Below are 57,671 nucleotides of genomic sequence, written 5' to 3' on the forward strand. Positions count from 1 at the left end.
CCCCCACACCAGCACTGCCACTGTCGCGGTCGCTGAAGCTGTCGGGAGAAGGCACCTCCCACACCACCACCGGCGGCACCACATCACCCGCCGGCCACGCCTCTCCATCCCACACCGGCACAGCCGCCGCGCCTTCCGGCACCACCACCGGACTCCAGCCCACCCGCCACAACGACCGGCCCACCACCCCACCAGCCGACTCCAACTGCCCCACCGACACCGGCCGACCCACCACCGACCCCACCGACAGAACGGAAGCACCCGTGTCGTCGGCCACCTCTACAGCGACGCTGTTCTCGCCGTCGGGTGTGATGCACACGCGTAGGCGGGTGGCGCCGGTGGCGTGCAGGGCTACCTGGTTCCAGACGAACGGCAGTACCGGTTCACCGTCCCGGTCCCCGCTCTCGTCGACCAGCGCCGCGTGCATCGCCGCATCCAGCAGTGCCGGATGCAGACCAAAACGGGACGCCTCGTCCCACGACTCCGACGGCAGCTCCACCTCCGCGAAGACATCGTCACCCCGCCGCCAGGCCGCCTTCAGCCCCTGGAACACCGGACCATAGGCATACCCCTGGCGCAGCAGCAGGTCGTACGCGTCCCCGACACCGACCGGTAGGGCACCGGCCGGCGGCCACACCGCCAGATCCTCACCCGACCGGGCCGCCGCACCGTCACCGACACTGCCCTGGGCATGCAGCAGCCAGCCGCCACCCACCTCCGTCTCCGGACGCGAGTGGACCGTGACCGTACGCGCCCCCGACCCGTCAGCCGCACCCACCGCCACCTGGATCTGCACACCACCACGCTCAGGAAGCACCAACGGCGCCTGAAGCGTCAGCTCCTCCAGCAACCCACAACCCACCTGATCAGCAGCGTGCAGAGCAAGCTCCACAAAACCGGTGCCGGGGAAGAGGATGGTGTCGCCCACGACGTGGTCGGCGAGCCAGGGCTGGGTGTCCGTGGACAGGCGACCGGTGAGGACCACGCCGTCGCTGTCGGCGAGGGTGATGGTGGCGCCGAGCAGTGGGTGCTCGGCGGTGTCGAGCCCGGCCGAGGCGACGTCCGCGGCCCCGAGTTGGGCGTCGATCCAGTAGCGCTCGCGTTGGAAGGCGTAGGTGGGCAGGTCGACGCGTTCGGCGCCGCGTCCGGCGTAGAAGGCGGTCCAGTCGACGGTGCCGCCCGAGGCGAACACCTGCCCCAGCGCGCCCACGGCCGTCACATCCTCCGGACGGTCCTTGCGCAGCACGGACGCGAACGTGACCTCATCGGCGTCCGTGTCGAGGGTCTGCCGGGCCAGACCCGTCAGAACCGGATCCGGGCCGCACTCCACAAACCGCACCACACCCTGCCCCTGCAGAGCAGCGATCCCGTCGGCGAAGCGGACGGCCTCACGCACGTGGCGTACCCAGTACTCGGGGTCGGTGAGCTGCCCCGCCACCGCGAGGGCGCCTGTCACGTTGGACACGACGGGCAGGGACGGCTCCGCATACGACAGCGACGCCGCTACTCCACGGAACTCCTCCAGCATCGGCTCCATCAACGGCGAATGGAACGCATGCGACACCCGCAGCCGGGACACCCGCCGCCCCAGCCCACTGAAGTGCTCAGCGACCGTGTCGACGTCGGTCTGGGTGCCGGACACCACGATGGACGTGGGGCCGTTGACGGCGGCGATCCCGACACCGTCGGACAGCACCGGCAGGACCTCTGCCTCGGTGGCCTCCACCGCGAGCATCGCTCCGCCCTCGGGCAGCGCATCCATCAGCCGGCCACGCGCCGCCACCAACACGGACGCGTCCTCCAGGGACAGCACCCCCGCCACATGCGCGGCGGTCACCTCACCAATGGAGTGCCCCGCCACAAAGTCGGGACGCACACCCCAGGACTCCACCAGCCGGAACAACGCCGTCTCCACCGCGAACAGCCCCGCCTGCGCGAACACCGTCCGGTTCAGCAGCCGGACGTCATCGCCCCACACCACCTCCCGCAACGACCGGCCCAGCAGACCGTCCAACCGGCCACACACCGCATCGAAGGCCGACGCGAACACGGGGAAGGCGTCGTAGAGTTCCCGGCCCATCCCCAGCCGCTGACTGCCCTGACCCGTGAACAGCACAGCCGTCCGGCCACCCGCACGCGCCCGCACCACCGAGCCTTCCACCCCGCCCAGCGCGGTCAGCAGCTCCTCGCGGTCCCGGCCCACCACCACCGCACGCCGCTCCAACGCAGCCCGCGACGACACCAAAGACAACCCCACATCCACCGGCGACAGTTCGAGCCGCTCACCCACCCACCCGGCAAGCCGCTCCGCCTGCGCCACCACCGCACCCGCGCCACGCCCCGACACCACCCACGGCACCACGGCCGACGCCTTGAGCTCGGCAACTGGAACCGCCACCACCGGCGGCTCCTCCACGATCACGTGGGCGTTCGTCCCACTGATTCCGAAGGACGACACAGCCGCACGCCGAGGCCGCCCCTCCTCCGGCGCCGGCCACTCCCGAGCCTCCGTCAGCAGCTCCACAGCACCCGCGTCCCAGTCCACCTTGGACGAAGGCTCGTCGGAGTACAGAGACTTGGGCATCGTCTCGTGACGCATCGCCATGACCATCTTGATAATGCCCGCGACACCCGCCGCAGCCTGCGTATGACCCATGTTCGACTTGATCGACCCCAGCCACAGCGGACGGTCCTCCGCCCTGTCCTGACCGTAGGTCGCCAGCAACGCCTGCGCCTCGATCGGGTCACCCAGCGTCGTACCCGTACCGTGCGCCTCGATCAGGTCCACGTCGCCCGACGTCAGTCCCGCCCCGGCCAGTGCCTGGCGGATCACCCGCTGCTGCGAGGGGCCGTTGGGGGCCGTCAGACCATTGCTCGCCCCGTCCTGGTTGATGGCGCTGCCGCGCACCACCGCCAGCACGGGGTGGCCGTTGCGGCGCGCGTCCGACAGGCGCTCCACCAGCAGCATGCCCGCGCCCTCGGCCCAGCCGACACCGTCGGCGGACTCGGAGAAGGACTTGCAACGACCGTTCCTGGAGAGGCCGCGCTGGCGGCTGAACTCCACGAAGACCTCAGGCGTCGCCATCGTGGCGACACCGCCGACGAGCGCCAGGGAGCACTCGCCGGACCGCAGGGCGTGCGCGGCCAGGTGCAGGGCGACCAGCGACGAGGAGCACGCCGTGTCGACGGAGACCGCCGGACCCTCCAGACCGAGCGTGTAGGAGATCCGGCCGGAGGTGATGGAGCCGGCGGCACTGCTGTAGGGGTAGTCGTGGTACATGGTTCCGGCGAACACGCCGGTCGTGCTGCCCTTGAGGGTCAGCGGGTCGATCCCGGCGCGTTCGAGGGCCTCCCAGGCGGTCTCCAGGAGCAGCCGCTGCTGGGGGTCCATGACCAGCGCCTCGTTCGGGCTGATACCGAAGAAGTCGGCATCGAAGTCCGCCGCGTTGTGGAGGAATCCGCCTTCGCGCGCGTACGTCTTGCCTTCGCGCCCGGGCTCCGGGTCGAACACACCGGCGTCCCAGCCGCGGTCGGAGGGGAATTCCGACACGGCGTCCACACCGTCCGACACCAGTTGCCACAGATCCTCGGGCGACGCCACACCGCCCGGGTAGCGGCATGCCATCCCCACGATCGCGATCGGCTCCCGCAGCGCATCCGACATCTTGCGGTTCTGCCCGCGCAGTCGCTCCGCTTCCTTGAGGGATGTCCGAAGTGCCTCGACAAGCCGCTGGTCGGAGTTCGCCATCTCGGTCTTCCCACTTCCCGTGTCACATGGTGAATATCTGGACAGGCGTCGAAGCGCCGACGGGGCCGGATGCTGCGACGCGGATGCCGGATCGGAACGGCCCGGCAGTCGTCCCGGGAACAGTCCGGCCGCCGTATCGGAAAACCGGGCGGGTATGCGCGCGGGGCGCCGGGTGGTGCGTGCCCGCGTGAGGAGAACGGCGGTGTTCAGCCCACGGTAGGGCAGTGACGTGCGGCCGGACCCCCTAAGAAGCCCCCTTAAGACATCCTCTGAGGAGTCCTCCCGGCAAGCCCCTCATGCGGCCCGGTAGGACGAGGTGGGAGGTGCGAGCCGGCTCTTCCCGGGCCCCTAAAGTCGTCGTGCCGCACATGAATAGGGGGACGGCTCCCGCCTGTTGGCGGCATGGAGACGGTACAAAGAATTCCGAGTCGGCGTATGGCGCGCTGCCGGGGCACACCGGAGTTCCCGTGTGTCCTCCGCGTCTCTTCGGCAGCCCATTCGACTGCCCCCGGGCCCGTGTGCCGGTCCGCCGTCCGTCATGTCACTACAGCAGACCATCTGGAGGGCCCCATGGGCCGGGTAGAAGGCAAGGTCGTCGTCATCACGGGTGCGGCGCGCGGGCAAGGGCGCAGCCACGCCGTGCGGCTGGCCGAGGAAGGCGCCGACATCATCGCGATCGACCTCGGTGAGGACATCGAGGTCGTCGGGTACCCGCTCGGCACCGCGGAGGAACTGGCGGAGACGGCCCGCCTGGTCGAGAAGACCGGCCGCAGGGTGGTCACCAAGCTGGCCGACACCCGCGATCGTGCGGCACTGCGCCAGGCGATCGACGAGGGGGTCGCCCAACTCGGCCGGCTCGACGTGGTCGTGGCGAACGCCGCGATCGGACCCGTGGGTGCCGACCGTCCGCTCACCGCGTTCGCCGACGCCGTCGACGTCAACCTCAGCGGCACGCTGAACACGGTGCACGCCGCTCTGCCGCACCTTCAGGAGGGCGCCTCCGTCATCCTGATCGGCTCCGCGGCCGCGTACTTCGCGGCCTACGGCAGCGACCCGGGCGGCATGGGTCCGGGCGGCATCGGTTACGCCTTCACCAAGCAGATGCTCGGTCACTACGTCAATTGGTTCGCTCCCTTCCTGGCTCCTCAGGGCCTGCGGATCAACGTGGTGCACCCGACCAACGTCAACACGCCGATGCTGCACAACGAGGCGATGTACAAGGTGTTCCGTCCCGACCTGGAGCACCCGGTGGCGCAGGACGCCGAGCCGGGCTTCTCGATGGTGCAGGCCCTGCCCATTCCCTACGTGGAGCCGATCGACGTCTCGCACGCGGTGGCCTATCTCGCGTCCGACGAGTCCCGCTTCGTCACCGGCACCCAGCTTCGGGTCGACGGTGGAGCAGTGGTCAAGAACGGCAAGTGAGGCGTGCATTCACCACACCGCCGTTGCCCCGGTGAGCCGGGGGAGCGGCGGTGACCCCGATCCGGGCACCGAAGGAGGGAATCCGGATGACGCAAGCCGTCCCGAGTCCGGCAGCCGTGGCGCCTTCCCTTGAGGAAGTGTCGACGCGGTTCCGGGAGGCCATGGCCTCGTACCCGAGTGGCGTGACCCTCGTGACCACCACCGACGACCAGGGTGTGTGGCGCGGGTTCACGGCCACGTCGTTCTGCTCGCTGTCCGCGGACCCGCCGATGGTCCTTGTGTGCTTGGCCCATACCGCCCAGTGCCACGCGGCGTTCGACAAGGCCGATTCGTGGGTGGTCCAGGTGGTGCCGCACCGGCGCGCGGATCTGGCCACGCGGTTCGCCACCAGAGGTGCGGACAAGTTCGGCCGGAGCGACTTCACGCCGAACTCGGACGGCCACCCCGTTCTGGAGGAGGCCGCCGCGGTGCTGGAGTGCGAGGCCCACGTCCGTCACGATGTCGCCGACCACACGATCCTGGTCGGCCGGGTACTCGACGTCCGGCTGCGTGACGACGCTCCGACGGTGTACTTCCGCCGGGGCTTCCGCACGTTGGCGGACTGATCGTTCGCCGGCCTCGGCGGTCAACAGCCAAGGGCCGGTGGTGGCCGGAGTCCCGGACCAGGGACTCCGGCCACCACCGGCCCTTCTTCGCGTGCTCCACTGCTCCACGAGCCCGGTGACGACCCACACTCCCCAGCCACACACAGCCCGCAGCCCACAGGGCGGGACCCGGACCTGAACCGGTCCGGGTCCCGCCCTGCGGGCTGCGGGTCGCGCGTCGGCGTCCCCGGAGGACTAGTGACTTGCCGCCGCCACCGGTGCTTCCGGCTGCTCCTTCGCCGGCTCGGCGGCATGCGGCCTCAGCTTCGGCATGATGAGGGCGCACAGGCCCGACAGCGCGAAGGCGGCCACGGTGATCCACAGGGCCTTGATGACACCTTCGTTGAGGGTGTCGAAGGTCGGACGGTCGCCGGCCGTGTTGAAGAAGACGACGCCGCCGACGGCCACGCCCAGCGAGTAGCCGAGCTGCTGGAAGGTGGCGAAGGCACCGGACGCGGCACCGGCCGAGACCGCGGGGACCGTGCGCAGGGACTCGTCGAGGAGCGGCACGATCAGCAGGACCATGCCGGCGCCGGAGATGCCCAGGGCCAGGGAGAGGTCCCAGCCGGACAGCGACGTGCCCTTCTCGTTGATGGTGTAGATCGCCCAGACGAACGCGGCGGCCTGGATCAAGCCGCCGGCGAGGATGACGTACTTGCCGAACTTCTTGGCCAGCGGGTCGCCGGCCGGGGAGATCACGATGGAACCGACGGACATGGCGAAGATCGTCAGACCGGTGGCCAGCGGGCTGAAGCCAAGCGCGGTCTGCAGGTAGTAGCCCAGGGCAAGGATGTAGCAGCCGTTGGCGGTCCAGAACAGGATCTGCACGACGAGGCCGCTGCTGAAGCCGTGGTTCGCGAACAGTTGCATGGGCAGCAGCGACGAGCCGTCGCGTCGCATCTTGGCCCGCTGCTGGAGGACGAACACCACCAGTGCGACCGGGGACGCGCCCAGCATGACCCAGATCCAGGGCGCCCAGTCGGCCATGCGCCCGTCGATCAGCGGGAACTCCACCAGGAACACCGTGGCGCTGGCGAGGAACACGCCGACGAGGTCGAGCTTCGGCGGGTTGTCGGAGCGGCTGTTCGGGACGAAGAAGCTCGCCAGTGCCAGCAGGGCGATACAGATGGGCACGTTGACCAGGAAGACCGAGCGCCAGCCGAGACCGAAGAGGTCGGCTTCCACCATCCAGCCGCCGGCGATCAGACCGACGACGGAACCCAGGGCACTCATGGCGCCGATCAGGCCGTAGATCTTGCCGCGTTCGGCGGGTTCGTACATGACCTGGACGGACGACAGGACCTGGGGCACCATCACACCCGCGAAGCCACCCTGGACGACGCGTGCCGCCACCAGCATCGTCCCGCCGTCCGCCGAGGCGGCCCAGAGGGAGGAGAGGCCGAAGCCGGCGACGCCGATGAGGAACATGGTGCGCCGACCGAAGATGTCGCCCAGGCGTCCGCCCGTGATCAGCAGGACGGCGAAGGCCAGCAGATAGCCGGCCATGATCCACTCGAGGTGGGCGTCGGTTGCGTCGAGGTCCCTCTGGATGGTCGGCAGGGCGACGTTGGTGATCGTGGTGTCGACCAGGTCGACGAACTGCGCGATGATCAGAACGGTAATCGCGATCGTCCGTTTCTTCATGACGGACTCTCCTCACTCAAGATGTCGGCGTGCGGGGTGCCGACCCCGCACGCCTGCTCAACTTCATCGAGGACCACCACCGTCGGGGGCCCCAGGCACTCAGGGGGTGGCGTTTGGATCTTGCCGGGGTCGCGGGGTCTGGCACGCCCATCTGCGGCGTTGTCGTCGGTTGCCAGGGCTCCGCCCTGTCGCCCTCCTCCGCCTTGCATCTGCACGCACCAGACCCCGCTCGGGTCGGCAACAACGCGCCGTCGCTTGGACCGGCCTGATCCAAACGCCACCCCCTAGCGGGTGGCGAGCTCCGCGAGCTCCTTGACGCCCTTGTCCAGGCTGGCGGCGAACGCCGGGCCCTGTGCGGCGCCGACCTGGTCGGCGGGGGGGCCGTCGAGCCGCATGGTGTGGCTGATCAGGGTGCCGCCGTTGTCGAGCGGGGTGAGCGAGCAGATCGACTGGGCGATCAGGCCGCCACCGGGCTGGGTCTCCATGGTGAAGCCCTTGCCCTCGTCCACGGAGACGAGGGTGAACGGCATGGCCGGCTGGCCCTCGTTGGTGACGGTGCCGGTGGTGCCGGTGGCGAACGGACCCTGGCGGTCAACGGCGACCAGCTCCGGGTTCCAGGACGGCCACGTGGTCGGGTCCTCGTAGCGGCTCCACACGGCCTGGGGCGCTGCGGTGGTCTCGGCGGTCTTCGTGGTCTCCCACATGAAGCTGACTCCCCATCTGTTCTATACGTACTTACGCTTAAGACAAATGTACAGATGCCCTCGGTGGACCGCAACCGGTGACGCGCATCCGGGTCAACTCCCCCGCCACAACGAAAAGAAGAGCGGGTCCCGGCACCTGTGAGGTGCGGGACCCGCTCGGGTCGGGAGCGCTCGCGATCCGGTCAGGCGGCCACCGCCTCGACCGCCGGCGTACGCAGCCTGCGCCGCGCGGTGGCGGTGCTCGCCAGCATCGTCACGACGGCCGCGATGGCCACGATCGTCAGGTAGATGGTCAGGGAGGTGTCGGGAACGACGTCCTCGGTCCTGGCCACGGTGAAGGGCACCACCGTCGCCAGTGACGCGATCGTGCCGAACAGCACACCGGTGACGGCCAGCAGGACGCCCTCCGCGCCCACCATCCTCAGCACCTGGCGCGGCGTGGCCCCGATGAGCCGCTGCTGGCCGAACTCCCGGCCGCGGTGGGTGGTGGCGGCGATCAGGACGTTCACCAGCATGATGCAGGCGAACAGCACGACCGTGCCGATGACCACGAAGTTGAGCGTCTCGATGTTGCGCTGCTCGTTGGTCTTGGTGATGCCCTCGGCCGTGGTGGCCGCGTTCTCGATGGCCTGCATGTAGAACGTGCCGGTGCCGATGCCGACGAACAGGATGATCGGCATGAGGACCGTGCCCAGCCGGTCGGCGCGGCGGCGCACGTTCTGCACGGTCAGATAGCCGCTGACCCCGGTGAAGCGCTGCAGGGGGCCACCGAGCAGGCCCGTCACCCCGCGGATGAGCAGGGGAGCCAGCAGCGCAAGACCGATGGCGACGAGGATCGACGCCGAGCCGGCGGTCTGCATGATCTCCGCGGTCTTGCCGTGTTCGAGGACCATGGTGAGCACGCCCAGGTTGATGCCGCCCGCCATGAACAGCACCGCCGCGACGACCCTGATTTTGCCGAGCCGCCGTTTACCGGTGGCCGCCGCGGCCACCGCCTCCGCGACGCGGGCCCGGGCGGTGCGCCGGGCCGCGAGCCAGGCCGCCAGGACGGCCGCGACCAGGGTGATGCCCACGCCCATGGACAGGCCGACCGGGCCGAACCGGTAGGACACGGCGGGAAGCACCTGGTCGGTGTCGATGAGCACGTCCAGCAGCGCCCGCCCGGCGAACATCGCCCCCGGCACGGCCAGCAGCGAGGCCAGGACGGACAGCACCACCGCCTCGCCCACGATCATCCGGCCGACCTGCGCGGGCGTGGCGCCCACGCTCCGCAGCAGCGCCATGTCGCTGCCGCGCTGCTGCACGGAAAGGGTGAGTGTCGAGGTCACCGCGAAGACCACCAGCAGCAGACCCCAGCCGCCGATCACGCTGGCCAGCGTCGTCAGCGTCTCCTCACTGCCCGCGTCCACCGCGTCGTGCTGCGCGGTGTCCAGCATCGAGGCGAACGACATCAGCATGGTGGCGCCGAGGAACATGACGAGGAAGCTCGCCACGAAGCCGCCGGGGCGGTGGCGCAGCGACCGAAGAGCCAGAGACATCATCGTCACGCACCCGCCATCACACGTCGCCGGGCAACCTCGTCGCCCAGGTGGGTCATCCGCTCGGCGACCGCCTCGGCGGTCGGGCGCTCCAGCATGCCGACCAGTTGGCCGTCGGCGAGGAAGAGCACGGAGTCCGCGTACGAGGCGGCCACCGGGTCGTGCGTCACCATCACCACGGCCTGGCCGTAGGACCGTACGGACTCCTGCAGCAGCATGAGGACGTCCCGGGCGCTACGGGTGTCCAGGGCACCCGTCGGCTCGTCGGCGAAGAGCACACGGGGCTGGGTGACCAGGGCGCGTGCGATGGCCACCCGCTGCTGCTGGCCGCCGGAGAGCTGACCGGGCAGGTGGTCCAGGCGCTCGCCCAGTCCCACCCGCTCCAGCACCGCACGGCAGCCCGCCCGGTCGATCCTGCGGCCGGCCAGCCGCAGCGGAAGCGTCACGTTCTGCATGACCGTCAGCATGGGAAGCAGGTTGAAGTGCTGGAAGACGAAACCGATCCGGCCCCTGCGGAACCGGGTCAGCTTCGCCTCACTCGCGGCGGCCATCTCGTTGCCGTCCACGAACACCCGGCCGCTGCTGGGGCGGTCGAGGCCCGCCGCGCACTGCAGCAGCGTGCTCTTGCCCGAACCGGACGGTCCCATGACCGCGGTGAACGTTCCGGCCCCCAGCGTGAGGGACACGTCGTCCAGGGCCGTCACTGCCCCGGCGCCGGTGCCGTAGATCCTGCTGACGGACTCGAGACGCAGCGCGTCGCCGCTGCTGCCGGTGACCTCGTGCTTGGACCTGGACATCTGCCATCCCCTCCAGCGGCGCCCGGTGCGCCTTCCACATCGAAGGTACGGACGCCGCCGGAGAGCCGCGATGGGCGCAACACCCGAGTTGGAGGTGTACCCAGCACACCCCTGTGGAGCGCGTTAGGGGTACCCCGTACTCGCCGCGCGGGCTACTGCGCGGCGAGTTGGAGGTCGGCGGGCAGGTCCTGCCGCCTGGTGATGTCGAGCTTGCGGTAGACCCGCGTCAGATGCTGCTCCACGGTGCTGACGGTGATGTACAGCTCGCGCGAAATCTGCCGGTTGGTGTAGCCGCGCGCCGCGAGCGTGGCCACCCGGCGTTCGGACTCGCTCAGGCGGTACTCGGTGTCGGACGCCGCGGATTCCTGGGGCGCGGGTACGGGCGCGGGCGCCGACGCCGACGCCGCGGGACCGGCCTCGCTCTGGGCGTGGGCGTGGGTATGGGTGTGGGCCGGGGCGGGGGCGTGGGCGTGCGGCAGTATCCGGTTTCGCAGCATGTGGGCACCACAGCTCTCCGCGAGACCCCATGCCTGACGGGAGAACGCTCCGGCCCTGGCGGCGTCGCCCGCCTCGCTCAGGGCCTGGCCGAGGTCGGCCAGCGCCCGCGCCAGTTCCACCCGGTCGCCGGACTTGCGCAACTCGTCGACCGCCTGGTGGAGCAGGGGCGGGCGCTGCCGGGACGGCTGGAGGGCTGCCCGCAGCCGCAGGGAAGTCCCGCGTACCCAGGACCCCCGGGCGTCGGGGGTGGCCATCTGCTCCAGGATCAGCTTCTCCGCCCGCTGTTGGTCGCCGAGCCGCAGGAACGTCTCCGCGGCGTCCCCGCGCCAGGCCAGGAAGGAAGGCCGGTCCATGCCCCACTCCTGGGTGAGCCGGCCGACCTCCAGGAAGTCGGCGAGGGCGGCGCGCAGATGGCCGGTGGCCAGCCAGTGCAGACCACGGGCGTACAGATAGTCGAGCCCGTGCACACTGCGGAACAGGGTCTCGGGGACCGGCTGTTCGAGCTGGGCGGCCGCCTCGGCGTGCCGGCCCATGATCGTGCGCGCCCGGATCAGGAAAGCCGTCGGACTGCCCGCGAAGGCGTTGCCACTGCGCTGGGGGAGGTGGTCCAGTGCCAGCAGCGCCTGCTGCTCCGCACCGCTCAGGTCGCCCAGGCGCAGCAGGGCCTCGGCGTGCAGCGTGGCGAACACCGCCTGCCAGGCGGGCGCGTTGTGGCGGGCCGCGTCCTGGGCCCACCGGTGGCACCAGGTGACGGCGCGCTCGGGCTGCTCGGAGTAGATCAAGGTACGAACGGCCCGGGCCAGCGGCAGCAGGGTGCCGTCCTGCAGCGTCACGTTCCGCAGGAACCGTTCGCCCCGGGCGGCGTCGTCGTCCCGACAGCCGTCGGACAGCCGCCAGTCGACCCCCTCGTCGGGCGTGGCGTCCTCGGCGTCGAGGACCGCGACGGTGTACTCGCTCGCCTCGCCCAACTCGCGTCGGTGCACCTCGCGCACCTCGCGTGCCTCGGCCACGCGGCCCTGCCTGACCAGGACCGCGGCCAGCGGCGTCAGGCGTTCGGCCGCCAGCTCACCCGCGCGCAGCAGGTCCAGGGGCGAGGACAGGTGCTGTTCGGCCCTGGAGGGATTGAACCGCCAAGTGATCGCCGCGAGCCGGGTCTTGATCTCGGCGCGCTGCTGCACGTCCGCGGTGATGTCGTGGGCGAGTTCGAGGAGTGCGGCGGCCTGTTGCGAGATGTTCTGGTCGACCAGGTGCTCCGCGGCCTCGCGCAGTAAATCGGTCGCCCACACGTGGTCGGGGAGTTCGGCGCCCTCCTGCCGGGCCGCCATCAGGTGTGCGGCGACCACGGTGCAGGGCTTTCCGGCGGTGTGCAGTACCTCCGCGGCGCGCCGGTGCAGCCGGGCGCGGTCGGCGGGGTCCGCCCGGTCGAGCAGTGTCGCCGCGACGACGGGATGGCGAAAACGCCGGTGTTCCACGATGCCCGCGGCGGTGATCGAGGCCAGGCTGCGGGTGACGTCCGGCAGGGGAAGGCCGACCAGCCGGGCCAGGTCGTGGTCGGTGATGTCGCTGTCGACGGCCGCCAGGGCCTGTGCGACCTCGAACGCCCCGGGGCCGCTGCGGCGCAGGCAGCTTTCGACCGCCGCCACGAACAGGCCGTCCGGCGCGGGGAAGTGGGGGTCAGACGTGTCCGGCGTGTCCGGCGCGTCCGACGTGTCCGATGCATCCGATGCGTCCGACGTCGGTTGCCGCCCGACCGCCGCCTGTGGGGCCGTCTGTGGGGCGGCCCACTCGTACTCCTCCGTGAGAGCCCGCAGCAGCAGCGGATTGCCGCCGCTGCAGGTGTGCAGGGCGGTAACGAGCCGTTCGGTACGGGCGGGCCGCCCGCGGTCGGCGAGCGCTGCCGCCGTCTGGTCCGGCGTGAAACGCTCCAGGCGGACGCGGGTGATGTTGCCCCGCCGCAGCAGCTCGGTACGGAAGTCGCGGTGCTGTCCGCAGTCGTGCAGGGGCGCACTGCCCACGAGGAGGAACGCCGCCGACCGGGCGTGCCGCAGGATGTGGGCCAGATAGCACAGCGAGGCGTCGTCGACGAGGTGCAGGTCGTCGACACAGGCGACCACCGGCGTCCTGGGGGTCAGACCGCGCAGGGCGGCCGAGAACGCGTGCATGGCCGCGGCCCGCGGCGGCTCGTCGTCGGCTTCCGGCGCCGGCAGCGTCCAGGGTCCCGCGCAGGCGACGAGCTGTCGCATCACGCCCAGCGGAAGCGTGCGTTCGGCGGTCGACCCGACGGCCGACAGGGCGAGCGCTCCGGCTTCCGACGCCCGCTCGGCGAAGGCGTCCAGCAGCTCGCTCTTGCCGCACCCGGCCGCGCCCTCCACAAGGACGGTGCGCGCCTCTCCGGGCACGCACCTCCTGAGCGCTTTATTCAATATGTCCAGTACTGATTCCCGTCCGACCAGCGTCACGCGGTTCCCCCGACTGTCAGTGAAGCGGCCCGATGCTGTCCGGCAGGTTGTCGGCGGTGCCGCCGGCGAAGCTCGGGCGAGTATGTGTGAACGATTCGAGAATAGGTCTACTCCAGGCTCAACATACTGGCCAGAAGCTGCAGTGCAATAAGTTCGCGGTTAACTCTCGCGGTGGATGCGGGGCCGACCAGGGAGAATGTGACAAAATTTAGTCACGGCCGATCCGCGCGGTCCGGCTGAATCAGGTCACGCGTAGGGGGATCCGGAGCCCAGAGTAGGGGGTGGTCCCCTCTGGCGGGGTTCATGGGTAGACGGGTTGAATGAGATCTCGAGGCGACCCGGAAGCGACCCCGCGGCTTTTTACCCTTCTTTTGCATACCGTGGGGAACCGGTCCGTCCGCTCTATGCGTCCGCGCCGCGTTTGGTTGAACGCTCTCGTACTTTCCCGTGAATTTGGAATTTCATGAGTGCCGTGCCTTGCCGGTGCGGCGCCGTGCGGGTGGGTCACCGTGCGGGTGCGTCAACGACCGACCGTAGTGGGAATGGGAGTGGAGAAGCCATGACTGGATCGTCCGCCGAGGCAGGCGCCTGGATCCGCCGGTTCCACCCGGCGCCCGCGGCGCCCACGCGGCTGGTCTGCTTCCCCCACGCGGGAGGATCGGCCACGTTCTACTTCCCCGTCTCGCGGGCCATGTCCCCCGGCGTCGACGTGCTGTCCGTGCAGTACCCGGGCCGGCAGGACCGGCGTGGTGAGCGGTGCATCGACACCATCGGAGAGCTGGCCGACGCCGTGGTGGAGGAGCTGACGCCGTGGGCGGACCGCCCGCTCACGCTGTTCGGTCACAGCATGGGAGCGTCCCTCGCCTTCGAGGTGGCCCTCCGGCTCGAGAGCCGGGGCATCGTGCCGCTCGGGCTCTTCGCCTCCGGCCGGCGCGCCCCGTCCCGGTTTCGCGACGAGGCCGTCCACCGGGCCGACGACGACCAGCTCATCGACGAGCTGAGGAAACTCAGTGGCACCGATTCCCAGGTGCTGGGCGATCCGGAGATCCTCCGCATGATCCTGCCGGCGATCCGCAACGACTACCGGGCGGCGGAGACCTACCGCTTCCGGGGCGGCCCGCGGCTGGCCTGCCCCGTCGTCGCCCTGGTCGGCACGGAGGACGCGCAGGTGACCGAGGACGAGGCGACCGCCTGGGCGGAGCACACGACCGGACCGTTCAGGGTGCGCCGGTTCGACGGCGGTCACTTCTACCTCAACGCCCACGCCGTCGAGGTGATGTCCGAGATATCCGGCCACATCAACGGCGTCTCGGTGGCCGGTTCTCGCTGAGCGGTCCCGGAGCAGACAGGGGCGCCGTGTGCACGGTGCCCCTGTTGCATATTCAATTCATGCCTGCTTGCTTCTGCGGCCGTATTTCCCCGCGGTGACCGCTGGTTACCTCTCTTTACGTCTCTGTAAACAGCATATAAAGTAAGCATGTGTGACACACCGCTGCCGAAGCGCATTTTCGGCCTTCATGTTCTCCGCTCCCCCAGTGTCCGGGCGTGGATTGCTTCAAGGAGGGAGACGCATGCGAGTTCTGCCCGGGAGCGATGTCGCGGCGACCGTACTGGAAAACGGAGAGCTGCTTCTGCGGAAGTCCGGAGGTGCGACATACACGTTTGCACCGCCCGCCGCCGCGTTGTGGATCGCGTTGCGCCAGCACGACGGAGATCCGGTGGAAGCGGCGAATGCGCTGGGCGATCTCTGGGACGCGGAATGTGTCCTCATCCGCGCTGAACTGGAAATGTGGATCGACGAGCTGCGGGCGGCGGAACTCGTCCGAGTCGAGGTCTGAGCCCGGCCCGTACCGGAACGCCCCGCCGCCACGGCGGACCGCGCGTGTCCCCTAGGGGGCGTCGTGCACCAGCCCCGCGTCTCCGAGTTCGTTCACCCACAGGTCCAGGTCGGAACGCATGGTTCCGGGATCCACGTCCCACAGGCCCGCCAACAGGTCGGCGGCCGCGTCCAGTCGGCCGTCGTGCTGGCGGATGGCGATCCACATCGCCGTATTCACCGGGGCGCAGCGGATGGGGGATTCCGAGTGCTGCGAGTGCAATTCCAAGCACCCGTCCTCCAGGACGACCGCTGTCACGTCCGGGTTGGGAAGAATGGCCACGACTGCCTCCCCGCGGATCACACGCTCTGAGCCGCTTCATGTATCCGACAGCCTCCATAGTGGCAGGTCGAGCCGGTGTTGAAGAGGGGGGTGGCCTCACCCTTTGGGTGTATCCAGATCCCTGTTGGCGTGACTGGCTCGTCCTGGGGGTTGGGAAAGGGGCGACATGGGGTGCGAGCGGGTGGGCGGGCGGCGTGTTCAGCATGCCTGCGACTTGTGCGGTCCCGCACTGACGGCGGGGTGGTCGCGATGCACCGTCAGACCGGCCGGAAGGTCGCCTCTGCCACTGACGTTGAGTTTGCGGTAAACACGGGTGAGGTGCTGCTCGACGGTGCTGATCGTGATGAAGAGCCGACGGCTGATCTCCCGGTTGGTGTGGCCCAGGGCCGCCAGTGTCGCCACTCTGCGCTCGGCGTCGCTCAGCACCGACTCGGAGGCGGAAACGGCTGATTCCGAGTCGTCGTCGTGCCGGTCGTGCCGGTCGGGGCGGTCGGGCCGGACGAGGGGCTGGGACAACAGCTCCTTGGGGTGGTGGGTCCGCACCTCCCGCGCCGCCTGGCGTGCCGCCACCCGGGCACGGTGGTAGTGCCCCTGTTCGTGGTGAACCTGACTCAACTCGTTGAGCGCATACGAGAGTTCCACACGGTCACCCGAATCCTGCAGAGCGTCCACGGCCTTCCTGAGCAGCGCCGAACGCAGTTTGGGGTCGCTGGCGGCGGCGAGCACGCGCAGCGCGTGGCCCCGGACGGCGGGGCTCTCCGCTCCGGGCCGCCCGAGCTCCTCCTCCGCCAGCTCCCGGGCCGTCTGCAACTGGTTCATCCGGATGTGCGCCTGGGCCAGGTCGGTGCGCCACGGGACCAGGACGGGCAGATCGGCGCCCTGCTGCTGGGCCTGGTCGCCGCACCGCTGGAAGTCGTTGATGGCGGCCAGCACCCGGTTGTTGGCGAAGTGGCGATGACCGCGGGCGTGCAGGTACCGCATCCCGAAGATCGAGTCGAACATGGCGGGCGGCACGGCCCGCTCGGGCAGCGGCGTGTGCCGTCCCATCGCGGTGTCCGCCAGGATGGCCGTCGACAGCGGCAGTCCGACGACCACGCCCCAGGCCTGCGCGGGCAGCCGGTCGAGCGCGTCGCGGGCCTGCGCCGCCGCCTGGGCCACATTGCCCTGCCGCAGATTGATCTCCGCCCGCAGCGCGGTGAGTACCGCCTGCCAGGTGCCGGCCCCGTGGCGCTCGGCATCCTGGGACAGGGAGTCGCACCAGGCGGCCGCGAGGTCGGATCTCCCCGCGTAGATGAGAGCTGTCAGGACGCACGCGATGGCCTCCAGCGTCCGGTCGTCGAGCTGGCAACTGCGCAGGATGTGCTCGGCGTTGTCGACGACCCGGCCGCTGTTCTGCGCGGCCAGCGCCGCCGCGAGGGTCGCACCCGCCTGTGCCCACAGGTTTCCGTTGGCCTTACCGGGCTTCTTCTCCAGAGCCGCGGGCGCTTCGAGGCCGGTGTCGCCCGCCAGGGGGGAGAGGCCGTGGATCCACGCCTGCGTCAGCCGCACTTCGGCCATCGTCTCGATGTCGCACTGCTCGTCCGCGTCGCGGAAGACCTCTTTGGCGACCGTCTCCGCCTCCGGGCTGCCCTGCCACAGCAGATGGCGGACCAGAAGGACCGCGTCCCGTCCCGACAGCGTTCCGGCGCGCAGGGCGTTGTGCAGCGGGGGCAGATGCCGGGCGGCGGCGCTCGGATTGGCGCGCCACTCGATACGCATCAGCGTTCTTCGTACGGCCGTGCGGGACTGTTCGTCCGAGCACGCGCCCAGCGCGAGCGTCAGGCACTGCACCGCGAACTCGGGCCGGTTCATCGCGAGTGCCTCCTGGGCGGCCTCGCGCAGGGCCTGCGCGGCCCACTGGCCCTCGCCGCTGTCCGCCGCGATGAGATGGTGCGCCACGTCGGACGCCGCGACCCCGTGTTCCCGCAGGATGGCCGCGGCCCGCTGGTGCAGCAGGGTCCGGTCGGCGGGCTCCAGACTGCCCAGTACCGCCGCACGGGCCGCCTGGTGGCGGAATGTGAGGTCCCGCAGCAGTCCGGCTTCCTGCAGGACGCCGATGACCTGCGCCGCGGTGCCGATTTCGACACCGATCAGCCGACGCACCATCGAGGGCGAGGAGTAGTCGCCCAGAACGGCCAGGGCCCGTGCCACCTCCGGCAGCAGCGGGTCCCAGCGGTGCAGGCAGCTCAGGACGGCTCTGGCGAAGGCCGCGCCCGGGCCGGGCGTCTCGGCGGCGTCCGACAGGCCGGTGGCCGTTCTGTCCTGCAACAGGGCGCGCAGGAGCAGGGGGTTGCCGCCGCTCCATTGATGCAGGCGCGGGGCCAGGTGCAGGGCCGTGGCCGGGTCCAGGTGCTCGGCCGCCAACTGCGCGACGCCTTCCTCGCTCAGCATGGGCAGCTTGATCACGTGGTGCGGGCGGCGGGTGAGTTCCGCGTGGGAGCGCGGCAGTGAGGTGCGCCGGCGGTCCCACTCACTGAAGACGATCATGATCCGGGCCGTCCGGATCCGCCGCTGCAGATACAGCAGCACCTGCAGGGACGCCCCGTCCACGAACTGCAGGTCGTCGATGGTGACGACCAGCGGGTGCTCGCGGGAGAGGTCCAGCAGCACCGAGCAGATGCCGTGCACCCGGCTGACGTGCGAGCGACGGATCGTCACGGGGTCGAGGTCTTCCTCGTCGGGACCCTGCGCCGAGACCGTCACCAGGTCCGCCGCGTCGTGGGCGACCTGCGGTGGGAGGGCCGGACTGCGGAACAGTTGGTCCAGTACCCCCATCTGCAGGGTGCGCTCGGCCCGCGAGCCCGTGGCACTGAGGACGAGGGCCCCCGATGCGGTGGCCCGGTCGGTGAAGGCGTCGAGCAGTGCGGTTTTGCCGCTGGCCAGACCGCCGCTGATCAGGGCTACCTGTCCCCGGCCGGTGCGGCTCTCGGACAGAAGTTGTTCCAAGTGATCGATGGGCCGATCGCGTTCGACGAGTGTCATGTCGTCGGACCTCCCCGCTATACGGGTGTGTGGCATGAACGTATGACTAAAACGTATGACCGAATATAGCCCACCCTTGGGTCCCTTTTGGAGGGGGACGCCAAAATTTTGCCCACGAAGTCGTGCGGCGGCGGAGTTTCGCCTCGGCGGAATCGGTGCCTCGACGCCGTCGCACGGTGGGCTGAGCGGGTCGGGGCTCCCGTGACGACGGGAGCCCCGACCGGGGCCGCGCCTCGTTGGCGGGGGAACACAACGGGTGCGGCGTTCGGGGGGTGACCCTCGCGAGGGTCACCGGGTGGTCATTTGATCTATACGTACTTACGTATGAGACAACCGTACACGCGGCAGGGCAGAGTGACAACCGTTCCTAATCAGTGAGCAGGAGTGGGTCTTGGACCCATTCCTGCTCACTGCGGACATCCCGAACGGTGTTGGGTGTCCTGGTCGCCCGCGTTCGCTCCGTGTCCGGTGGCACGGATCGTGTCCGTGGTCCGGGAATACGGGGGCGGGGTCCCTCACGCCCGGGGGTGTCCGGTCCGGTCTGGGCGGTCCGATGCCCGCATCCATCGCTCTGGTGGGTGCGGGGCGGTGCCGTCCGACGCCGGATGGGAAAGCCCTGGGCGCGTCGCCCGATCGCGATGCTCGCCGCATCGTGCCGGGTCGTTCTACGGGTGGTGCTGGTGAGGGGCTTCTGCCAGTGCTGGGCACCCCACTTGCTGGTGTACGCCGGATCCACGGCGATGACCGTGATCCCGGTCTGGTCGGCCACGGAGGTCAGGCGGGCGCGGAGCCGTCCGGTGGGCATGCCGGAGACCAGATGCCTGAACCGCTTCCTGCTCCCGTGTTTCTCGCGGGTCTTCTCGGCGGTGAAGTCGAGGTGTTCGACGGCGATGGCCTTCACGCCGCAGGAGGTGGCCCAGTGCAGGAGGCGGGTCAGGGCGTGGCGGATCTGCGCGTCGCGGTGGTCGGTGGGCCCGGTGAGGTCGTAGGAGAAGCGGCGCGGGTGGCCGACCGGGTTGCCGTGGGTGTCCAGGCGCCAGGCGGCGAGGTGGTCGGCGTTTATATCGACGCCGATCACTCCCTCGGTCAGTGCTGCGGTCAGGGGGAGGGTGGGGGTGGCGGGTTTCTGCCAGGACGCGGTCACATACCAGCGGCCGCGTGTCGTGTCGTGGTGGATGCGGTAGGCGACGGCCCGGTTGGCCGCGACGCGGTCGGCCCATTCCTGCCACCGGTGCGCGAACCGGATCCGGCCGGTGAGGACATACCGGCCGTGCGGCGCGTTGGCCAGGTGGGTGAGCGGGGCGGGTAGCCGGACGGACACTTCACCGCTGGGGCTGATGCGGATGGTCTCGTTCCCGAAGCGTTTCCCGGACTCCCCGTCCGCCTGCACAAACCACCGTGCCGCCTGCCAGCGCTCACGCCACCGCGCCTCGGTGAGCCCGGCGGCGGACAGGTGATGCCGCGCGCGGGCCAGCCGCTTGCCACCCCGCACCACACGCACCCGCCCGGCCGCCCAGTCCGCGCGTGCCCGCGCCAGCCGGTCCTCCAGCACGTGCAGGCGCCGGGTCTTGGCGTGCCACTCCCGCCGACTGCGATACCCGCCCGGAGCACCCTTCGAGCCCTTCTCACCGACGGGCAGCGACAGCCGGTGGCGCAGGGTCCGCACCCCCGCCTCCAACGACTGGATGTGCGCGCGGGCACCACGGCGGGCCAGGGCCCACTGATCATGCGACGCCTTGGTGATCGCACCCGCCCACCGGGCCGACGACAGGGGCGTCAGCGCCCGCTTGCGCGCCGCCCACGCCTCGGCGTCATGCCCCAGCCCGTCACGGCAGCGCGCTGTCAGGTCACGGGAAGCCAGCGTGCCCAGATGCACGCCCACCTGCCGCAGCACCGCCACATCGCAAGCGGTGAGCTGCTTGAGCCGGGTACGCACCGCCACCCCCGACGGGCCCAGCGCGACGAACGGCGCCGCAACCTCCCGCAGACCACGCACCCCACACCCCCGCTCAGCCGTGACACCCGCCTGCCCCACCCAACGAACGCCCTCGCCCAAGGTCACGCATTCGACAGGCGCAGCCCTGTTCCCACTCGGGCACAGAGCGCTCCGACCCCACCCCGTGGCCACTCTGCAGGGGAGCGGGGCACCATCCCGCCCCGGTTGGATCACCGCGCAAACCCTTCGACAGGTCGAGCGCCGGCCGGGGCGGGGCATCCCAGAGGGAGCCGTACGGCCTGCCTCAGGGCCTGGGCAGCGGCAGGCCGGGCAGCCGCGGGTGCCGCAGGTGCTGCCCGCCGCCGTAGACGTGCAGCGTGAACGTCTCCGGTCCCGGCCGGCCGGCCGCGTCGTAGGCGTCCAGGACACGCTCGATCCGTTCCCACAGCTTCACCGGGCCGCCCTCGCGCACGGCCCATCCGGCGCCTGCGGGGGTGAGGGTGGCGGCGGAGTCGGTGACGACGTCGACCAGGTGCACCACCTCGCCGACGGTCGTCATCTGCGCGTCGGGCACCGCGCTTTGGGCGAGGAAGCGCAGGTGGAACGCTTCCTCGGTGGCGGCCGTGATGCGCTCCGGGCTGTGCGGGGTGGCCCGGGGCTTGTCGGGCAGGCCCGCGGCCCAGTGGGCGGGGTTGCCGAACGCCGGAGCCGCGTGCGTACGCGCTGACATGAACGACACGGTGCCGTCAAGCAGTCGGCCTTCGGCGGTGCCGTCCTCGGTCACCGTCAGCAGGACGCGGGCGTATCCGTAGAGCCAGCCCGACAGGGTGAGCAGGATCTTCCCGCCCGGCCGTACTTGCGCGAGCAGAGCGGGCGGGACCGCGCGGAAGGAGCAGGCGGCCACGATCCGGTCGAACGATGCTTCGGGCCAGTACCCGTACAGTCCGTCCGCCACTGCCAGGGTCGGGGTGTAGCCGCAGTCGTACAGCGCGCTCGCAGCCTGTTCCAGCCGGCGGCTGTCGACCTCGATCGACGTGACGTCGGCGGAGCCGAGGCGTTCGCAGGCGAGCGCGGTGGAGTAGCCGGTCCCGGTGCCGATCTCCAGCACTGTGTGCTCCTCGGTGATCTCGGCGTCCGCCCACATGCGTACGACGAGTGAGGGCAGCGTGGATGAGGAGGTGGGGGCTCCGCCGTGGCGTACGACGGGGGCCTTCCAGTCGGGTTCCTCACCGTCGAACTGCGTGATCAGCGTGGTGTCGGAGTACGCGGCGGCCAGCCAGCGGCCGTAGTCGAGTTCGGCGGTGACCGGCTCCCACACCGTCAGGCCCTGCTCGTCACGTTCGTCGGCGGGCAGGTAGAAGCCGGGCACGAACCGGTGCCTGGGCACCGCCTCGACGGCTTGGCGCCAGGCCGGATCGGCGAGGACGCCGTCGGCGGCGAGGCCCTTGGCCATCGCCTCGCGCAGGCGGACGGAGTCGGTCTCAAGGTCGGCGGGCATGCTCATCTCGGCCCCGCCTCCTTCCTGCTCAGGATGTCGGCGAACGCCTCGGTGATGGTCGGCGCGTCGGGCAGCCAGCCCCACTGCCCGTTGCTGTTGCACTCGATCGCCGTCCAGTGTTCCGGGGCATCTCCGTCGCCGGTCAGGGCGAAGTCGAAGCAGCCGAAGACCAGGCCGAACGAGGCCAGGTAGCTGTGCAGCGCGGCCTTGATGGAGGCAGGCACGGTGATGGGGGCGTGGATCAGGTCGTCCCAGTTGCCGCGGCGCCAGTCCAGGGCGCCGTCCGGGGCGGTGATCTGCTGGGCGAAGACACGGCGGCCGACCACGGTGACCCGCACGTCTCCGGTCTTGGGGATCTCGGCCTGGAACAGGTGGGCGGTCACCGCGAGGGAGTTGTCGAAGGTCTCCGGATCAATGCGCTGGGCCCAGATCGCGCCGGTGTGCCCGTCTTCGTCCCGGGGCAGGCCACGGAACGTCTTGTAGATGACGGGGCCGTGTTCGGCGGCGAACTCGCGGGCCGCCTCGACGTCGTTGGTGACCAGGGTCGGCGGGATCGACAGCCCGAGCTCGGTGAACCTCTGCAACTGGGCGGGCTTGAAGTCTGCGCGGGTCACTGCTGCCGGGTGGTTGACGTAGACGGCGCCGTGCAGGGTGTTCAGGATGCCGCCGAGTCCGTGCCTCGCCTCAGCGGCGGCGAACTCCCGCTGCTGCGGAGGCAGATGCTGATGCCGGGCGGCGTAGGGGGTGGGGCGGCGGTAGTAGACCGCCGCCACCTCCCCCAGCTCCACCTCCCGGCTCGCCGTACGCAGTCGCCCGCCCCACGAGGGCGCCCCCGCCTCGATGCGGGCCCCGAAGGTCAGCCCGGTGCCGATGTCGGCGGGGTCGACGCGGACGACGGGCACCTCACGCTCGTTCAGCGCGGCGATGACCCAGTCCGCGGTGACGTCTTCCAGCGCGGTGACGACCAGGACGGTGGAGGCCATCGGTCAGTCCGACTCGTAGTCGGTGGTGTTGTCGTCCTGGGTCTGCGGCTGCGGGTTCTGCCCGTCCCCGCCCCCGGACATCGACGCCGTGCCGGTCGTCTTCGACGTGCCGTGCTTGCCCATCTCCACGACCTGGCCGGCGGCGTCGGTGTAGCGGGCGGTCTGCGTGGCCCCGTCCAGCACCACCGTGGCGTACGACGGCGGGCCGACGGGCAGTCGGTCGGTGACCAGCCCCATCGCCCACGGTGCCTGAGCGGTCGGTGTAGCCATGTGCTCACCCTTTCCCCACTGGATGAAGCGGAAGCCGATCAGCCCCGCTTGAGTAGAATCGATGCCCACCTATGGCCCTGACCAGTACCGTAAGGGTCGCGAACCGTGGCGAAAATGCCACGCTCCGTATACACAGGCGGGGAGGGCGAGAAAGCGATGTCCAGCAGATCCGGCAACCCGCGTCTGGCGCTGTGGACCGGGGCGAGCGGCCTGTCCCACGGGGAGATCGCCCGCAGGATCGCCGTGGCGGGCAAAGCCCGGGGCCACCGGCAGATCGCCCCCGACGCCACTCGTATCCGACGCTGGATCGACGGCGAGAAGCCCCGCCCGCCGGTCCCCGCCCTGCTCGCCGACGTCCTCTCGGAAGCGGTCGGCCAGCCGCTCACTCCCGGTGATCTCGGCCTGATGGGTACCGGTGTGGTGCTGGACAGCATCCAGCTCCCGCTGTTGACCGAAGCAGCCGCCCAGGCCCTGGCCGGATGGACGCAGATGGACTTCATGAACCGCCGCGACACCCTCAAGCTCGCCGTCGGCGCCCCGCTGATCCTCGCAGTCGAACGGATGCTCGGCGGCACCGCCCGCGCACTGAACCATGACCACAAGGGCTTCGACGCCGACACCGTCACCGCCCTCGAAGAGGTGACCGCCTTTTTCACCAAGGCCGACGCCTCCAAGGGCGGCGGCCTGTACCGCTCGGCGATCGTCGCCCAGCTCGACGAGGTCGCCCGCCGTATCCAGGACGGCGTCCCACCGAAGCTGAAGACCCGAGTGTTCGCGGCGACCGCCGACCTCGCGGCGCTCGCGGGCTGGGTGAGCCATGACGCCGGCCGCTACGGCATCGCCCAACGCCTGTGGAGTTACGGCACGTACGCCGCCGGCGAGGCCGGGCAGCGCGACCGCGGGGTGGAGATCGTCACCCGCATGTCCCACCAGATGATCTACCTCGGGCGCCCCCAGGACGCCCTCGGCCTGCTCGGCGTCGCCGCCAAGAAGGCCACACTGCCCGCGACGAAGGCGCTGGTCTCCTCGCAGACCGGCCGGGTGCACGCGGCCCTCGGCGACGAGCGAGCGGCCCAGAGGCACCTCGGCACCGCCGACGAGCTCCTGACGGACGGTCTCGGCGACGACGTCCCCGAATGGGTCGCGTACTTCGACGCGGCCGAGCACGCCGGCGCCCGCGCGGTCTCCGCCCGCGACCTCGCCGGACTCGGCCGTGGCCGCAGGGCCGCGAGCCTCCACTTCGAGGACGCCCTCAAGCTCAGGAAGCCCGGCTTCGACCGGGTCCGCGTCATGGACCGCGTCGGCCTGGCTGCCGCACTCTTCGACGAGGGCGAGGTCGAGCAGGGCGCCGCTGCGGCCCACCAGGCGCTCGACGACGCGGCCCGCGTCGACTCCACCCTCGTCGTGTCCCGGCTCAACACGCTGCTGGACGCGGCCCGCCCGTACGAGACCGCCGCGATCGACGACGTACGGACCCGGGCAAAAGAACTGGCCGCCGCCCGGCCGACCACGATCGCGGCCTGAGAGCATCGAACGCATGGGCAAGCACCGCCGACCCGGACCGTCGAACCAGCCGTCGCGCGCCGTGCCGCGCGTGGACGCCGACGCCCCACTCGCCGCCTACAACAAACGGCGCCGCCCTCCGATGGACCTCTACCGCCGTCACCGGCCCGTGCACGGCGGCGCCGGCCACCTCCGGCCCGACGAGCCGCGCGTCCTGGAGGAGTGGACCGGGTTCGCGTACGAGGTGGTCGGCACCGCTCCCAGCCTCGCGGCCGCCCAGGAATGGGTGAACGAACTCCAGATCGGCGACAACACTGCAGCCTGATGCCCCGTGACGAAGGGCATCCGGTCCGCGGCCGGTGCGATGGCCTGTCGAACGCCAGCCACCGCAGCCTCGACCGGACACGTGCCGAACATGTCCGGCACGCAAAGCGCCTGGTCAAGCCAGCTTCTCGCGAGAGGCGGTCGGAAAACTGGAGATCACCGGGTGTCTGTAAGCTAAGCACGAGCTCGGTCACGTGCTTACAGACAGCAGTGGCTCAGGAGCCTCAGTGGGCCGCGGTCTTCGTGGCGTCGGCCCAGCGCGCTGTCGCGGTGAGCAGGTCCGAGGACCAGGCGGCCAGTATGCGGCGGCCCTCCTCGGCGGTGGCGCCGACGGGGTCGCCCAGGACGCCGTTGGCGCTGACCGCGCGCACACCCGACGCGCGCAGGTGCGGCAGGAGTTCGGGCAGCGGCCGGACGTCACCGGGTTCCGCGAGGTGCGTGCGTACGGTCTCCGGGCGCAGCGCCAGCATGACCGAGGTCTCCGTGCGGCCGGCGTGCGTATCGGTGGGGGAGCCGGTCGGTGACCACGGCAGGACGCGCCGGCCTTCCCGGCGCAGCCGGGCCACCGCGCGGGCCAGCGGAGCCGCGTTGCCTCCGTGACCGGAGACGAGTACCACCCCGGCGAACGCGTCGGCCGAGCGCCCGAGTTCGACCAGGACCGACTCGACGGCCTCCTGGCCGACGGACAACGTGCCGGCGAAGCCGGCGTGCTCGCCGCTCGACCCGTAGGACACCGCCGGAGCCAGCAGCACGTCGTCGCGCTCCCGCGCGAGCGTCTCGGCCAGCGCGGCGGCGATGTCGGTGTCCACCGTCAGCGGCAGATGCGGGCCGTGCTGTTCGGTCGAGCCGACGGGCACCGCGAGCAGGCTGCTCGCGGCGACGGCCGCGACTTCCGGCCAGGTCAACGAGTCCAGCCGGTACGACCGCCTCACTCCGGCCGTCCCCCGGGGCGATCGCCCGCCCCGTCCGCGCCCCGTCCGACGCGTCCGGCACCGGGACCGACCGCGCCGCCCGCTTCGGCGGATTCCGCCGTACCGGTCGTCCGGGTCGTCCCCGCCCCGTCGTCCTCCGGCGTGATGTCCGGGGCGTGGGGCGCGTCTGGAGCGTCTGGAGCGTCTGGGGAGTTCGGGGCGTCCGGGGTGTCAGGCGTGGCTGGGGCGTCCGGCGCATCCGGGGCGTGGGGCGCGTCCGGGGTGTCTGGGGAGTTCGGGGCGTCGCGGGCGTCGGGCGCGTCAGGGGTGTCCGGTGCGTTTGGGGTGTCGGGCGTGTCAGGCGCGTCTGGGGTGTTGGGCGCGTCTGGGAAGTTCGGGGTGTCAGGCGCGTCCGATGCGTCCGGGGTGTCAGGGGAGTTCGAGGTGTCTGGGGCGTCAGGCGTGTCAGGGGCGTTTGGGGCGTCCGGCGTGTCTGGGGTGTCCAGGGTGTCAGGCGCGTGAGGTGCGTCAGGTGTGTCAGGGGCGTCCGGGATTTCCGGGGTGTCCTGGGTGTCCTGGGTGTCCGGGTCGTCAGGCGCGTCCGATGCGTCCGGGGTGTCAGGGGAGTTCGAGGTGTCTGGGGCGTCAGGCGTGCCAGGTGCGTTTGGGGCGTCCGGCGTGTCCGGCGCATCTGGGGTGTCCAGGGCTTCCGGCGTGTCCGGTGTGTCCGGGGTGTCGGGCGCGTCAGGGGTGTCCGGGGCATACGGGGTGTCCAGGGCGTCCGGGTCGTCAGGCGTGTCCCGGTCGTCAGGGGTGTCCAGGGCGCCCGGGGCGTCCGGCGTGTCCGGGGCGTCCGGGGCGTCCGGTGTCGGCTCCGTGTGTATGCCGTCGCGGCCGGGCCAGTTGGAGAGGTCCGGTAGGAGGGGGGCGGTGGTGCGGTGTTGTAGGGCGCCCCACCAGACGCCGGAGCCGTAGGCCAGGTCGTCCAGTGCGCGCAGCGCCGTCCAGCGCAGCGGGTCGATGGGCGGGCGGCGCTGGTGCCACTCCCGCACATGGCAGGCGTATGCCGCGGCCAGCAGCAGACGGCCGCGCGGGGTGGCCGCCAGCGCGGGCACCGCCACCGGCCACCAGGAACGCGTGACCGCGTCGGCCAGCAGCCGTCCGGCGCCGAGATGGCCGTAGAGCGCAAGCCGCAGCGACTCGGCCGCCGGCACCCCGACGCCGTTCAGCTTGCGCGGCAGCAGCGCGGCGGTCACGCCTGCCACCGCCAGCCCGGTCAGCGGCCGGCCCGCGGCCGGTCCCGCCCAGGCCGCGGCGCTCCACACGGACACCTTCAGCGGGGCGACCGCCCGGCCGTGGCGCAGGGCGAGCGGCGCCGCCGACGTGCCGTAGTCGAACCGCTGGCGGGCCCACGCCCGCCACCGGGAGCGCGGGGTGTGCACGACGGTGGAGGCCGGCTCGTAGCGCACCTGGAAACCGGCGGACGCCAGCCGCCACACCAGGTCGACGTCCTCGCCGAAGCGCATCCCCTCGTCGAAGCCGCCGCTCTCCCGCAGGGCCGAGGCGCGCACGACGAGGGCCGCGGAGGGTACGTAGGAGACGCGGCCGCCCGGCCGCACCGGTGCCGCCACGCCACCGAGGTCGAGCGAGGAGCGCACCTGTTCGTAGCGGGCGAGCAGCGACGTTCCCGCGGCGCTGAGCACGCGCGGTGCCACGGCGACGACGTCGGGGTTCTCGAAGTGCCGCAGCAGCGGGTCCAGCCAGTGCGCGTCCGGGACGACGTCGGCGTCCAGGAACGCGACGAGCTCGCTGTCGGCGAGCCGCCAGCCGGTGTTGCGGGCCGCCGCCGGTCCCCTGGAGGCGGCGTGCCGCACGGTGGCGTCCGGCAGCGGCGGCAGCGACCCGTCGTCGACGACCACCACCCGGGCGGCGTCCCGCACCGCGGGCAGCAGCCGGGCCAGAGCCCCGGCGTGGTCGCGCACCGGCACCACCACCGTGACGTCCCGCCCGGTGAGCCGGGCCGTCTCGTACGCGGGGTGCAGGATCCCGGCCCGGACCAGTTGGTCCGCGAGCCGCCGGTGCGCGGGCAGCGCGGCCACGGGCTTGCCCGCCAGCCACGCGTCGACCAGCCGGGCGCCGGTCACGGACAGCCGCAGCACCCGGTAGGGCGAGCCGCCGAGCAGCAGCCGCCCGCCGTTCAGACGCCGCAGACCCGGGTCGGCGGTCATGCGCAAGGGCGCCGTCACGTTCCACCTCTTCTCGCCGTCTTCTCCCCGTCCGCGCGGCGCGCGGACGGACTCTGCCGGACCGTCACGCGGTGAAACCCCCGTCGGCGTGCACGACCGTGCCGGTCACCGCGGACGACTCCGCGCGGCACAGCCAGCACACCGCGGCGGCGACCTCCTCGGGCAGCAGCAGACGGTCCACGAGCTGGTGCCGCGCGAAGTCCTCCACGTCCGGCAGGTCGTAGAGCGCCGCGCTGGCGTCCAGCATGGCCGTACGGGTCGAGCCCGGTGACACGGCGGTCGCCGTGACGCCGGTGCCGCGCAGATCGCTGGCCAGCCCCCGCACCAGTCCGACCACGGCGTGCTTGGCGGCGTTGTACCCGGCCAGATGCCACAGCCCGCGGTGGGCCGCCGCCGACGCCAGCGCGACGAACCTGCCCGAGCGCGGTCGCGGTCTGCGCAGCAGGGCGGGGACGGTGGTCCGGGCCAGATTGGCCACCCCGCGCACGCCGATGCCGAACAGCGCCTCCCAGTCGTCGTCGCCGCTCTCCCACAGGGGCTGCCCGCCGGCCATCACCGCAGCGGCGGCCACCGCCGCGTCCACCCCGCCGAACTCGCGCTCGGCCAGCGCGACCGCCCCGGCCAGTGCCCCGGTGTCCCGTACGTCGGCCACGACGTCCACCACGGCGTCCGGCCACTCGGCGGCGAGCGCGGCCAACTCCTCCCGGGTGCCCAGGGGGTAGCCCACCCCGGGCAGGTCCGCGCAGACGTCGACGGCGACGACCCGCCAGCCCTCCCGCGCCAGCCGCCGCACCACCGCCGCCCCGATCCCGCGGGCCGCCCCGGTCACCACCGCGACCCGGGCGCTCACCCGCCCTGCTCCAGGTAGCCGTGGGAGCGCAGGAAACCGAGCAGTTCGTCGACGGCGTGGGCCGGTTCGGCGGCGGTCACCACCCGGGGCGGGGTGCGCGGCACGAACGTGCCGGTCAGCGCCAGCATCCGGTCGCGCGCGGTGTCGCCCGAGGGTCCGGGGAGTACCTTCGGCCGCGGCCGGTAGGGCCGTACGGCGACGGTGCGCACGGCCTCCGGCGACGTGGGCGGGGCCACCGTCACGACCGGTACCGCGGACCGGCTCGCGGCCAGCACGGCGGGCAGCGGCGCCCGGCGCGGCCGGACACTGCCGGCCAGGACCGAACACACCGCGGGGAGCGGGACCCGCAGCCGTTCGCTGCGTCCCGCGTCCAGTCGGCGTACGGCGTGCAGCGCACCCTGCGCCGCCCGCAGTTCCAGCAGTCCCAGTGCCTGGGCCGCGCCGAGCCGGGCCGCGAGGAACGCCGGGGTGGCGCCGGTGCCGTGAGAGGCGCTCTCGTCGCCGCACACCACCACGTCCGGCACGCCGTGCCGCTCCAGCAGCGCCCGGTGCACGGTGCGCGCGGTCGCCGCGCCGTCCTGGGCGGGGCCCTCGACGCGCAGCACCTCGTGCGCGCCCGCGGCGAGGGCCTCGCGCAGCATGCCGTCGGCCTCGGGCCCCGCGACGGTGACCGCCACGCACCGCCCGCCCAGCGCGTCGGCCAGCCGCAGTGCGTGCTCCAGCGCGGCCGGACCCGCGTCGCTCGCCCGGCCGGGCCGCCGGTCCTCCCGCACGGCGCCGGTGAGCGGGTCCACCGGCGCCCCGGGGTCGGCGTGCCGTATCGCGGCGGCCACCAGCACGTCGCTCACCCCTGCTGGAAGACGACGCCGTGCCCGCCGTCGGGGTAGGTCCAGGTGATGGCGCCCTCGGCGTCGCACACCTGGTAGCAGGCCCCGCACTCGAAGCACTGCTCGTAGTTGAAGAGGATGCCGCCGTCCGAGGTCGGCACGAACAGCTTCGCCGGACAGGCGTGCACGCACACCTGGTGGGGGCACGAGCGGCACACGGCCGTGTCCACGCTGATGTGGGCGCGCTCCGAGCGCCGGAAGTCCACCGTGGACATCCGGGTCTCGAAGTCGATGTCGCGGTACTCGGCGTTGTACTCGGGCTTGTACTCGGCGTTCATCCGAAAGACCTCCAACCCGTCACTGCGTCGGACAGAAGATGGCGCAGCCGTACCCCGTGTCTGGACGCGGTACGGCGCAGCAGGCGGCCCAGGCCCGGCTTGGGCCGCGGATTGTCGACCCGGAAGAACTCCTCGGCCAGGTCGCACAGCAGGGCGGGGTAGCGCTGCTGCACCCGGTCGGAGAACACCAGGCCGGGGACCCGGCGCAGCTTGCGGTGATCGGCGAGGACGAAGGACTCCTCCAGCATGCGCCGGTAGCCGGCCAGTCCCGCCAGGGAGGTGTCGTCGCGGGCCAGCGCCTCGACGGCCGCCCGGCCCGCGTACATGCCCGCGCCGATGGCGAAGTTGACGCCCTCCAGCCACACGCCGGCCGCCAGGCACATCGCCGCGGCGTCTCCCGCGACCAGGATCCCGTCCCCGACGAGTTCGGGCATGGTGTCGTAGCCGCCCTCCGGAAGGAGGTGCGCCGTGTACTCCTTCAGCTCCGCCCCGCGCACCAGCGGCGCGATCGACGGATGGGCCCTGAGATCGGCGAGCAGTTCCTCCGGCCGGACCCCGGAGTCCGCCAGGCCCTTCAGGCCGACGACGACACCGAGGCTGATCGAGTCGAGATTGGTGTAGAGGAAGCCGCCGCCCGGGATGCCTCGGGTGCAGCCGAGGATCTCCATGTCCAGGCCGTCGCGCCCGCGCAGGGCGAACCGGTCCTCGAGCACCTCGCGCGGCAGCGCCAGGGTCTCCTTGACCCCGAGGGAGTTGTGCTGTGCGGTGTCCCGGTCGGTGAACAGTCCCGCTTCCTTGGCCAGGAAGGAGTTCACCCCGTCGCAGGCGATGACGACGCCCGCGGTGAGATCGCCGTCCGGGCGGTCCGTACGCACGCCGCGCACCATTCCGTCCACGTCCCGCAGCAGACCGGTGGCGACCGTGGACGGCACCAGCACGGCACCCGCCTCCTCGGCGAGCCGGGCCAGCCAGCCGTCCAGGTCGGCGCGGAAGGCGGTGGCCCCGTTGTACGGAGGCCCGCCCCAGGCCTCGGCGCGCACGTCCACGGTGACGGCCTGCCGGTCGGTCATGATCATGGTGGAGCGGCGAGTGATCCAGCGCTGCGCCGGCAGTTGCTCCCACCACCGCGGTACGAGTTCGTCCAGCACCCGGCCGTAGACGACGCCGCCGTAGACGTTCTTCGAGCCGGGATGCGGGCCGCGTTCCACCAGCGCCACGGACAGACCGGCGCGCGCCGCGGTGAGAGCCGCCGCGGAGCCCGCCGGACCGGCCCCCACGACGACCACGTCGAACATGCGTTCAGTCATGGGGTGCCTCCAGGCGCCGGGCGAGCTCGGCCAGTACGGCCGGGGCGTCGGCCACGATGCCCAGGTCGGCCATCGCGGTCATCGGGCAGTGCGGGTCCGTGTTCACGCTGACCACGTGGCGCGGGCTGCCCAGGCCGCCGACGTGCTGGGCCGCCCCGGAGATGCCGAAGGCCAGGTACAGGTCCGGGTCGACGACCACTCCGGTGGTGCCGATCTGCCGGTCGTGCGGCAGCAGCCCCTGGTCGGTCACCGCGCGGGTCGCGCCGACCGAGGCGCCCAGGATCCGGCCCACGCCGGCCAGCAGTGCGACCGCCGTGCCGCCGCCCAGACCGGCTCCCGCCCCCAGGACCCGGGAGGCCTCCGGCAGCGGGGTGTCGCCGGCCTCGGGCGCGACGGTCCCCAGGGTGTGCGTGCCGCCGGGCGCGTCCGGCCACCGGGCCTCGATCCGGTACGTCACCGGGTCACCGTCCGCCGGTTCCGCACCGCGCACTCCGGGCAGCAGCGTCGCCACGAAGGGTCCGGTGGCCGCCAGTTCGACCAGTTGCCGGCCATCGTGCCGGAGCACCTCGGCGCCCTGCCCGGCCACCGACACGGCCCCGGCGAGCAGCGGACGGTCCAGCGCCACCGCCAGCCGGGGCGCGAGGTCCCGGCCGTCCGAGGAGGCGGGCAGCAGCACGGTGTGCACCCGTGCGAGGAGCGGGGCGAGCACCTCGGCCAGCACACCGGCGTCGGGCAGCCGCGCCTCCACCGTCCACACGGTCCGGGCGCTGCTCAGCCGCGCGCGGGCCCCTTCGGTGCCGTCCCCCACCAGCAGCGCCGCAGCCCCGGCCTCCGCGGCGGACTCGTCCGCGCCGGGCGGGAGTTCGCCGCCACGGACCACGACGACCGCGACCGCGTCCAGCGCGGGCAGTGCCGCGCTCACAGCGCCGCCGCCGGACGGTGCGCGCCTGCGGGTCCGCGACCAGGGCTGCGGGCAGGTCGCCGCCGCAGGCCCGGGCTCGCGGTGGACTCGTCTGCTCCCGGCGGGAGTTCGCCGCCACGGACCACGACGACCGCGCGCCTGCGGGTCCGCGACCAGGGCGGCGGGCAGGTCGACGTCGCAGCTCCGGCCTCCGCGGTGGACTCGTCTGCTCCCGGTGGGAGTTCGCCGCCACCAACGACGACGACCGCGACCGCGTCCAGCGCGGGCAGCGCCGCGCTCACAGCGCCGCCGCCACTCGGTGGCCCTCGACGACCGCGGCGTCGGCGCGGCGCGGTGCCAGGCAGTCGCCCACCCGGTGCACCTCGAACGGGGCGTCCCGCAGGGCCTTCCACAGGTCGTCCTCCGGAGTCTGGTGCACGGCGCACACCACCCAGTCGGCGCGGACGCGGGACATCTGACCGGTCGTGTGGGTCAGCACCTCGACGCTCACCCCGTCACCGTCACCGTCACCGTCACCGTCGTCCTCGGCCGCCGCGGACAGGATCACGCGGTCCGTGGCGAACTCGATGCCCTTGGCGTCCGCCCGTGCGCAGAACGTCTCCATGTCGAGGGTGATGCCGAGGTCCTGGCCGACCACCATGCCGGGCGTGCAGATGCGCACCCGGCAGCCCCGGTCGGCCAGCAGCTCCGCCACCGACGTGGCCTGATGGAAGCCGAGTTCGTCCACGACCAGCACGTCACCGAAGGGCGCCGCCCGGTCCTCCAGCACGTCCCGGACGTCGACGACGCGTGCCAGCCCGGCCGCCCAGTGCGGGGGCTGCGGGCGGGCGCCGGTCGCCAGCACCACCGCGTCCGGCCGCTCGGCCCGCAGCAGCTCCTCCGTCGCCGCCACGCCGGTCCTGATCTCGACGCCCCGGCGGCGGCACTCGGTCAGCAGATTGCGGGTCAGGTCCAGGAACTCGGCCCGCCCCGGCACGACGGCCGCGGACGCCACCTGCCCGCCCGTCGCCCCCGCGCGCTCGTACAGGGTGACCCGGTGCCCGAGCCGCGCCGCCGTGGCGGCCGACTGCAGACCGCCGGGACCGCCGCCGACCACCAGGACCCGCCGGGTGTCCGTGCGCGGTACCGGCAGGACGACGGCCTCGTGACCGGCCCCCGGGTTCTCGATGCAGCCGAGCCGGTGGTTCAGGCCCATCCGGCCGACGCACTCCTGGTTGCAGGACAGACAGGTGCGGATGTCGGCGGTCTGCCCGGCCCGTGCCTTGGCGAGGAAGTCGGGGTCGGCGATCTGACCGCGCACCACGCCCACCAGGTCGCAGTGCCCCTCCGCCAGCGCCCGTTCGGCCTGTACCGGGTCCTTGATGCGGCCGACCCCGATCACCGGGAGCCGCACGGCACGTCGGATCGCGTTGGAGACGAACAGCGCGTACCCGGGGCGTACCGCCATCGACGCCTCGATCATGTACAGCGTCGACGTGGCCACGCCGATGGAGGTGTTGATGTAGTCGACCTTCCCGGTCGCCTCCACCATGCGGGCCACCTCGACGGCCTCCTCGATGGTCGTACCGCCGTCGATCAGCTCGTCCCCGCACAGCCGCACACCCAGCGCCCGGTCCGGGCCGATGGTCTCGCGGACCGCGTCGACGATCTCCAGGAGGAGCCGTGCCCGGTTCGCCAGCGGACCGCCGTACGCGTCGGTGCGCAGGTTCGTCGCGGGGGAGAGGAAGCCGCGCACCACGGAGGAGTGCGAGCACTGCAGCTCCACACCGTCGAAACCGCCCTGGACGGTGTGCCCGGCGACCGTCGCGTAGCCGTCGGTGATCTCGGCGATCTCGGCGAGGTCGACCGCCTTGGGCACTTCGCGGAACAACGGGTCCGGCACCGGCGAGGGAGCCCACACCGGCCGGCGCGAGTACATCCCCGACGCCTGGCCGCCGTTGTGGTTGAGCTGCGCCAGCACCGGGACACCGTGCGCGTGCACCGCCTCGGTGATGCGCCGGTAGCCCGGTACGACCGCCGGACGGAAACCGTGGATGAGCTTCTCGTAGGGCCAGTCCGTGACGTGCGTCGAGTGCTCCTCGGTGATCACGAGCCCGGAGCCGCCGGCCGCCCGCGCGGCGTAGTACGCGGCATGACGCTCGCTGGGCAGCCCGTCCTGCGCGAAGTTCGTCAGATGGGCCGAGAAGACGACGCGGTTGGCCAGCGTCAGCGGGCCGACCCGCAGGGGGGAGAAGAGATGCCGGTACGTCATGGCCTTCGCTCACCGTCGGGTTTGGCGCCGGCGGCGAGGTCCAGAGCCGCCCGCCGGCCTTCCAGGACCGCCTCGTACAGCGTCCGGGGCGCCACGCAGTCGCCCGCCCGCACCATGCCGGGGCGGGCCAGGGACAGGGTCTCGTCGGGCAGCCGGTGGCCGCAGTGGACGACGGACGCGCAGGCGAGGGTGCGCAGCCGGCCGGTCATCACGTCCTCGACGACCAGCTCACCGGCGCGCGCCACCCGGGGCACACTGCGCTTCACCAGCTCCACCCCGGCGCGCTGCAGGCGGGTGTTGGCGTCCGCCAGGTCACCGGTCAGGGCGAGCTGGGTGCCCACCACCTGGTCCTGCGTGACGATGGCGGTCTCGTAGCCGTCCCGGGCGAGGCGCTCGCAGACGCCCGCACCCACCGCGTCGCCCACCGGGTCCACCACGACGACGGGTCCGGGATGCGGCAGCGTCCGCTCCGGTCCCAGGGCGAGCAGATCGGCGGCCTCGACCACCGTGGCGTCCCGCACCTCGTAGCCGCGCGGACCGGGAAGCGAACCGGTGGCCAGTAGCACGGCACGACCGGCGGCCTCTGCGGCGTCCAGGTCCTGGAGGGTGACCTCCCGGCCGGTCGTCACCGTCACGCCCAGCCGCCGAAGCTCCGCCTCCCACCAGTCGGCGAGCCCGCCGAGCGCCGCCCGGCCGCCCACGGCGGCGGCCGTGCGCAGCATCCCGCCCAGCGCGGGCCCGCGCTCCACGACCTCCACCCGGTGCCCGCGCCCCGCCAGGACCCGGGCCGCCTCCAGACCGGCCGGGCCGCCGCCGACCACCAGCACACCGAGCGTGCCCTCGTCCACGCCGTCGAGGCGCGGGTCCTCGGTCTCGTGGCCGCTGCTCGGCTCACCGACACAGCTCACGACCGGGTTGCGGCTGTCGCGCACCCGGCACTTCTGGTTGCAGAGCACGCACGGCCGGATCCGCTCGCCCCGCCCGGCCCGCCACAGGGACACGAGAGCGGGGTCGGCGATCTGCGCCCGGGTCATCTCCACCAGGTCCGCGACGCCCTCGTCGAGTGCTCGCTGCGCCTCGGCCGGGTCCACCACGGAACCCTGCAGCACCACCGGGACGGCACCGGCCACCGCCTCGCGCACGGCACGGCACAGGCCCGTGTTGAACCCGGGCGCCGTGTTCAGGTCCGGGCGGGTCGCGGCGAGGTTCATCGCCGAACCGCGCACGACGACCAGGTAGTCGACCTGTCCTGCGACGTCCTTCGCGATGCCCGCGGCCTGCTCGGGCGTGATGCCCGCCCAGGGGGCCAGTTCGTCGCAGGACAGCCGCAGCCCCAGGACGAGCCCCGGGCCGAGGGACTCCCGTACCGCCGCGAGCACCGAGCGCAGCAGCAGGGCCTTGTCCTGACCGTGGGCGTCGTCGCGCAGGTTGGTCAGCCCGGACAGGAACTGCCGCACCAGGCTGAACTGGCCCGCGTCCACCTCGACCCCGTCCAGACCGGCCTCCGCTGCCGCGCGTGCGGCGTCCGCGAAGCCCGCCACCAGCCGCTCCAACTGCGGGCGCTCCATCTCCATGGGCATCTCGCGGGTGACCACGTCGGCGACCCGGGACGGCGCCCACAGGGCGCGGCGGGCGTGGGCGGACGACCCCTGGGACCCGCTGTGCCCGAGCCCGGCGACCACGAGCGAGCCGTGCGGTCGGCAGGCTGCGGCGACGGCCCGCCAGCCGTCGGCGCAGTCGGCCGCCAGGGGTGCCCGCTCGTAGGGCCAGTCCGAGTCGTCGACACTGGCGGTCTCGGTGACGATCAGACCCGCTCCGCCGGCCGCGCGGCGCTCGTAGTAGGCGACGTGCCGGGAGGAGAGCGCCCGGCCGGTGCCGAGGTTGGTCTCGTGGGGCCCGAACACGACCCGGCTGGGCGCGGTGCGGCCCGCCAGGACGAAGGGCAGACCGAGCGTCACGAAGCGCTGGTGGTGCGTCGCGGCGACCGGAACCCGGCGAGCGGGTCGGGGTCGCAGGCCAGGTCCGGCAGCGCGGACCCCGGCGCGGGCGGCCCCCAGCCGATGGCGACCGGCACCGGGCCGGCCCCGGTCGCCGGACGGGCCGAGGCCGTCGGGCGGGCCGAGGCCGTCGGGCGGGTCGCGGTCGTCGGGCGGGCCGAGGCCGTCGGGCGGGTCGCGGTCGTCGGGCGGGCCGAGGCCGTCGCCGGGCCGGTCCGGTGCGAATGATCCGCACCGGGGCGGGGCACGGACCCGGCGGCCACCAGCTCCAGCGCCCGCTCCCCGTGCCCGCGCACGCACTCCGGGTCGGGCCCGTCCAGCGGCAGGCCGGTGAAGAACTTGGCCGCCATGCAGCCTCCCCGGCACGCGTCGTACGCCGAGCACGCAGAGCACGCACCGGCGCTCTGCGGCTCGCGCAGCGCGCTGAACAGCGGGGAAGTCCGCCACACCCCGGTGAATCCGCCCGGCGAGCGGACGTTGCCCGCCAGGAACTCCTCGTGGATGGCGAACGGGCAGGCGTAGACGTCGCCGACGGGGTCGATCAGACACACCACACGGCCGGCGCCGCACAGGTTGAGCCCCGGCAGGGGCGCCTCGCCCAGGGCGTTGAGGTGGAAGAACGAGTCTCCCGTCAGCACGCCCTCGCCGTGCTCCACGAGCCAGTCGTAGAGCATCCGCTGCTGGTCGGCGCCGAGGTGCATGCTGTCCCACACGTCGGCGCCGCGTCCGGAGGGGCGCAGCCGGGTGAGCCGCAGTTGCGCCCCGAACTCCTCGGCGAGCGCGGCGAACTCGTCGAGCTGACCGACGTTCTGCCGCGTCATCACGACACTGATCTTGAAGTCGGCGAAGCCCGCGTCGGCCAGTCGCCGCATGGCCGTCGTGGCGGTGGCGTACGAACCCGCCCCGCGCACCGCGTCGTTCACCTCGGCGGTCGCACCGTCCAGGGAGATCTGCACGTCCACGTAGTCGCTCGCGGCGAGCCGACGGGCGCGGTCCGGCGTGATCCGGACGCCGTTGGTGGAGAACTTCACCCCCACCTGATGGTCGGTCGCGTAGTCGACGAGTTCCCAGAAGTCCGGCCGGACCGTCGGTTCGCCGCCGCCGATGTTGACGTAGAACACCTGCATGCGCTGCAGCTCGTCGATGACCGCGCGGCACTGGGCGGTGTCCAGCTCCCGGGGGTCGCGGCGGCCCGAGGAGGACAGACAGTGCACGCACGACAGGTTGCACGCGTAGGTCAGTTCCCAGGTCAGGCAGATCGGGGCATCCAGCCCCTGCGACATGTGGTCGACGAGCTTCACACGGTCCTCCCGTCACGTCTGGCTCCCCTGCGGCGTCCGGTCGCGGACTCAGCGGGGTTCGATGGTCCCTGCGGTGGCGAGCCCGGCCAGGGCCCGGAGGTAGGCCGCGTGCCGCTCCGGTCGGACCCCCGCCCCGTCCAACGCCGACCGCACATCGTCGTGCAGCTCCAACGAGCGGACGATCCGCAGGAGTTCGGGTGTCTTAAGGAACGACAGCCGGCGGGTCCCGAAGTGATACACCAGAGCCCCGAAGGGCTCCGGGCGCAGGGCGACCTGAGGGGAACAGCGGTAGGGCCGCTCGGGATCGAACACGACTGCTCCTCCTGGCGGCGCCTTCGTCAGTAGACGCCGCACATGCCGTCGATGGAGATCTCCTCGACCAGCATGTCCTCCTCGACCTCTGCCACCTGATCGTCGGAAGCGGGCTCTTGGCGGTACTCGGTCTCGGTCTCGGTCTCGGACACGGCAACTCCTCCGTCGGAGCGCGGGAAAGTGGTCTGGGAAGGTGGTCTGAACTGCGGACAAACCTAACTCCGGGGTGCGGACGCCAGAAGGCGCGCGGACCCCTAACCTCACGGCCGCCGCCGGGATAGGGGTCTGCGCGCCGGGCCTGACAGCCCTCACGCCTCCTTGCGCTGCCGCCTGATCGGCTCACCCACCCGGTGCAGATGCGTCAGCGCCTCCCGGTAGGACTGGATCAGCCCGGTCTCGTGGTACGGCACGCCGATCTCGGCGCAGTAGTCGCGCACGATGACCTGGGCCCGCTTCAGGTGCGGAGTGGGCATGCTCGGGAACAGGTGGTGCTCGATCTGGTAGTTCAGCCCGCCGAGCAGCACGTCGACGAAGGGGCCGCCGCGCACGTTGCGCGAGGTCAGCACCTGCCGCCGCAGGAAGTCGGGCCGGTCGTCGCCGGTGAGGGTCGGCATGCCCTTGTGGTTCGGGGCGAACGCGCAGCCGAGGTAGACGCCGAACAGGCACTGGTTCACCAGGACGAACGCCACCGCCTTGCCCGGGGAGAGCACCAGGAACAGGGCGGACAGGCACACCACGATGTGCGTGAACAGCAGCGTCCCCTCCAGGACCCGGCTCTTCGTCGACGGCGCGCGCAGCGCCCGGATGCTCGACACGTGCAGGTTGAAGCCCTCCAGCGTCAGCAGCGGGAAGAACAGGAGCGCCTGGTGGCCGCCGAGGAAGCGGGCCAGTCCCCGGCTGGAGCGGGCCTGGTCGGTCGACCACACGAGGATGTCCGGGGCGACGTCGGGATCGAGCTCCTCGTGGTTGGGATTGGCGTGGTGGCGGGTGTGCTTGTTCATCCACCAGCCGTAGCTCATACCGATGCCGAGGTTGCCGAACAGCCGGCCCCAGATCTCGCTCGGCCGACGCCGGGTGAAGATCTGCCGATGGGCCATGTCGTGCGTCACCAGCGCCAACTGACCGAAGACCACGGCCAGGAAGGCGGCCACCGCCAACTGCCACCAGGTGTCGCCGAGCATGACGAAGGCGACGGCGCCCGCCGCGAGCAGCGCGGTCACCAGGCCGAGGCGCGCGGTGTAGTAGCCGGGCCGCCGGGCCAGCAGACCGGCCTCGGCGATGCGTTGGGACAGCCGGGAGAAGTCGCTGCCGGTTCCGGAGCCGGACGTACGGGGCCGGGCAGTGGGGGCCGGGGCCTCGGTCAGGGCGTCAGTCGGGAACGTCATGGAGTGAGTCTCGGGAACGAGACGGCATCGGGGTAGTGGGCTGAGCCCCGGCGGACGGTGGGGACAACCCCACGCGCTCCCGGGGGGCTGACGCCACCCCTATGCGCCTCACCTGCGGTTTTACAGAGAGGCGCGGGCGGTGCGCGGCCTTGGGAGCCCGATCGGTCCGAGCTGAAGTTAGGGGGCGCACAACCCCCGTGCGCCCAGATCGCCCGACGCGGGAGTGGGTAGGTTCGTCAGCGGTCCACCGTCCACACCCGGTGGCCCCCGACATGCGGCCACGTGGGAGATTTCCGTGCGCGTAGTGCTTGCCGAAGACCTCTTCCTGCTGCGGGACGGACTGATTCGCATGCTCGAGGCCTACAAGTTCGAGGTCATCGCGGCGGTGGACAACGGCCCCGCCCTCACCGGCGCCCTGGACGACCCGCGCCTCGACGTGGCGATCGTCGACGTACGACTGCCGCCCTCGCAGACCGACGAGGGCCTGCGGTGCGCGCTGGCCGCCCGCCGCAAACGCCCCGGGCTGCCCGTGCTGGTGCTCTCCCAGCACGTCGAGCAGTTGTACGCGCGTGAGCTGCTCGCCGACGGCAGCGGAGCGGTCGGCTATCTGCTCAAGGACCGAGTGTTCGACGCGACCCAGTTCGTCGACGCGGTCCGTCGCGTCGCCGGGGGCGGCACGGTCATGGACCCGCAGGTCATCTCGCAGCTCGTGGCCCGGCACTCGACGGCCGACCAGCCGATCGGCCGGCTGACCAAACGAGAGCTGGAAGTGATGGAGCTGATGGCACAGGGCCGGTCCAACGCGGCCATCGCCGCACAGCTCGTACGGACCGAACGCGCGATCTCCAAGCACACCGCGAACATCTTCACCAAGCTCGGCCTGATCCAGTCCGACGACGACAACCGCAGGGTCCTCGCGGTGCTCGCCTTCCTCGACCGGCCGTGATGTGCCGACCGGCCCTGAGGACGGGTCACGAACAGACGGGGCACCAACAGACGGGTCACGAACAGACGGGTCACAAACAGGGGTCGGTCGGGGTGTCGGGTGCGTTCCCGTCCGTCCTAGCCTGGCGCAATGTCGATGACATCTGCCGACGAGGCCGCCGACGGAGTGGCGCGATGACTCCCAGCCGGCTGGCCTCGTGCGACGAGACAGCCCGGGCAGCGCACGACGGAGGCCCACTCCGCGTCTACGAGCAGCGCGTACGGTACGCCCCCGAGGAGTCCAGGCAGCGGCGGCTGGACGCGGTACGGAGCTGCGCGCACATCGCGCTCGCCCGGGCCGGCACACCCCCTCTCGCCGCCCTCCCCCCTGCCGTCGGCCGGCCCGACGCGCCGCGCACCGTACACACCGCCGTGTCGTGGGACGAACTGGTGGGCAGCGCCCAGGAGAGCGTGCGGCAGACCTGGCTGCCGATGGTGGGCCGCATGATCGGCCTCGACGACAGTGCGGTACGGGCGGTGTCCGTACGACCGTGACGGACGGCCCCGGGATCAGCCCCGGGCCGTACCCCCCAACACAGCGCGGAGCTGTCTCCCCGCTCTCACGATTGGTGAAGGTGCGATGTACGAATTCCAGGCGAACGGCCCGGTCACCGCGTCCGTACAGATTCCCGGCGGCACGTGTGTGGTGAAGGCGACCGCCGGACCGGCCGTCACGGCCGAGGTGACGCCGGCGGCGTCCTGGCGTTCCGGGGACCGCAAGGCCGCCGAGGCCACCACGGTGGACTTCGACGGCGGTGTACTCACCGTGCGCACCGGCGAGCGCGGCGACCGGCCCAAGGGACGGATCCGGGTGGACCTCCTGCTGCCCACGGGATCGGCCCTGGAGATCGCCTCCGACTCGGCCGACGTCGAAGCCCACGGGCAGTTGGCCTGGCTCACCGTCGACACCGGCTCGGGGCAGACGAAGGCCGAGTACGTCGCCGGTGACGTGCGGCTCGACGTGAACTCCGGCGACAGCGAACTGGGCACCGTCGGCGGCGCCCTGGCCTTCGCGGCGCGCTCGGGGGACCTGCGCGTGGACCACGTCGGCGGACCGGTGAGCGGCAAGTCGACCAGCGGCGACATGCGTCTGGGTACGACCGAGAGCGGTCTGCGCGTCGGGACGAACTCCGGCGACGTGCGCGTCGGCACCGTCGGCGGCGGGGCCGTCCACGTCACCTCCTCCTCCGGTGACGTGTCCGTCGGCGTCGACCGGGCCTTCGGCGTGCGGCCGGTGCTGCGGACCAACAGCGGGGACCGGCGCGGCGAACTCGCCGACGGCGCGCCCTCGACGGGGGCCGGGGACATCGTCGTGGAGATCACCACGACCAGTGGGGACATCACCCTGCGCCGGGCCTGACACACCCCGCGCCGGGGCCGCGCGAAAGGTCAGAGCGGGTCAGAGCGGGTCAGAGCGGCCGGGCTGCGCCCAGGGCGGCATGGGCGCGCAGCTCGTGGGGCCGCCGGTGCGAGGGGCCGACCCGCAGGGCCGCGAACGGTCCCGCGACCCCGACCAGGTGGGGGGCCGGCCGCACGGTCAGCCGGTCGCCGGGCCCGAGGAGCCCGTCGAGTACCGCCTCGGCCAGCAGATGGTGCAGGTGCACCAGACCCTGCGCGAGCGTCAGACCGGCCGTGGCCAGGTGCAGCTCGCGGGCCGTCGGGACACGGCCGCCGGCCGCTCCGTGCGCGGCCATGTCGGCCGCCGCTCCGTGCGCGTCCCCGTCGGCGGGCAGCCGTACTGTCGTGCCGGAGACGGCCGGCAGCACGGCGCCGACGGGGAACAGCTTGAGCAGGCGCCGCAGCGCGGTGCTCTGTTCGGCGGGCGCCGGACCGAGCCAGGCGGCCGAGCCGTCACCGGCGACATGGTCGAAGCGGAACCGCTCGCGCAGGTTGTCCGGATTGCCGGCCAGGAAGACGGTGCGCGTGAAGTCGTGCCGCCAGGCCGCCGCCTCCTCGCCCGTGACCCGGCGGGCGAACGCGCAGGTCTCCCTGATCCAGGCGGACAGCTCGAACTCCCGCAGTACACAGACCGCCAGGACCTTGGGCTCCGCGCTCTCGGCCGTCACCTCCCGGCTCGCCGCCAGCAGACCCTCGTCGGTCATCAGGTCGACCCGCGCGGCCAGCTCCGGCCGTACCTCGCGAATGCGCCGGGCGTTCTCGGCACGCAGCAACTGCTGGGAGATGGTCACAGGTAGACCGCTTCCAGGAGGTCCCGGGCGGGAGCGGGGCGGTGCCTGGCCAGCAGGCTGGAGGTCAGGCGGTAGGGATTGACGTGCAGATGGTCCTTGCGGTGACGGGCCAGCACCTCCGGCACGGCCGCCGGGTCCGGGGTCCGGCCGGCCGACAGCAGCCGCGCGGCCCGGGTCAGGCTCTGCCGCAGCACCTCACGGCGGAACGACTGCTGCTGGCCCGCGCCGAGTACCGCGATGAAGTACAACCGCATGCCCAGCCGCAGTACCGCGTCGTCATACTCCCCGCCCAGCTCCTCCAGCAGTGCGCCGACGGTGTGATCCGCCCAGCCGCCGTGCCGCGCGGACCGGATCCGGCCGTCGATCGGCACCCGGCCGAGCACGGTACGGCGAACGGAGACGCCGCTGGCCGCCAGGACCCGCTCCACCAGGTGGTAGTCGGCGTCCAGCTCCCGGTCGTACAGCAGGACGACCTCGTCGAAGCGCTCGCCCAGGGGCAGCAGTTCCCGCATCATGCACGCCAGGTAGTTCGGGCGGCCGTCGGCGTCGACGATCTGCCGCAACGGCAGACCGTGGCGGGTGGCGTCCAGGTACACCGGACCGCCGCAGCCGCGCAGGTCGAGACAGAACCCCAGGTCGCGCAGGCGCTCAAGCGACTCCTCGGCGCCCAGCGCGGGCGGCTGGTGGGCCAGCAGCCCGGGATCGTGCATGCCCAGGCGCGCGTAGTGCGCGGTCCACAGCTCCAGCACCCGGGCTCCGGCCGGATGCACCCAGCCCTCCGCCTCGACCGCCTCGGCATACGGCCGCAGCGCGGCGGCCTCCGGCTTCCCGTCCGCCGCCCGGTAACCGACGTACATCTCACCGATCCGCTCCTCCGACAGCCCGGAGTAGTCGATGTCGCCGACCGTGCGGTCCAGGTACTCCCAGAAGCCCAGGGTCTGTTCGGTGAGGTGGTAGGCGGTGGGGCTGTAGCGGTAGACCACGTCGGCGATCTCGCTGGTGGCGCGGTACATCACGTCCGTCCACAGCAGACCCTTGAGGTGACTGGGGGTCAGTGGCTTGGACGGGGTGACCGTGATCGGCGCGAGCAGCACACGCGGCCTGCCCGGCCTGTCCGGCGTGCCCGGCCGCCGCACCCGGCCGTCGGCCGCCGGCTCTGGCGCGGTCACAGTGCCGGTCACGGTGCCGTTCACGCCGGCTGCTTCTGCCCGTGGACGAAGAACACCCGCTGCACCCCCCGCACGGAACGCGGCGGCACCGGATCCGGCCAGCGGCCGTAGTCGGCGCCCGGATCGCCGGGCTGTACGGCCTCCACGCGCAGGCCGTGCGCGCCGAACAGCGCCTCGGGCTCGTCCGTACCGAACACCCAGGGACAGCCCCAGTCGGCGAACACCTTCAGCAGCACCTGGACGTCGGGCAGCGCCAGCGCCGCGTCGTTGACGAGGTCCGCGGCGATACGGCTGCCCGGGGCCATGAGGGCCGCCACCCGCCTCAGCAGGAGGTGCGCGTCCTGCTCACCGACGTAGTAGAGCAGCCCCTCCAGCAGCCAGACGGACGGGCGGGCCGGGTCGTAGCCGGCCTCGAGGAGCTCCTCCTCCCACACCGGCGAGGTGAGGTCGAGCGCCACCGCACGCCGGTCGACCCGCGGCCGCACCGGCCCCAGCCGCTGCTCCTTGTGGGCCAGCACGGCCGGCCGGTCCAGCTCGAAGTAGCGCGTGCCGGCGGGCCAATCCATCCGGTAGGCCCGCGAGTCCATGCCGGCGGGCGCGAGGACGATTTGCGGGGCGCCGTCCTCGCGGGCCGCGTCCTGGAGGTACTCGTCCAGGAAACGGGTGCGGATGGCGTTGTAGTCGGGGGTGCTCGGGGCGCTGCGCTCCTCACCGGGCGGGAACGTCGCCTCGCGTATCTGCCGCAGCAGGTCGAATCCGGTGTCCCCCGCCAGCAGGGCGGCGTAGGGGTCGTCGAAGAGCCGGTCCTCGCGGCTCGTCTCCGCCGCGCGCAGGGCGGCCGTCAGCAGGGCCGTCCGCTCGACCGGGCCCAGAACGTCGCTCATGACTCTCCTTCCCGACCGGGCCGTGCGGCGCCGGTCAGCCTCTCCCACTGGGCCGGGTCCTGCCTGAAGAGCCGGTCCTTCACCTGCGTCGGCCGGATGCCGGTGGCCACGGACGCGTGCCAGTCCCGCAGGAACGCCTCGTCGTCCAGCAGGCGCACCGTCACCGGGCCCAGCCGTCCCTCGGCGCGCGCCGCACGGTAGTCGCGCGACTCGCGGCCGATCGCGGAGTCCAGCAGTGCGGCGAAGCGGGTGATCTCCGCGGCCGACCACGCCCCGTACGACGCGAGCGCGAACGTGTAGCACGGCCTGCCGCCCGCACCGTCGACGACACGGCAGGCGGCGTTGCGCACGTCCAGGCCAATGCCGCCGCTCACCGCGGCCAGCGCCCGCAGGACCTGGGCCTCGCGCAGGCGCTCCCCGGCGACGCTGGAGCGGGTGGCGCGCCCGGCGTACGACACCCGGGGCACCCCCGCCACGCGGTCCACGACGTGCACCACGTCACCCACCGCGTAGCGGTACAGCCCGCCGATGTGGCTGAAGACGACGTGGTAGTCGCGCCCCGCCTCCAGCTCGTCCCACGTCAGGGTCGCGGCCTCGGGCGTCACGTCCTCCTCGGCGTCCAGGAACTCGTACACCGAGGCGCCCACCGTGAGCGAACAGGCCGACTCGTGCCGGTCCAGTGCGACACCCACGGGTCCTTCCGACGCGGCGACCGGCGCCGGCAACGACGCCACCCCGGCGCCGAACTCCTCGCGCAGCCGCGGCAGGTACAGGGACGCCATGCCGGTGGTCCAGCAGAACAGCGCCCGCATACGGGGCCAGATGTGTGCCGGCCGGATCGTGCCGAAGTGCTCGGCGAGCCGCTCCAGTTCACGTGCCCGCCCGGGGTCGGGAGCCGTGTGCGGCAGTCCGCCGAGCGTGCCGTCGTGGATCTCCTTGACCAACCGCGGCCACCACAGTCGCAGTTGGTACGGCAGCGCCGCGACCATGGCCGGGTTGATCCCGATCACGAGCCGCACGTCGCTCGCGGCCGCCAGCCGCAGCCGCAGATAGGCCTTCTCCAGGTGGTCGCCGGCCTCGACGGGCACCGGAAGGACACCCCACGGCGCGCCGGTGCCCGGCTCGGCGGACAGCGGTTCGCCGAACTTGGCGCCGAAGTCGACCTGGCTGGCGCCCACGTGCGGCAGTCCGGAGGCCGTGGTGGGAGGCGCGGTCAGCGGGTCGTGCTTCAGGTTCAGGACGGCGTCGGGGCGGGCCAGCACATCGGGGTAGTGCTCGATGAGCGGCGCCCAGGCGGCGTAGTAGAAGGGGAAGAACGTGCGCCGCATGAACGCAGGAGTGACCGGGATCTTCTTGTGCTTGCCCGTCGTCCCGCTGCTGGTGAAGTACACGGCGGGATCGTCGGCGCTGAGCACACCGCTCTCACCGGCCGCCATCCGTTCGATGTACGGCGCGAGCGCGGCGTAGTCGTTGATCGGGACGGCCTTGCGCAGGTCGGCCACCTCGCGGATGGACGCGAATCCGTGGCCGCGCCCGTACTCGGTGTCCGCGTTGTGCCGCACCAGCTCACGCAGTACGTCCCGCTGCTGCCCCCGGGCGTCGGCCAGGGCGGCCGCGATGCCCTCCCGTTCGTCGAAGACCCGCTGCCGGTAGCGGCGGACACGATCGGGGTTCGTCCATTCCTCAGACAGGTTCATGTGCGACCAGCACCTCCCGGATTCCCTGTGCGACGGTGGACACCCGGTCCTGCTCGCCGATGAACGAGACGGGCAGCGAGCGGACTTCCTCCCGCATCACCCGGTGCAGATCGGCCTGGAAGCGCGCGAAGGAGGCGCGGTCCGGCCGGGTGCCGTAGTGCTCGAGCGGATTGAGGTCGCGGCCCTCGCCGCAGCGCCGCCAGGCCGTCTCGGGGGACACCTCGAGGAAGATGACCTGCTGCGGCTGGGGGAAGGACCGCCACCAGTCGAACAGCGGGTGCTGGTCCAGGCCGGTGAGGCGGCACTTGGCGAGCATCTTGTAGTAGTAGGAGTCCACCAGGACAGGCGTGTCGGCGGGCCCGCGCGCGATGCTGTCCCGCAGGTGCAGTACGGCTGTCTGCATCATCGTCAGCATGAAGTCGGCCGAGTAGTCGCGATGCAGGGCGGGCATCACGTCGCCCACCAGTCCGCGGCGCAGCCGGGTGATCAGTGAGTGTCCGGGGTCGAGCCGTTCCTCGTCGACCGAGACGATCCGCACGTCGGGGACGAGCCCGGCGAGCTCCGCCAGGGTGGAGGACTTGCCCGCGTAGTCGGTGCCCAGCACCACGGAGAACGGTGGCGTCGCCCGGTCGGCCCGGTCCGCCGGGTGCGGCGGATGCGCCGTCGTGCCGAGGGGAGTGGGGGGTGCGGTCATACGACGTCCACCGTCTTTCTCTCGGAGCCGGCGCGGTCCGGTGACGACCCCGCACCCTCCTATTAGTGGCCGGTCGGCCGCGGCGGCTCAACCCGTATCGACCCCTACCCGGCCGGCTCGTAAACCCTGGGAATACAGGGGCTGTTGGTCGGAATGCCGGGTTGTGGACGGACGATGCGTCGGAGAGAGTGACGACACCGCCCGCACGCGGTCGCGTGCGGGCGGTGTCGTTGTCGGTCGTTCTCGTGAGTCAGGGTCGGATCAGGAACGGATCAGGAACGGATCAGGAACGGGTCAGGAACGGGTCAGGAACGGGTCAGGAGCGGTTCGCGCTGGACGGGCCGAAGAACTCGATCTCGGCGATGGCCACCTGCTTGTCCGCGGACGCCGCGTGGGCCGACTCGATGGTGAAGCGGACCTTGGTGACCTCGCCGACGCGGAACGGGCGTCGCTGGCCGCCGGCGCCCTGGTCGAGGGTGAGGTCGCGGGTCTTCGTCTTGCCGTCCTTGGTGGTGATCGTGGCCTTGATGCGGTGCGGCAGGGCCGACTCCCGCAGCTTGTTGGCGCGCGAGGAGACACCCGGCGTGATGATCACGTCCAGCAGGCGGGTCGGCTCGGTGAAGGTCGCCTCGATCCATTCGCCCTGGCCGGACTGCGAGATGCCCGGACCCCACCAGGTGTTGCTGAGCTTGTCGATGACGAGCTCGGGCTTGTGGCCGGTGTAGGAGTGCGAGGCCTTCATCCCGTCCGGGGAGACCGGGGCGCGCTTGGCGAAGTGGTCGCGGGTGTTCTGGACGCCGTCGGGGATGTAGACGAAGCCGAGGACGGCCAGGGTCACCACGACGAGGACGGTGATCCAGGTGCCGATGCGGTCGAAGACGCGGCGCAGACGGGGACGGTCGCCGGCCCACGGGGTTTCCTGGCGCCGTCCGCCGAAGAGCCGGCGCCACCAGGGGGCGGGCACGGCGGCCTGGTCGCCGCTCGCGACCAGGGGCATCGCGCAGCGGGCGCAGTAGTGGCGGTCGGGCCGGTTGGGGGTGGAGCACCACGGGCAGGGCGGGCCGTTGGCGATGTCCGGCTGGTGGCCGGGGGCGCGGACCTGCGGCCGGTCGGCGTCGGGACGGCCCGGCAGGACGGGCGGTACGGCGGGTGGCGGGGCCGGGGTGGCGGCCTCCGGGTCGGCGACGGGGACGAGGAGGGAGCGGGCGCGGTCGGACATCGTGTCGCTGAGGGCAGCCGGGGCCGGGGCCGGGGCCGGGGCGGACGCCAGCGGGGTGGTGGGAGCGGTCTCGTCCGTGTCGGGCGTGCGGGCGGCAGCCGCGGCGCCCGCAGCGCCGGCTCCTGCGGCTCCTGGGGTTCCGCTGCTGGCGGCCGGGTGCGCGTTTCCGGCGGCCCCCGCGCTCCCCGCGCCCCCCGCGGCGGCCGCCGGGGCCGCAGCGCCGTCCGTGCGGTCCGCGTCGGATGTGCCGTCGGCCGGGCGGCGCGGCTGGGGCAGCGTCGGGTTGTCCCCGAGCGCACCGGCCGGCGCGTCGGTGTCGCCCGCGGTGGGTGCCTGGGCCGGGCCGCCCGCGCGGGCCGGGGGTACGCCCGCGCCGCCGAAGGCGTCGAAGCCGGGGCTCTGTTCGGACTTGGCGACGGCGGCGGGCTGGGCGTTGCGGGCGGTCTGGTCCCAGCTCAGCACGGCGCCGCACGCGTCGCAGAAGGACTGGCCCGGTTCCGCGCGCGTTCCGCACTCGGCGCAGTTCTGCGTGGTCATCTCTCCGGGGTCCTTTCGGAGGCGGTCACTTCGACCGTGTAGGGCATGTGGGCGGGGCGGGCGGCGGCCACGAGGGCGTCCAGGCGATGGGTGTCCGCCGGGGCCGGGTCGGGCAGCCGGAGGGCGACGTGCAGGTGGGGGCGGGGCCTGCCGGGGAACGGGCCGAGCGGGCGGGCGTTCCATTCGGCGCCGCCGCTCTCGGTGATGACGGGTTCGACGCCGAACGCGAGCAGCACGGCCTCGGACAGGCCCTGCCGGGTGCCGCGTACGCGGTGCAGCCGGGCGGCGGCGGCGACGGCGGCGCGCAGCCGGTCCTCGGGTTCGGTGCCGTCGGTCTCGGCGCCGACCCAGGTGCCGAGCCACTGGGCGAAGTCGGCCGGGGTGAGCGCGGGGTCGAAGTAGGTGTCCAGGCAGTCCAGGACGTTCAGGATGGGGGCGATGACGTCGTCGAGCCCGCCGACGAAGCGCAGGGCGAGGTCGTCGTCGGCGAAGACGGCCGGCAGCATCGTGCCTATGGGCAGCGAGGAGCCGAGCCCGTCGACGGAACCCCGGTACGACGCGGCGGCGCTCACGCGCCGTCCCCGATCACGCGGACGCGGTGGTCGAAGGAGAAGACCAGCGCGGGCGGTTCGAGGTCGATGCGGTCGGTGGGGTCGCCGCGCTTGCCGGTGAGGGGGTCGGCGGGGTGCAGGACGACCTCGTCGACGAGTTCGACGCCGGGCACCCGCTGGAGCACGGCGAAGACCTCGCCGGTCTGCACGGGGCGTCCGAAGGGCCAGCCCTTGCCGTCGGCGCCGCCGGTGAGCGGGTCGAGGTGGCGGTAGAGGGCGTCGTGGGTCTGGCGGCGTACGCGGTCGGCGTCGACGTGGCGGAAGGCGTGGACGGTGGCGACGACGGTGACGCCCTGGTAGTAGGGCGGCCCGACGGCGAGCCGGGTGCCGATGAGGCGGCGTTCGTCGAGGTGGCGGGTGATGCGGCTCAGGAGGGCGTCGCCCGGCACGAGTTGTTCGAAGCGGAGTCGGCCGCCGGGGTCGGGGACGGCCTGGGGGACGACGAGGACGCGGACGGCCTGGGCGCCGTACTCGTTCTCCTGGCCCTCGAGGCAGGTGATGCGGGCGGTCTCGGGGGCGGCGCGGCGGGCGAGTTCCTCGTAGTCGCGCAGGGTGACGGCGCGTTCCTGGGCGCGGAGTGTGATGGGCGCCCGCAGCTTCGCCTCCTCGACGGTCTCGCCGTCGACGCCGCCGCGGGCGGCCTCGCGGTTGACGACCTCGGAGACGTACGGGATGGAGGTGCGCAGCACCTGTACGGCGCCGCGGGCCACGTTGCCCGCCCTGCCGCCGCCGGTGCGGTAGCGGCGGGCGCGGATGACGGAGCCCTTGGGGGCGACGGTGCCGTACTGGCGCAGGGTGCCGTCGGCCTCGCGGACGGCGGGGCCGAAGGCGATCTCGCCGGTGGCGGCGTCCAGGGTGATGTGGTGGTCGTCGGGGTGGGAGCCCGAGAAGTGCGGGACGACCTGCCAGTCCTGCCAGCCGTCGTCGGCGGCGGTCTGGAGGAGCACGGGAGGGTCGTCGGCGACGACGGGGGCGTGCTCGAGCTTCAGCCGCTGGCCGGGCAGGCCGGTGGACTCGCCCAGGGACTCGTCGTACACGGTCTCGGCGTGGACGGTGCCGGTGGTGCCGCCGATGGTATAGGCCTCGGCGGAGCGGATGGTCGGCGAGGTGGTGTAGAAGGGCTGGCCGGGCAGCGGGTCGGTGACCCGGCAGCGGATCCAGCCCGCCTCGTGGCCGCCGTTGCGGGACAGGACGTGCCCGCCGGGAATGTGCAGCACGATGTCGCCGGGGCGGTTGAGGCCGCCGGTGCCGTCGCGGTCGACCTCGCAGGACTGCCAGCCGTCCTCGGTCCAGGCCTCCCAGACCAGCGGCGGCTGGCGGGGGTCGACGCCGACGCCGTCGACGCGGCTGTCGAGTTCCAGGGCGAGCGCGCAGTGCGGGGTGGCGGAGGTGAGGCCGATGAGCATGCAGTCGCCGGGGCCCGGTCCCTCGGCGAAGCACATGACGTCCTTGCTCTCGGCGAGGTCCGTGGTGCGGTCGGTGACGGCCTCGCCGCGGTGCTGCGTCACCAGGCGGCTGAGCGTGCACGGTACGACGCTCAGGTCGCGCTCGGTGGCGAAGACGACGGCCTCGTCGCGTTCGGTGCGCAGCGTGGCGACCTCGGTGCCGACCGGGACCAGGATCGTGTCCTCCTGCGGTGCGGACAGCCAGAAGGTGACGTCCGTACGGGCGGCGGAGGGCGGGAAGAGGGTGATGCCGACGAGGTCGAGGAAGGCGAGGTGGTTCTTGTCCGGGACCCGGTTGAGGCGGTAGACGATCTGGTCGGCCATGTGGGCGAGCGTCTCGACGAGGGTGACGCCGGGGTCGGAGACGTTGTGGTCGGTCCACTCCGGGGCGCGCTGCTGGATGTAGCGCTTGGCGTCGTCGACGAACTGCTGGAAGCGGCGGTCGTCGAGGTTGGGGGAGGGCAGGGGCATCAGCGGTCGCTTTCGGGGTAGCCCGGGAGGCCTGCGGGTCCGGCGGATCCGGCGGGACCGGCCGGACCGTCGGGGAGGTCGGGCTCGTCGTGGGAGGGGATGACGTAGAACGGGAAGACGAGACTGCGCGGGTTGTTGGTGCCGCGGATCGAGTAGCGGACGTCGATGAAGAGGACGTTCTGGCCGTCGCCGGTGCTGACCTCGACGTCCTGGACCTCGATGCGCGGCTCCCAGCGGTCCAGGGTGGTGTACACCTCGTGCTGGATGCGTCCCGCGGTCTGCTCGTTGACCGGGGCGAAGACGAGGTCGTGGATGGCGCAGCCGAACTCGGGCCGCATGGGCCGCTCGCCGGGGGCGGTGGCGAGGATGAGCCGCATCGCCTCCTCGACCTCCTGCTCGCCGCTGACCAGGGCGATCCCGCCGGTGGGCCCGATGCGCAGCGGGAACGACCAGCCGGAGCCGACGAACTGTTCGGCCATCAGGGAGCCACCTGCCTTCTTCTTCCTGTTCCTGCTCGTTTTCCTGCTTGTATGCCTGCTTGTATTCCTGCTCGTGGTCCGGTCACGCCGGCAGGGGGTACTTGATCGTGTTGACGAAGACGGCACCCAGGAGATCGACCTTGATGGCCTTGATGTTCACGTTGGCCACGGAGGTGACGGTCAGCATTCCCGTCGCGGTGAGCGACATGACACCGGTCGCCGACATGAGCAGGGCCCCCATCGCCCGCACGTTGACCGTGCCCGCGGTCGACGTGAGGTTGACCAGCCCACGCCCCTGGAGGAGGAGCGGCCCGCCGCTCTTCACCGTCACCGACCGGCGCCCTTCCAGGGTGAGGTCCATGCCCGCCTCCACCGACACCGAGCGGGTGCCCGTGATGCTGACCGAGCCCTTGCTGTCGACGGTGATCTCGGTCTTGGTGCGGTCGAGGTTGATGGTCAGCCGGTCGTTGCCGCTGGCGATCCGCACGCCCTGCTTGCGCATGCCGGTCTGCTGGCTGAGCAGGTCGACGCGGTTGCCCTGGCGGTCGGACAGGGTGTGCCGTACGGCCTTCTTCTTCAGGCCGTCGTGCAGCGGCACGTCGTTCACCCTGGTCGGCAGGTCCCGGCCGTTGTAGAGCCCGCCGATGACGAACGGGTGGTCGAGGGCGCCCCGGTCGAAGGCGACGAGCACCTCGTCGCCGACGTCCATGGGGAAGACCCCGCCGCCGCCCTTGCCGCCCATCTGCACGCTGCGCGCCCAGTCGCTGACGTAGGCGTCGTCCAGCCACGGGAACTGGAGCTTGACCCTGCCCTGCCTGAGGGGGTCCTGTACGTCGGTGACGATGGCGTTGGCGACGCTGGGCAGCCGGGCGGCGCTCGAGGGGTCCACGCCGCCGCTGCCGCCGGAGGCCAGCCCGTACAGGGAACGCCACTGGCGTCCGCTGACGGTGATCCAGGACTCGTAGGCCTGGCCGTCGCCGAAGTGGTGGCGTACCGAGGTGACGGTGTACTTGCCCTCGAAGGGCTTGCCGACGTCGCTGAGCGCGACCGGCACCCCGGGCCGCAGGTCGGGGCTGCCGTAGACGGCGACCTCCAACTCGGCGAAGGAGGACGTGACGTCGGCGGCCAGGGCCTTCGCGGCGTGCCGGACCTCGCCCTGCTTGTCGTAGGGGTTGGCGGTCTCCACGAGCTTGGCCTTCTTGAACTTGCCCGCGGCCTCGCCCGGCGTGGAGCCGATGGTGATGCCCGGGTCGGTCTTGGCGGGCGCGATCTCGCTGATCTTCTTCTTGGTGGTGACGTTCCAGCCGCGCGACTCGACCTTGCCGACCTGGTCGGCGGCGGTCACCGCGGCCCGCAGCCGCAGGATGTCGTGGCCGGCCTGGAGCACGAAGGCGCTCTTGTCGCCCTCGGTCTTCGGGGAGGGCGCGCCGGAGGACGGGTGCGCCTTGACGAACTGGAACTTCCCCTTGGAGTCGATGGACATCACGACGTCGTTCTCGTCGGCGAGCCGCTGGAGGAAGTCCCAGTCGGTGACGTTGGACTGGCTGATGAACCCGTACGCGCCCTTCGTCGGCTGGATCTTGCCGACGGACACGCCGTCCATGCGGACCAGTTTGCGGGCGATGTCGGAGGCCTTCTGGTTGCGGTACGCGGCCACGCGGCGCTGGCGCATCAGGCGGTGCCCGTAGTCGTAACCGCGGATCACGGTGAAGCTGCCGGTGCCGTCGTAGTCGGCCTCCATGGCGGTGACCTCGCCGGTCAGCAGCGGCTTGCCGACGCCCTGGCCGTCGGCGACGGGCGTGATGACGACCCTGGTGCCGAACTTCACGCTCAGCTTGGCGAGGACCAGGTGGTAGGGGTCGCGGAAGGTGAGCCGGAAGGCCGCGGGCACGTTGACGCCCTGGTCGACCCAGCCGTCGACGAGCATCGTCGCGATGTCGTCGGGCAGCTTCGCGGCGCCGATCCGCACCTCGACGATGCTGGAGAACGCGGGACGCACCATCAGTGAGGCACCTCCTCGGCGGCCGGCAGGATCAGCTCGGCGCCGTTCGTCAGGCGGGACGGGTCGTCGATGCCGTTGGCCTCGGCGATCGCCCGCCAGGAGTTGGCGCTGCCGTACTCGCGCCAGGCCAGCGACTGGAGCGAGTCGCCCGCGACGACCCGGTGCACGCGCGCCGCGGTGAGGGCGCCGGAGGTCGGGTTCTGCCCGCGGGTCGGGCCGGGGATCTCGACCAGCGCCACCTGGCAGGTGGCGCGGATGGGCACGCCGGTGGTGCTGAAGAGGGTGTACGCCGCCTCGATGGACGCGACGTACGCGGTGAAGCGGGCCGTGGAGAACGACCCCCACTCGAACACCACCCAGGGCGGTGACGGCTGCTTGGTGGCCAGGCTCTTGGCGGTCACGTGGCAGCAGGTCAGCAGCGACTCGACCTTCTTCAGCACCGTGTTGCCGTTGGGCTTCATCGAGGAGTCCAGGAAGATCTCCAGGGTCATCTCCCGCGGCTCGGCGCCCATGAACTGCGGCTTCGCGGCCTTGCGCACGGCGGCCGTCGGGGTGGCCTTCCACTGGGTGCGCTGGGTGATGGACAACTGCGCCGGGTTGAACTCGAAGGCGAACGTCCGGATCAGCGCGCCGGGTGTGGTGGTCGTGCCCTTGGGCGGCTCGTGGATGGCGAGGTTGGCGCGTACGAGGCTCTTGCCGGCGCCCTTGCTGCTCTTGGCCATGGGTCTCTTCCTCTCTGCTCTGCGGCGCCGTCAGTCCGTGAATCCGTGGTGGGCGATCTCCAGGACCTCGTTGGCCACGGCCGGGCTGTTGGGGTCGAGGCTGGGGCCCTGCCAACTGACGGGCAGTACGTCGATCAGCCCCCAGCGGGCCACCAGCGATCCGTCGGCGCGCATGGCCGAGATCTGCGCGGTGGGCCGCTTGATGCCGGTCTGCACGGAGGAGATCCACTTGGCGACCTTCGCCGTGTCCGGGGTGAGCGGGCGGGTCAGCCGGATGTTGGAGAAGGTGACGCGGGTGGGCAGTTGCCACACGAAGCCGTTGTTGCCGCCCTCCTGGCGCTGTTCCACCTCCACCTGGGTCGACAGGCCTTCGCACCCGTTGAAGTATCCGAGGCTCTCGCCGTCGATGGCGAGACTGAACCAGATGGAGGAGCCCGGGTCCTTGCGGGGCATCGGGGGTCGACCTTTCTGTCGGGGGAACGGTGGCGGGCGGGCGCGGCTGTCCGGTCAGCGGGGGTCGCGCAGTCTGCCGATCCGTTCACGGTCCATACGCAGTTCGGTGCGGACGAGACGGGTGACACGGCCGATGATCCGGTGCACCAGTTCGTCGAGTTGGAAGTCGGTCAGCTCGCGCGGGTCGAACCCGCCCTCCGGGACCGCCGAGTACCCGGGCGGCTGGTCGCCCTCCGCGTGCGCCGAGTACGGGGGCGGGGGCGGGTCGTTGGCGGGCGGCGTCGGGCTGTAGGGCGGCGGCGGTTCGTCCGGGGGCTGCTGGGACGAGGGGGTCCGGAAGCGGCTGAAGGTGTCGGCCACGGCGGCCGCCGCGTGGGAGGCCAGGGCGCCGGTGGTGCGGCCGGGACGGCTCGACCGGCCGAACAGCCGCTGGACCGGGGGCAGGTCGCCGCCGGACGCGGCGGGCGTGGCGTCCGCGTGCGCCGGCGCGGGCGCCGCCTGAGCGCCGACCGGGAGCGCCGCCGGGCCGGACGCCGACGGCGGGGGCGGCGTGAGGGGGGCCACCGGGAGCGGGGCCGCGGTGGCGGTGGCGCCGGGGGACGTGGGCCGACGCAGGGGTACGGCCTTGGCGTGGGCGCGCTGGACGGCGGGCGGCGTGGACCCGCCGCCGAGGGCGGGGCGGGGCGGCCCGAGGGGCGGTGTGAGGGCCGGTGCGAGGGGCGCTGCGAGGGTCGGTGTGACGGGGGTCGCGGGGGAGGCCGCGTGCGGGGGCATCGGCGAGGACATCGGGAGCGGGGACTGCGTGGTCGGGAACGCGGCCGAGGCGTGTGCCGTGGTCGTGAAGGGCGGTGCCGTCGCCGTCGCCGTCGCCATGGACGTCGCCATGGACGTTGCCGTTGCCGCGGGCGGGACGGCCGACGCGGTGGCCCGTTGGACGGGCGGAGGCGTACGGCCCTCGGTGGCGGCGGGCCGCGTGACGAGCGGGGTGGTGTTGGCCGGAAGCGTGGAGAGGGGGGCGCCGAGTGAGGAGCGGCGCGCGGGCTGCGCGGGCTGCGCGGGCGGTGCCGCCGGGGCGACGGAGGGCGTCGCGATCGGGCGGCGTACGGCGTCGGCAGGTCCGGACGAGGTGGGGGCGCCGAGACCCGGACGGTGCGCGGCGGCACTGCGCTGCACGGGGTGTGCCGGGGAGGCCGACCCCGCCGGTCCGGTCCGGGCGACGGGGTTCTGGGCCGATCGCTGGACGGGGGGCGTCACGGGGGTGTCGCGATGCGGTGCGGGCGCCGGGGAGGTGGACGGCGCGCCGGGCGCGCCGGCCGGCCGGTCCGTGGCCCGCTGGACCGACGTCTGTGGTGCCGTGTCCGCGGGCGCCGGGGCGGGCCGCGTGGGCTGCGTGGGCTGTGACGGCTGTGACGGCTGGGGCGCCGCCTGGCGTTGGACAGGGGGTTGCGCACCGGTCGGGGTGCCCGGACGGCCGGGGGACGCCGAGGGCCGCTGTGCTCCGGATTCGCCGGGTCCCGGGACCGGGTTGAGGCGGGCCGCGGCTCGCTGGACCGGCGGGGGCGGGGTGCCGGGGTCGCGGGTCTCGGCGGGCGGGGTGGAGTGGCCGGACCGGTCGGAGGCTCGCTCGACGGGAGTGTCGGGTGCGGGCGAAGGCCGGTCGGTACCGGGGCTGTTGTGCGGTGATACGGCTCGCTGGACCGGAGGAACGGCCGGGGCGGCCCCTGCCGACGCTGAGGGCGTCGACGCGCGGCCGGTGGGCGCGATGCCGGTGCCGGTGCCGGTGTTGGCGTCGGCGTCGGATGCGGGCGTGGTGGGCCGGGCCGCCGCGCGCTGCACCGGCAGGTCGGTCGTGCCGCGGTCGGCCGGGCGGGGAGTACGGCCGGTGGTGGAAGAGGCGGGCCGTGACTCCGCCCGCCGGACCGGGGGTTCGCCCTTCGCGTCACCCGGCGTGGCGCCGGACAAGGGCACGGCTCGCTGCACGGGTGTGCCGGGTGCCGTGTCGTTGGCGGGGGCGGCCGTCGCCGGGCCGTCGCTCCCGGAAGTGCCGGGCGCGGCAGCCGGGTCGGACCGCTGCACCGCACGCTGTACCGGCGGACCGGCCGTCGTGGCATCCGGTGCGGTACCCCGGCGCTCACCGGTGGATGCGGGGCGATCGGCCGGTGCGGCGGCTCGTCGTGCGGGTGCATCGGACGCGGTGGCGTTGCCCGACGGGGGAGCCGTGCTGCTGCCGGGCTGGGGGGTGGCTCGCTGTGTCGGCGTGCTGGGCGTGGTGCCGCTGCCTGTCGTGGTGCTGGGTGCGGGGCTCGTCGGTCGTGAGGTG

The 57,671-nt window shown here is 72.4% G+C and carries 47 protein-coding genes; 9 read left to right on the forward strand and 38 right to left on the reverse strand.

Going from position 1 to position 57,671, the window contains the following annotated elements; translation table 11 throughout:
- Window positions 1-3,748 (reverse strand): type I polyketide synthase (locus tag KUM40_RS38130; protein ID WP_217170922.1); only part of this gene is annotated, 3,748 nt, incomplete at its 3' end.
- Window positions 3,749-4,318: 570 nt separating this feature from the next.
- On the opposite strand from KUM40_RS38130, the gene KUM40_RS38135 reads away from it, so the two are divergent.
- Window positions 4,319-5,170, forward strand: coding sequence for a mycofactocin-coupled SDR family oxidoreductase (locus tag KUM40_RS38135; protein ID WP_217170923.1), 852 nt, complete (start codon window positions 4,319-4,321; stop codon window positions 5,168-5,170).
- Window positions 5,171-5,331: 161 nt separating this feature from the next.
- A complete protein-coding gene (locus KUM40_RS38140) occupies window positions 5,332-5,775 on the forward strand; it encodes a flavin reductase family protein (RefSeq protein WP_254396309.1) in 444 nt (147 codons plus the stop codon).
- Window positions 5,776-6,009: 234 nt separating this feature from the next.
- Here KUM40_RS38140 and KUM40_RS38145 read toward each other — a convergent pair whose 3' ends face one another.
- The 5 genes from KUM40_RS38145 to KUM40_RS38165 form a co-directional block, all read right to left on the reverse strand.
- Window positions 6,010-7,458, reverse strand: coding sequence for an MFS transporter (locus KUM40_RS38145; protein ID WP_217170925.1), 1,449 nt, complete (start codon window positions 7,456-7,458; stop codon window positions 6,010-6,012).
- 284 nt (window positions 7,459-7,742) lie between these two features.
- Window positions 7,743-8,162, reverse strand: a complete 420-nt coding sequence (locus KUM40_RS38150) for an SRPBCC family protein (RefSeq protein ID WP_217170926.1) — start codon at window positions 8,160-8,162, stop codon at window positions 7,743-7,745.
- Window positions 8,163-8,344: 182 nt separating this feature from the next.
- A complete protein-coding gene (locus KUM40_RS38155) occupies window positions 8,345-9,703 on the reverse strand; it encodes an FtsX-like permease family protein (RefSeq protein ID WP_217170965.1) in 1,359 nt (452 codons plus the stop codon).
- 2 nt (window positions 9,704-9,705) lie between these two features.
- Window positions 9,706-10,497 (reverse strand): ABC transporter ATP-binding protein, encoded by a 792-nt coding sequence (locus KUM40_RS38160; RefSeq protein ID WP_217170927.1) that lies wholly within the window; start codon window positions 10,495-10,497, stop codon window positions 9,706-9,708.
- A gap of 152 nt (window positions 10,498-10,649) precedes the next feature.
- Window positions 10,650-13,454: an AAA family ATPase gene (locus KUM40_RS38165; RefSeq protein WP_308401327.1), complete on the reverse strand. Its 2,805-nt coding sequence runs from the start codon at window positions 13,452-13,454 to the stop codon at window positions 10,650-10,652.
- 559 nt (window positions 13,455-14,013) lie between these two features.
- On the opposite strand from KUM40_RS38165, the gene KUM40_RS38170 reads away from it, so the two are divergent.
- Window positions 14,014-14,784, forward strand: coding sequence for a thioesterase II family protein (locus tag KUM40_RS38170; RefSeq protein WP_217170928.1), 771 nt, complete (start codon window positions 14,014-14,016; stop codon window positions 14,782-14,784).
- Between the two features lie 241 nt (window positions 14,785-15,025).
- Entirely contained in the window at window positions 15,026-15,292 is a 267-nt protein-coding gene (locus KUM40_RS38175) for a PqqD family protein (RefSeq protein WP_217170929.1), read from the forward strand.
- 51 nt (window positions 15,293-15,343) lie between these two features.
- Here the strand turns inward: KUM40_RS38175 and KUM40_RS38180 are convergent, their stop codons facing one another.
- From KUM40_RS38180 to KUM40_RS38205, 6 genes are all read right to left on the reverse strand, one after another.
- Window positions 15,344-15,613, reverse strand: coding sequence for a PqqD family protein (locus tag KUM40_RS38180; protein WP_217170930.1), 270 nt, complete (start codon window positions 15,611-15,613; stop codon window positions 15,344-15,346).
- 198 nt (window positions 15,614-15,811) lie between these two features.
- The gene (locus tag KUM40_RS38185; protein WP_217170931.1) at window positions 15,812-18,634 is read right to left on the reverse strand and encodes an AAA family ATPase; all 2,823 of its coding nucleotides are present in this window, start codon (window positions 18,632-18,634) and stop codon (window positions 15,812-15,814) included.
- A gap of 367 nt (window positions 18,635-19,001) precedes the next feature.
- A complete protein-coding gene (locus tag KUM40_RS38190; RefSeq protein ID WP_217170932.1) occupies window positions 19,002-20,630 on the reverse strand; it encodes a transposase in 1,629 nt (542 codons plus the stop codon).
- A gap of 244 nt (window positions 20,631-20,874) precedes the next feature.
- Entirely contained in the window at window positions 20,875-22,074 is a 1,200-nt protein-coding gene (gene tgmC, locus KUM40_RS38195; RefSeq protein WP_217170933.1) for an ATP-grasp peptide maturase system methyltransferase, read from the reverse strand.
- Entirely contained in the window at window positions 22,071-23,051 is a 981-nt protein-coding gene (gene tgmB, locus KUM40_RS38200; protein WP_217170934.1) for an ATP-grasp ribosomal peptide maturase, read from the reverse strand. The genes tgmC and tgmB overlap by 4 nt, the downstream gene beginning before the upstream one ends.
- Window positions 23,052-23,054: 3 nt before the next feature.
- Complete coding sequence (locus tag KUM40_RS38205) at window positions 23,055-23,321, reverse strand: putative ATP-grasp-modified RiPP (protein ID WP_374227465.1); 267 nt, start codon at window positions 23,319-23,321, stop codon at window positions 23,055-23,057.
- Window positions 23,322-23,477: 156 nt separating this feature from the next.
- On the opposite strand from KUM40_RS38205, the gene KUM40_RS38210 reads away from it, so the two are divergent.
- Both KUM40_RS38210 and KUM40_RS38215 read left to right on the forward strand, forming a co-directional pair.
- Window positions 23,478-24,845: a Tat pathway signal protein gene (locus KUM40_RS38210; protein ID WP_217170935.1), complete on the forward strand. Its 1,368-nt coding sequence runs from the start codon at window positions 23,478-23,480 to the stop codon at window positions 24,843-24,845.
- Window positions 24,846-24,858: 13 nt separating this feature from the next.
- Entirely contained in the window at window positions 24,859-25,149 is a 291-nt protein-coding gene (locus KUM40_RS38215; RefSeq protein WP_217170936.1) for a DUF6087 family protein, read from the forward strand.
- 223 nt (window positions 25,150-25,372) lie between these two features.
- Here KUM40_RS38215 and mftE read toward each other — a convergent pair whose 3' ends face one another.
- The 13 genes from mftE to KUM40_RS38280 form a co-directional block, all read right to left on the reverse strand.
- Window positions 25,373-26,053, reverse strand: coding sequence for a mycofactocin biosynthesis peptidyl-dipeptidase MftE (mftE, locus tag KUM40_RS38220; RefSeq protein ID WP_254396307.1), 681 nt, complete (start codon window positions 26,051-26,053; stop codon window positions 25,373-25,375).
- A gap of 23 nt (window positions 26,054-26,076) precedes the next feature.
- On the reverse strand, window positions 26,077-28,305 hold the full coding sequence (mftF, locus tag KUM40_RS42280; RefSeq protein WP_308401328.1) for a mycofactocin biosynthesis glycosyltransferase MftF: 2,229 nt from the start codon (window positions 28,303-28,305) through the stop codon (window positions 26,077-26,079).
- A 64-nt stretch (window positions 28,306-28,369) separates the two neighbouring features.
- The gene (locus KUM40_RS38230; protein ID WP_217170938.1) at window positions 28,370-29,155 is read right to left on the reverse strand and encodes a mycofactocin-coupled SDR family oxidoreductase; all 786 of its coding nucleotides are present in this window, start codon (window positions 29,153-29,155) and stop codon (window positions 28,370-28,372) included.
- The gene (locus tag KUM40_RS38235; protein ID WP_217170939.1) at window positions 29,152-30,003 is read right to left on the reverse strand and encodes a mycofactocin-associated electron transfer flavoprotein beta subunit; all 852 of its coding nucleotides are present in this window, start codon (window positions 30,001-30,003) and stop codon (window positions 29,152-29,154) included. The genes KUM40_RS38230 and KUM40_RS38235 overlap by 4 nt, the downstream gene beginning before the upstream one ends.
- Window positions 30,000-30,320, reverse strand: a complete 321-nt coding sequence (locus KUM40_RS38240) for a ferredoxin family protein (protein WP_254396308.1) — start codon at window positions 30,318-30,320, stop codon at window positions 30,000-30,002. Before KUM40_RS38240 ends, KUM40_RS38235 begins: the two co-directional genes overlap by 4 nt.
- On the reverse strand, window positions 30,317-31,627 hold the full coding sequence (locus KUM40_RS38245; RefSeq protein WP_217170940.1) for an FAD-dependent oxidoreductase: 1,311 nt from the start codon (window positions 31,625-31,627) through the stop codon (window positions 30,317-30,319). The genes KUM40_RS38240 and KUM40_RS38245 overlap by 4 nt, the downstream gene beginning before the upstream one ends.
- Window positions 31,620-32,549: a mycofactocin-associated electron transfer flavoprotein alpha subunit gene (locus KUM40_RS38250; protein WP_217170941.1), complete on the reverse strand. Its 930-nt coding sequence runs from the start codon at window positions 32,547-32,549 to the stop codon at window positions 31,620-31,622. The genes KUM40_RS38245 and KUM40_RS38250 overlap by 8 nt, the downstream gene beginning before the upstream one ends.
- A 277-nt stretch (window positions 32,550-32,826) precedes the next feature.
- The gene (locus KUM40_RS38255) at window positions 32,827-34,800 is read right to left on the reverse strand and encodes a mycofactocin system FadH/OYE family oxidoreductase 2 (protein ID WP_217170942.1); all 1,974 of its coding nucleotides are present in this window, start codon (window positions 34,798-34,800) and stop codon (window positions 32,827-32,829) included.
- Window positions 34,797-36,758, reverse strand: a complete 1,962-nt coding sequence (locus KUM40_RS38260; protein ID WP_217170943.1) for a mycofactocin system FadH/OYE family oxidoreductase 1 — start codon at window positions 36,756-36,758, stop codon at window positions 34,797-34,799. The genes KUM40_RS38255 and KUM40_RS38260 overlap by 4 nt, the downstream gene beginning before the upstream one ends.
- Window positions 36,755-38,098, reverse strand: coding sequence for a mycofactocin radical SAM maturase (mftC, locus tag KUM40_RS38265; RefSeq protein ID WP_308401329.1), 1,344 nt, complete (start codon window positions 38,096-38,098; stop codon window positions 36,755-36,757). Before mftC ends, KUM40_RS38260 begins: the two co-directional genes overlap by 4 nt.
- Window positions 38,099-38,146: 48 nt before the next feature.
- On the reverse strand, window positions 38,147-38,410 hold the full coding sequence (gene mftB / locus KUM40_RS42530; RefSeq protein WP_217170944.1) for a mycofactocin biosynthesis chaperone MftB: 264 nt from the start codon (window positions 38,408-38,410) through the stop codon (window positions 38,147-38,149).
- Window positions 38,411-38,436: 26 nt separating this feature from the next.
- Complete coding sequence (gene mftA / locus KUM40_RS42535) at window positions 38,437-38,562, reverse strand: mycofactocin precursor MftA (protein ID WP_217170945.1); 126 nt, start codon at window positions 38,560-38,562, stop codon at window positions 38,437-38,439.
- A gap of 156 nt (window positions 38,563-38,718) precedes the next feature.
- The gene (locus KUM40_RS38280; RefSeq protein WP_217170946.1) at window positions 38,719-39,795 is read right to left on the reverse strand and encodes an acyl-CoA desaturase; all 1,077 of its coding nucleotides are present in this window, start codon (window positions 39,793-39,795) and stop codon (window positions 38,719-38,721) included.
- 295 nt (window positions 39,796-40,090) lie between these two features.
- Between KUM40_RS38280 and KUM40_RS38285 the strand changes: the two genes are divergently transcribed.
- The 3 genes from KUM40_RS38285 to KUM40_RS38295 all read left to right on the forward strand — a co-directional run bounded on the left by KUM40_RS38285 (window position 40,091) and on the right by KUM40_RS38295 (window position 42,139).
- Window positions 40,091-40,741 carry a response regulator transcription factor gene (locus tag KUM40_RS38285; RefSeq protein WP_217170947.1) on the forward strand — a complete coding sequence of 217 codons (651 nt, stop codon included), beginning with the start codon at window positions 40,091-40,093 and terminating at the stop codon, window positions 40,739-40,741.
- 173 nt (window positions 40,742-40,914) lie between these two features.
- Window positions 40,915-41,274: a hypothetical protein gene (locus KUM40_RS38290; protein WP_217170948.1), complete on the forward strand. Its 360-nt coding sequence runs from the start codon at window positions 40,915-40,917 to the stop codon at window positions 41,272-41,274.
- An 85-nt stretch (window positions 41,275-41,359) separates the two neighbouring features.
- Window positions 41,360-42,139: a DUF4097 family beta strand repeat-containing protein gene (locus KUM40_RS38295; RefSeq protein WP_217170949.1), complete on the forward strand. Its 780-nt coding sequence runs from the start codon at window positions 41,360-41,362 to the stop codon at window positions 42,137-42,139.
- Window positions 42,140-42,188: 49 nt separating this feature from the next.
- On the opposite strand, the gene KUM40_RS38300 is transcribed toward KUM40_RS38295, so the two are convergent.
- The 13 genes from KUM40_RS38300 to KUM40_RS41895 form a co-directional block, all read right to left on the reverse strand.
- Window positions 42,189-42,968 carry a DUF6182 family protein gene (locus tag KUM40_RS38300; protein WP_217170950.1) on the reverse strand — a complete coding sequence of 260 codons (780 nt, stop codon included), beginning with the start codon at window positions 42,966-42,968 and terminating at the stop codon, window positions 42,189-42,191.
- Window positions 42,965-44,161 (reverse strand): hypothetical protein, encoded by a 1,197-nt coding sequence (locus tag KUM40_RS38305; RefSeq protein WP_308401330.1) that lies wholly within the window; start codon window positions 44,159-44,161, stop codon window positions 42,965-42,967. The genes KUM40_RS38300 and KUM40_RS38305 overlap by 4 nt, the downstream gene beginning before the upstream one ends.
- Complete coding sequence (locus KUM40_RS38310; RefSeq protein ID WP_217170951.1) at window positions 44,158-45,021, reverse strand: SAM-dependent methyltransferase; 864 nt, start codon at window positions 45,019-45,021, stop codon at window positions 44,158-44,160. Before KUM40_RS38310 ends, KUM40_RS38305 begins: the two co-directional genes overlap by 4 nt.
- A complete protein-coding gene (locus tag KUM40_RS38315) occupies window positions 45,018-46,718 on the reverse strand; it encodes a GH3 auxin-responsive promoter family protein (protein WP_217170952.1) in 1,701 nt (566 codons plus the stop codon). The genes KUM40_RS38310 and KUM40_RS38315 overlap by 4 nt, the downstream gene beginning before the upstream one ends.
- Complete coding sequence (locus tag KUM40_RS38320; protein ID WP_217170953.1) at window positions 46,705-47,412, reverse strand: hypothetical protein; 708 nt, start codon at window positions 47,410-47,412, stop codon at window positions 46,705-46,707. The genes KUM40_RS38315 and KUM40_RS38320 overlap by 14 nt, the downstream gene beginning before the upstream one ends.
- Window positions 47,413-47,728: 316 nt before the next feature.
- Complete coding sequence (locus KUM40_RS38325; protein WP_217170954.1) at window positions 47,729-49,168, reverse strand: zinc ribbon domain-containing protein; 1,440 nt, start codon at window positions 49,166-49,168, stop codon at window positions 47,729-47,731.
- Window positions 49,165-49,674 (reverse strand): phage tail protein, encoded by a 510-nt coding sequence (locus tag KUM40_RS38330; RefSeq protein WP_217170971.1) that lies wholly within the window; start codon window positions 49,672-49,674, stop codon window positions 49,165-49,167. The genes KUM40_RS38325 and KUM40_RS38330 overlap by 4 nt, the downstream gene beginning before the upstream one ends.
- Window positions 49,675-49,736: 62 nt before the next feature.
- Complete coding sequence (locus tag KUM40_RS38335; RefSeq protein WP_217170955.1) at window positions 49,737-51,695, reverse strand: putative baseplate assembly protein; 1,959 nt, start codon at window positions 51,693-51,695, stop codon at window positions 49,737-49,739.
- Window positions 51,695-52,174, reverse strand: a complete 480-nt coding sequence (locus KUM40_RS38340; protein ID WP_217170956.1) for a GPW/gp25 family protein — start codon at window positions 52,172-52,174, stop codon at window positions 51,695-51,697. The genes KUM40_RS38335 and KUM40_RS38340 overlap by 1 nt, the downstream gene beginning before the upstream one ends.
- Window positions 52,175-52,256: 82 nt before the next feature.
- Window positions 52,257-54,176: a VgrG-related protein gene (locus KUM40_RS38345; protein WP_217170957.1), complete on the reverse strand. Its 1,920-nt coding sequence runs from the start codon at window positions 54,174-54,176 to the stop codon at window positions 52,257-52,259.
- Window positions 54,176-54,898: a LysM peptidoglycan-binding domain-containing protein gene (locus tag KUM40_RS38350; RefSeq protein ID WP_217170958.1), complete on the reverse strand. Its 723-nt coding sequence runs from the start codon at window positions 54,896-54,898 to the stop codon at window positions 54,176-54,178. Before KUM40_RS38350 ends, KUM40_RS38345 begins: the two co-directional genes overlap by 1 nt.
- A gap of 30 nt (window positions 54,899-54,928) precedes the next feature.
- Window positions 54,929-55,351 (reverse strand): phage tail protein, encoded by a 423-nt coding sequence (locus KUM40_RS38355; protein WP_217170959.1) that lies wholly within the window; start codon window positions 55,349-55,351, stop codon window positions 54,929-54,931.
- Between the two features lie 54 nt (window positions 55,352-55,405).
- A complete protein-coding gene (locus tag KUM40_RS41895) occupies window positions 55,406-57,427 on the reverse strand; it encodes a hypothetical protein (RefSeq protein ID WP_254396322.1) in 2,022 nt (673 codons plus the stop codon).
- Between the last annotated feature and the right edge of the window lie 244 nt (window positions 57,428-57,671).

The sequence above is a fragment of the Streptomyces sp. AC512_CC834 genome (genome assembly GCF_019049325.1).
Lineage (GTDB): Bacteria > Actinomycetota > Actinomycetes > Streptomycetales > Streptomycetaceae > Streptomyces.

What these genes read in the sequence shown, in the direction of transcription:
- KUM40_RS38145 (WP_217170925.1), bottom strand. Translation starts at nt 7,458, where the DNA reads ATGAAGAAACGGACGATCGCGATTACCGTTCTGATCATCGCGCAGTTC.
- KUM40_RS38295 (WP_217170949.1), top strand. Translation starts at nt 41,360, where the DNA reads ATGTACGAATTCCAGGCGAACGGCCCGGTCACCGCGTCCGTACAGATT.
- KUM40_RS38330 (WP_217170971.1), bottom strand. Translation starts at nt 49,674, where the DNA reads ATGCTGCCGGCCGTCTTCGCCGACGACGACCTCGCCCTGCGCTTCGTC.
- KUM40_RS38355 (WP_217170959.1), bottom strand. Translation starts at nt 55,351, where the DNA reads ATGCCCCGCAAGGACCCGGGCTCCTCCATCTGGTTCAGTCTCGCCATC.
- KUM40_RS38205 (WP_374227465.1), bottom strand. Translation starts at nt 23,321, where the DNA reads ATGGCTACACCGACCGCTCAGGCACCGTGGGCGATGGGGCTGGTCACC.
- KUM40_RS38175 (WP_217170929.1), top strand. Translation starts at nt 15,026, where the DNA reads ATGCGAGTTCTGCCCGGGAGCGATGTCGCGGCGACCGTACTGGAAAAC.
- KUM40_RS38150 (WP_217170926.1), bottom strand. Translation starts at nt 8,162, where the DNA reads ATGTGGGAGACCACGAAGACCGCCGAGACCACCGCAGCGCCCCAGGCC.
- KUM40_RS38325 (WP_217170954.1), bottom strand. Translation starts at nt 49,168, where the DNA reads ATGACCACGCAGAACTGCGCCGAGTGCGGAACGCGCGCGGAACCGGGC.
- KUM40_RS38335 (WP_217170955.1), bottom strand. Translation starts at nt 51,695, where the DNA reads ATGCCCCTGCCCTCCCCCAACCTCGACGACCGCCGCTTCCAGCAGTTC.
- KUM40_RS38350 (WP_217170958.1), bottom strand. Translation starts at nt 54,898, where the DNA reads ATGGCCAAGAGCAGCAAGGGCGCCGGCAAGAGCCTCGTACGCGCCAAC.
- KUM40_RS38185 (WP_217170931.1), bottom strand. Translation starts at nt 18,634, where the DNA reads ATGACACTCGTCGAACGCGATCGGCCCATCGATCACTTGGAACAACTT.
- KUM40_RS38245 (WP_217170940.1), bottom strand. Translation starts at nt 31,627, where the DNA reads ATGACTGAACGCATGTTCGACGTGGTCGTCGTGGGGGCCGGTCCGGCG.
- KUM40_RS38170 (WP_217170928.1), top strand. Translation starts at nt 14,014, where the DNA reads ATGACTGGATCGTCCGCCGAGGCAGGCGCCTGGATCCGCCGGTTCCAC.
- tgmB (WP_217170934.1), bottom strand. Translation starts at nt 23,051, where the DNA reads ATGGCCTCCACCGTCCTGGTCGTCACCGCGCTGGAAGACGTCACCGCG.
- KUM40_RS38140 (WP_254396309.1), top strand. Translation starts at nt 5,332, where the DNA reads ATGGCCTCGTACCCGAGTGGCGTGACCCTCGTGACCACCACCGACGAC.
- KUM40_RS38345 (WP_217170957.1), bottom strand. Translation starts at nt 54,176, where the DNA reads ATGGTGCGTCCCGCGTTCTCCAGCATCGTCGAGGTGCGGATCGGCGCC.
- KUM40_RS38320 (WP_217170953.1), bottom strand. Translation starts at nt 47,412, where the DNA reads ATGACCGCACCCCCCACTCCCCTCGGCACGACGGCGCATCCGCCGCAC.
- KUM40_RS38210 (WP_217170935.1), top strand. Translation starts at nt 23,478, where the DNA reads ATGTCCAGCAGATCCGGCAACCCGCGTCTGGCGCTGTGGACCGGGGCG.
- KUM40_RS38160 (WP_217170927.1), bottom strand. Translation starts at nt 10,497, where the DNA reads ATGTCCAGGTCCAAGCACGAGGTCACCGGCAGCAGCGGCGACGCGCTG.
- KUM40_RS38155 (WP_217170965.1), bottom strand. Translation starts at nt 9,703, where the DNA reads ATGATGTCTCTGGCTCTTCGGTCGCTGCGCCACCGCCCCGGCGGCTTC.
- KUM40_RS38340 (WP_217170956.1), bottom strand. Translation starts at nt 52,174, where the DNA reads ATGGCCGAACAGTTCGTCGGCTCCGGCTGGTCGTTCCCGCTGCGCATC.
- KUM40_RS38310 (WP_217170951.1), bottom strand. Translation starts at nt 45,021, where the DNA reads ATGAGCGACGTTCTGGGCCCGGTCGAGCGGACGGCCCTGCTGACGGCC.
- KUM40_RS38135 (WP_217170923.1), top strand. Translation starts at nt 4,319, where the DNA reads ATGGGCCGGGTAGAAGGCAAGGTCGTCGTCATCACGGGTGCGGCGCGC.
- KUM40_RS38255 (WP_217170942.1), bottom strand. Translation starts at nt 34,800, where the DNA reads ATGACGTACCGGCATCTCTTCTCCCCCCTGCGGGTCGGCCCGCTGACG.
- tgmC (WP_217170933.1), bottom strand. Translation starts at nt 22,074, where the DNA reads ATGAGCATGCCCGCCGACCTTGAGACCGACTCCGTCCGCCTGCGCGAG.
- KUM40_RS38280 (WP_217170946.1), bottom strand. Translation starts at nt 39,795, where the DNA reads ATGACGTTCCCGACTGACGCCCTGACCGAGGCCCCGGCCCCCACTGCC.
- KUM40_RS38290 (WP_217170948.1), top strand. Translation starts at nt 40,915, where the DNA reads ATGACTCCCAGCCGGCTGGCCTCGTGCGACGAGACAGCCCGGGCAGCG.
- KUM40_RS38215 (WP_217170936.1), top strand. Translation starts at nt 24,859, where the DNA reads ATGGGCAAGCACCGCCGACCCGGACCGTCGAACCAGCCGTCGCGCGCC.
- KUM40_RS38240 (WP_254396308.1), bottom strand. Translation starts at nt 30,320, where the DNA reads ATGAACGCCGAGTACAAGCCCGAGTACAACGCCGAGTACCGCGACATC.
- KUM40_RS38315 (WP_217170952.1), bottom strand. Translation starts at nt 46,718, where the DNA reads ATGAACCTGTCTGAGGAATGGACGAACCCCGATCGTGTCCGCCGCTAC.